This window comes from Pseudomonas fildesensis, assembly GCF_001050345.1.
GTDB lineage: Bacteria > Pseudomonadota > Gammaproteobacteria > Pseudomonadales > Pseudomonadaceae > Aquipseudomonas > Aquipseudomonas fildesensis.
This window is the reverse complement of record NZ_LFMW01000001.1, coordinates 1-56,196: the sequence shown is the minus strand read 5'-3', so window position 1 is coordinate 56,196 and position 56,196 is coordinate 1. Positions and strand designations below refer to the sequence as shown.

Sequence of the window (56,196 nt, the reverse complement as noted above, 5' to 3'; positions counted from 1 at the left end):
ACTGGAAGCGAGCGATGATGTTTACGATCAGGTATCTCAAGAGCAGAGAGACCGCCAGCACCCACATCATTGCGTAACCGTAATTGGCACCGGCCACGGACGACGTGATCAGGTCACCTGCGCCCAGCCACGACAGTACGGCGATGATTCCGGGGCCCAGCAGTTTGAGTATTCGGGAAAATCGATTTTGTTCGGGCGCCGCAGCCTGGCCTTCGACGGAACGAATGCTCGTCATAGAGGGTATCTCCATTTATTTTTTTTGTGAGAACGAGCGCAGTCGAACATAATAGATACGACGTCGTATAACAATACTTGTGCAAGTATGTTTAGAAATGTTTCAAGGTAGCAGGTTAGCGGCGGGGTGCGTGGATAGCGTCTAACCGGGCCAAGGTCACGCAGAGACTGCACCTGAGCCACGACGTATTTTTCCAGCCTGAGAAAAACAAAGATTGAGGTGGCCAAACGACAGTCATAGGATGACCGACCACGACCATAAAAATAAGGGATCACCTGTGAGAAACCCCCTCCTCTTGGCTGCTGCTGTTGTCTACGGCCTCAGGGAGGCGGCCAATTGCTACGCAGGATGGAAGGAAGAAGAGATGCCGGGCTTCCACGAGGTGCGAGCGCTGTCACTGCATCTGTACAAGAAAGCCGGAAAGGATGGGCAGAAGATTGCAGGCCATGCGAGTGAGGGCATGACCAAGAACTACCAGCGGGACCACGAGAAAATCATCTGGTCCGAGGCAATTCCGGACCTGAATATCAGTGAAATCACAGGGTAGTTTTGCGCGGGTTTTGCGCAGGCACAAAAAAGCCGATCTGTCTGATCGGCTTAAGCGACTGATTTTATTCAGTAAATATGGTCGGGACGGAGTGATTCGAACACTCGACCCCTAGCACCCCATGCTAGTGCGCTACCGGACTGCGCTACGCCCCGACTAGGCGTGTTACTGGGTTTGCTTCGCAACGAAGCGATCAGGAATATACCGCAAGCTTTTGAAATGTGGAAGTATTTTAAAAGCCGGAATTATTTCTTCAAAACCACCAGCACATCTTCGAGTTCGGAGATCATCTGGCGGATCATTTGCTTGTATTGGGTGGTGTCGTCTTTGGCTTCATCGCCGGACATACGCTGGCGCGCACCGCTGATGGTGAACCCCTGGTCGTAGAGCAGCGCGCGGATCTGCCGGATCATCAGCACATCCTGGCGCTGATAATACCGACGGTTCCCGGTGCGTTTGACGGGGTTGAGTTGAGGAAACTCCTGCTCCCAATAGCGCAGCACGTGCGGTTTGACCGCACAGAGCTCGCTGACTTCACCAATGGTGAAGTAGCGTTTGCCTGGGATGACGGGTAGCTCGTCGTTATGACTTGGTTCCAGCATAAGCCTCAACTCGGGCCTTCAACTTCTGCCCTGGACGAAAGGTGACCACACGGCGAGCCGTGATCGGGATTTCTTCTCCCGTTTTTGGATTGCGGCCAGGCCGCTGGCGTTTGTCCCGCAGGTCAAAATTGCCGAAACCGGACAATTTGACCTGTTCGTTGTCTTCCAGAGCGTGTCTGATTTCTTCAAAAAACAGCTCGACCAATTCCTTGGCTTCGCGTTTGTTCAGACCCAGCTCTTCGTACAGACGTTCCGCCATCTCAGCTTTCGTCAAAGCCCCCATACGTCACTTCCTTAACGTGGCGTTCAACCTTTGTTCGAGCGAGGTGAGGATATTTTGTGTCGTGGTATTCACCTCATCGTCATTAAGAGTGCGCGATGGATGCTGCCAGGTCAAGCCAACTGCAAGGCTTTTTCTATGCGGATCAATGCCTTTACCCTGATAGACGTCAAATAGCCTGAGGTCTGTCAGCCATTCCCCTGCATTTTCACGGATTACATCCAGAACAGCAGTGGCGGCGACTTCACGATCGGCAATCAGGGCAAGGTCACGACGCACTTCAGGGAAGCGCGACAACTCGCTGAATTTAGGCATCTTGCCGGAAGCAACTTCAGCCAGTACCAGCTCAAAAACGAAGACCGGACGGTCGAGGCCGAGGGTTTTCGAGAGCTCAGGGTGAATCGCACCGACAAAGCCCACCAGGCGACCTTCGCGTTCGATACGCGCAGTCTGGCCCGGGTGCAACGCCGGATGGCTGCCCGGTACAAATGTGAATGCATCCAGTGCACCCGCGAAGCCCAGTACAGCTTCCACGTCTGCCTTGACGTCGAAGAAGTCCACGGCGTCGCGACCTTGTGCCCAACCTTCGGGCAGACGGCTGCCGCAAACCACACCGGCCAGCATCGGCTCTTGCTTCAAGCCATCCAGCTGACCAACAAAACGCAAGCCGCTTTCGAACATGCGCACGCGGTCTTGCTGACGGTTGAGGTTATGGGAAAGAGCTTTCACCAGGCCTGGCCACAGGGACGAACGCATGGCGGCCATGTCGCTGGAGATAGGGTTGGCCAGCAACAGCGGCTCGACGCCTGGGTTGAACAGTTCGAACTGTTTCGGATCGATGAAGCTGTAGGTCACGGCTTCCTGATAACCACGGGCAACCAGCAGACGGCGCAATTCAGGCAGGTGCGCACGCGCCTCAGCCTTCGGTTGCGGCGCCAGGCGCGCTTGCGGGTAACGAACCGGCAGGCGGTTGTAGCCATACAGGCGGGCCAGTTCTTCGATCAGGTCGACTTCCAGGCTGATATCGAAGCGATGGCTTGGCACTTCAACCCGCCACTGCCCTTCCCCACCTGCAGAAATACCTAGGCCGAGGGCGGACAACAATTGCTCGATCTCGGCAGGCTCGATCACCAGGCCAAGCATTTGCTCAACGCTTTTGGCACGTAGGGTGATCGGCGCAACGGCCGGCAGGTGCTGCTCGCTGACAGTTTCAGTGATCGGGCCGGCTTCGCCGCCGGTGATTTCCAGCAGCAGGCCAGTGGCGCGCTCCATGGCTTCACGGGCGAGCTTCCAGTCCACGCCACGCTCGTAGCGGTGCGATGCGTCGGTGTGCAGGCCGTAGGACCGAGCCTTACCGGCGATGGCGATTTGGTCGAAGAATGCGCTCTCGAGGAAAATGTCGCGCGTGGTTGCGGACACACCGCTGTGCTCGCCACCCATCACGCCGGCAATGGCCAGGGCGCGGGAATGGTCAGCGATCACCAGGGTATCGGCGCGCAGGGCCACTTCCTGGCCGTCGAGCAGCACCAGCTTCTCGCCTTCTTCGGCAAAGCGCACACGAATGCCACCATTGATCTCGGCGAGATCAAAAGCGTGCAACGGTTGGCCCAGTTCCAACATCACATAGTTAGTGATGTCGACAGCAGCATCGATGCTGCGCACGTCGCCACGGCGAAGGCGCTCAACCATCCAAAGCGGGGTTGGCTTGGACAGGTCGACGTTACGGATCACCCGACCCAGGTAACGTGGGCAGGCGGTTGGCGCCAGCACGTCGATAGGACGCACTTCGTCATGCACTGCAGGTACGGCGGCAACCACTGGACGGGTGACGGGAGCGTTGTACAGCGCGCCCACTTCACGCGCCAGGCCCGCCAGGGACAGGCAATCGCCGCGGTTCGGGGTCAGGTCGACCTCGATGCTGGCGTCTTCCAGTTCCAGGTAGACACGAATGTCCTGACCTACTGGCGCGTCGGCCGGCAGTTCCATCAGGCCATCGTTGCCCTCGCCCACCTGCAGTTCAGCTTGGGAGCAGAGCATGCCGTTGGACTCGACGCCCCGCAGCTTGGCCTTCTTGATCTTGAAGTCGCCCGGCAGTTCGGCGCCGATCATGGCGAACGGAATTTTCAGGCCCGGGCGCACGTTTGGCGCTCCGCACACGACCTGGAAAGTTTCCGCGCCATTGCTGACCTGGCACACACGCAACTTGTCGGCATCAGGGTGCTGCTCGGTGCTCAGCACCTCGCCCACCACTACACCGCTGAAAATACCGGCGGCCGGCGTAACGCTATCGACCTCAAGACCGGCCATCGACAGACGAGCAACCAGCTCGTCGCGACCTACCTGCGGGCTCACCCAGCCGCGCAGCCATTGTTCACTGAATTTCATCCTGCTCTCCTAAAGATTCGTTACGACTAGCGAAATTGCGCGAGGAACCGCAAGTCGTTGTCGAAGAACAGACGCAAGTCGTTCACGCCGTAACGCAGCATGGCCAGACGCTCAACGCCCATGCCGAAGGCAAAGCCCGAGAACTCTTCCGGGTCAATCCCGGACATGCGCAGCACGTTGGGGTGAACCATGCCGCAGCCCATCACTTCCAGCCAGCCGGTCTGCTTGCAGACGCGGCAGCCTTTACCGCTGCACATCACGCATTCCATGTCGACTTCAGCGGACGGCTCGGTGAACGGGAAGAACGATGGACGGAAACGCACCGCCAGTTCTTTCTCGAAGAACACCCGCAGGAACTCTTCGATGGTGCCTTTGAGGTCGGCGAAGTTGATATCGCGATCAACCAGCAGGCCTTCGACCTGGTGGAACATCGGCGAGTGGGTAATATCCGAGTCGCTACGGTACACACGGCCCGGGCAGACGATGCGGATCGGCGGCTTGTTCGCTTCCATGGTGCGGACCTGTACCGGCGAGGTATGGGTGCGCAACAGCATGTTCGCGTTGAAATAGAAGGTGTCGTGCATCGACCGGGCCGGGTGATGGCCTGGGATGTTGAGCGCCTCGAAGTTGTGATAGTCGTCTTCAACCTCAGGGCCTTCGGCAATGCCGTAGCCAATGTGGGTGAAGAACTGCTCGATTCGTTCCAGAGTCCGGGTGATCGGATGCAGACCGCCCGAGGCCTGGCCACGGCCAGGCAAGGTTACGTCAATGGACTCGGCGGCGAGCTTGGCCGCAAGATCGGCCTCCTCGAGCGACGCCTTACGCGCATTGAGCACCTCTGTGACACGCTCCTTGGCGACGTTGATCAGCGCACCGACTTGCGGACGCTCTTCAGCCGGCAAATTCCCCAGGGTCTTCATCACCTGAGTCAATTCACCTTTTTTGCCAAGGTAGTGAACCCGGATTTGCTCCAGGGCATTGATATCTTCAGCGCTTTGCACAGCCTCGAGAGCTTGAGCGACGAGCGCGTCCAGGTTTTCCATGTACAGACTCCAGATACAAAATAGGGGAAGAGCTTGAAGGCTCTTCCCCTATTTATGACGTTTACCACCTTGGGCTACAGGAGCAGCTCAGGGTGACTGTCGGGGGTACTTAAGCCAAGGTGGCTTTAGCTTTCTCGACAATCGCAGCAAACACCGCTTTTTCGTTCACGGCCAGTTCAGCCAGAACCTTACGGTCGATTTCGATGGACGCTTTTTTCAGGCCAGCGATGAAACGGCTGTAGGACAGACCGTTAACACGTGCACCAGCATTGATACGAGCGATCCACAGAGCGCGGAACTGACGTTTTTTCTGACGACGGTCACGGTAGGCGTATTGGCCTGCCTTGATTACCGCTTGCTTGGCAACACGGAATACGCGTGAACGCGCGCCGTAGTAGCCTTTAGCAAGTTTCAGAATTTTTTTGTGACGCTTACGGGCCATGACGCCACGCTTAACACGAGCCATGAGTTACTTCCTCTATTCTTGATCCAAAATTAACGAAGGCGCAGCATGCGCTCGACTTTTGCCACGTCAGACGGATGCAGCAAGCTGCTACCGCGCAGTTGACGCTTACGCTTGGTCGACATTTTGGTCAGGATGTGGCTCTTGAAAGCGTGCTTGTGCTTGATACCGTTAGCAGTTTTCAGAAACCGCTTAGCAGCACCACTTTTAGTCTTCATCTTTGGCATGTTCGGATACTCCGCATTCAGTTGATAAACATAATCAGAAGGCCTGCCGTGCCCTGTTGATTACTTCTTCTTTTTCGGGGCGATGACCATGATCAGCTGGCGTCCTTCCATCTTAGGATGCTGTTCGACCGAACCGTACTCGAGCAGGTCAGCTTCAACCCGCTTGAGGAGTTCCATCCCCAGCTCCTGGTGGGCCATCTCACGGCCGCGGAATCGCAAAGATACCTTGGCCCTGTCCCCATCACTCAGGAAACGTACCAGGTTGCGCAGTTTTACCTGGTAATCCCCTTCCTCCGTCCCTGGACGAAACTTGATTTCTTTAACCTGGATCTGCTTCTGGTTTTTCTTGGCTGCGGCAACCTGCTTCTTCTTCTCGAAGATCGATTTGCCGTAGTCCATCAGCTTGCAGACAGGCGGTACAGCATCGGCGGAAATCTCCACCAAATCGAGCTTGGCTTCTTCAGCCTTAAGAAGCGCGTCTTCAATTGACACAATCCCAAGCTGCTCACCCTCAGCCCCAATTAACCGAACCTCGCGTGCCGAGATATTCTCGTTGATCGGGGCTTTCGGTGCAGCTCGTTTATCTTGTCTCATTTCACGCTTAATAATAATTACTCCGAATCTGGGCGACCACGCCGGGAAACCGCTTGAGCGAGGAACTCAGCGAACTGGGCGACGGGCATCGAGCCCAGGTCAGCACCTTCACGAGTACGCACAGCGACAGTCTGCATCTCGACTTCCCGATCTCCGATAACCAAAAGATAGGGAACCTTGAGCAAAGTATGCTCGCGGATTTTAAAGCCGATCTTTTCATTTCTCAAGTCGGACTTGGCACGAAATCCGCTTTCGTTGAGAGTTTTTTCAACTTCAGCGGCAAAATCTGCCTGTTTATCAGTGATATTCATGATCACTGCCTGAGTCGGAGCCAGCCACGCAGGGAACGCGCCCTCGTAGTGCTCGATCAGGATTCCAACGAACCGTTCGAACGAGCCGAGGATCGCCCGGTGCAACATAACCGGGTGTTTACGGCTGTTGTCTTCGGAGACGTATTCGGCTCCCAAACGGATCGGCAGGTTAAAATCGAGCTGCAAGGTACCACATTGCCAGACACGGCCAAGGCAATCTTTCAGCGAGAATTCGATTTTAGGACCGTAGAAAGCGCCTTCACCCGGCTGCAGATCGTACGCAAGCCCCGCGCTGTCTAGGGCGGCGGCCAGTGCAGCTTCGGCGCGATCCCACAATTCGTCGGAGCCAACGCGTTTTTCCGGACGAGTGGACAGCTTCATTTCGACTTCGGTGAAGCCGAAATCGCGATAAACGTCCATGGTCAGCTTGATGAACGCAGCGGATTCGGCCTGCATCTGCTCTTCGGTGCAGAAGATGTGGGCGTCATCCTGAGTGAAGCCACGCACACGCATGATGCCGTGCAGCGCACCCGATGGCTCGTTACGGTGGCACGCACCGAACTCGGCCAGGCGCATCGGCAACTCGCGGTAGCTCTTCAAGCCCTGGTTGAACACCTGCACGTGGCATGGGCAGTTCATGGGTTTGATGGCGTAGTCGCGGTTTTCCGACTGGGTGGTGAACATGTTGTCGGCGTAGTTGGCCCAGTGCCCGGATTTCTCCCACAGGCTGCGGTCAACGACTTGCGGAGTCTTGATCTCCAGGTAACCGTTGTCGCGCTGAACCTTGCGCATGTACTGCTCGAGCACCTGATACAGGGTCCAGCCGTTCGGGTGCCAGAACACCATGCCCGGCGCTTCTTCCTGAAGGTGGAACAGGTTCAGGCGCTTGCCGATCTTGCGGTGGTCGCGTTTCTCAGCTTCTTCGATGCGCTGGATGTAGGCCGCCAGCTGCTTCTTGTCAGCCCAAGCTGTGCCGTAGATTCGCTGCAGTTGCTCGTTCTTCGCGTCGCCGCGCCAGTAGGCACCGGACAGCTTGGTCAGCTTGAACGACTTGAGGAAGCGCGTGTTCGGCACGTGCGGGCCACGGCACATGTCGACGTATTCTTCGTGGTAGTAAAGACCCATGGCCTGCTCGTCCGGCATGTCTTCCACCAGGCGCAGCTTGTAGTCTTCACCACGGGCCGTGAACACATCGATCACTTCGGCGCGCGGCGTGACTTTCTTGATCACGTCGTAGTCTTTTTCGATCAGCGCATGCATACGCTGTTCGATGGCTGCCAGGTCATCCGGAGTGAAAGGACGCTCGTAGGCGATGTCGTAATAGAAGCCTTCGTCGATGACCGGGCCGATCACCATCTTTGCAGTAGGGTACAGCTGCTTGACCGCATGGCCAATCAGGTGCGCGCAAGAGTGGCGAATGATCTCCAGCCCCTCTTGATCCTTGGGCGTGATGATTTGCAGGCTGGCGTCGGAGGTGATCAGGTCACTGGCGTCGACCAGTTTGCCGTCGACCTTGCCGGCCACAGTGGCCTTGGCCAAGCCTGCACCAATGGATGCGGCGACCTCGGCTACGGAAACCGAATGATCGAATGAACGTTGACTGCCGTCGGGAAGAGTAATAGTTGGCATGGCGCCTCCTCTCCTAGTGGTGACCCCTACCAAAGGTCACGTGGGTTGGGATGAGCCAGTACAAGATCCAATACCAGGCCGTTCAGTGATGAACGCCTGCCTTACAGCGGCAGGAGCCTTGCGGCCAACCGATAATCGAACCAGAGTGACTGGAGTGAACAAAAAAGAAACATGGCAAGGCGGCAATGGGCGCACCTGGATTTAGCCAAGCGGGAGATGCTAGCACAGATGAACGGTCATCGCGCCGGCGCCACCTTCTGTTGATACAAATTCCAGCTTATATAGCTGCAAAAGTGAACTTGAGCTGTACGACGCGCCTCAAACGCACTGAGAATCGCCGTTCGTCCCCGACCCAAAGGAGCATCCCATGATGCGTTTTACCTCGACCCTCGCTCTCGCCGCTTCCCTGACCCTCCTTTCCCTCGGCGCGCAGGCAGCAGCCCCGTCGAACTGGCCTGCCGGCGCACGGGACAGCTTCGTCAAAGACTGCAGCTCGGCCGCCAGCCAAAACGTGGACGCCAAAACCGCCAAAGATCATTGCGAATGCGGCGCCGACAAGATCAATGCCGAATTGAGCACTGCGGAAATCAAGGAACTCATGACCAACCAGAACGCTAGCCCGGAGCTTAAAAACAAAGCGGTCGCGGCTATTTCGTCCTGCAAAGTGGTGAAGAAAAAGTAAGATTCGCCTCTGATCAGACGGCCGTTTTGCTGGAAAAACAGCCTTAAAACTGCCATTTCTCACAAATTACGCAGCTTTTACGGCTTTTTTTACCAGCTTATATTTCACGCGAAAGCCCCGTAGATCGCGGCTTTCAGCCGGCCGAAGCACTAAACGCAACGCCATTGATTAGCAAACAATGCCTTGGGGGGGCTCCCAAGCCGAACATTTCGACTATGATAGCCCGGTGTGCCCAGTTGGCCTGAGCAGCACAGCACTACTGAAAATATATGTTTCTTGGAGATACACCATGTCTAATCGCCAATCCGGCACCGTTAAATGGTTCAACGATGAAAAAGGCTTCGGCTTCATCACTCCTCAAGGTGGCGGTGACGACCTGTTCGTACACTTCAAAGCTATCGAAAGCGACGGTTTCAAAAGCCTGAAAGAAGGCCAAACCGTTTCCTTCGTGGCTGAGAAAGGCCAAAAGGGTATGCAAGCTGCACAGGTTCGCCCAGAGTAATTTCTGCGCCGATCTAAAAAACCCCGTCCATGTGACGGGGTTTTTTATGGGCGATACAAAAGCAGGTCGGCTATCAGCCGCAATTGACGCGCGTGATCACCAGGTTGTCGTCGGTGTTCAGGTTCAGGCGGTCAGAGCGGTATTCCAGCGTGATCATGTCGTTGGGCTTGAGAATCCGTGCGTTCTGCGCACCGGCACGGGTACGGGCTTGATCCAGCAACTGGGGCGAGGCTTTCTGGCCGATCGTGAACTCGGCGGCCTTCGACTCACAGCGACTATGACCGGCATCGGTCGCGACGGCGTCTTTGGCTGGCTCAGAGGCACCGGGGGTACTGCAACCCGCCAACGCGAGTGCTGCCAACAAAGTACCGAATGATGCGAGCTTCCAAGGCATGAAGCCTCCTATGATAAAAAAAGGACAGAGATGGTGCGACAGCGGTCAGGCGGATTGGTTTCAAGACGTAAATCGCCTGCGGGCAAGTCTGCCTGACTCCAAGCAGGCATTCGCCCGGTCAATCGTCACCAGATATGAACGCACTTCAGTAGATGTCGATGTAGTCAAAAGGCGGCTTTGGCCAGTTCTGCTTGAGCGCGTTGAAAATCTGCATTACCCAGACTTCATCGCTGGCCGCTACGTTGCCAACATAACCAGAGCCCTTGGCCCAGGTCTCCAGGCGAAACAGCAGGCCATCGATATCCACACCACCTACGGCCTTACCGGAAGAGATGTACGCGATACCTGCCTTTGTTACCCGCAACTGCGTGTGTTCGTCGTCGCTTGCACTGGCTAGTAGGTTACGAACCTTTTCCAGTGTCAGGTTCTCGGGGTTGTTCAAATCGATCTGCACGCGGTGTTCCCCGGCAATTAGACAGAGCGACAGTGTCGCACAGCCCTCCCCTCAAGCCTAAATGCCTCATGCCTAAGTAGAAGTGCCAAACGCAGCGCAAAATGGTTAACTGCCCCGGCAAAAACCGCGTTTTAGCGCACTGCCCCGTATTTTAGCCCCGTGAGCCCCCACCATGAGCACCGTGACCCTCCAAGCCGACATCAAAGCCAAGTGGCCCCAAGGACAGAGTTCCTACAGCCCCGGAAGCCCGGAAGAGTTGGCGATCATTGGTATCGACCTGCTGGTCAAGGAATTGGGCACTCAGGCCGCGCAAGCGTTCATCGGCCAGATATTCGAGAAATACCCGGCCGATCACATGGGGGCACACGACCCCGAACGCGAGTAAGACCCGGCCGGCGAGCGCCGACCGGAAAACGCATTACTTCAGACGCGCCAGGCGCTCGGTCAGCAGATCGAAGAAGCCCTGGGCGTCGCCACTTTCAACCCAGAACGCGTTCTTCGGTTGTTTCAGGCCGTCGTACCAATCGACTATGGTCTGGCCGAAGGTCGGACCTTCACGGCTGTCCACCACCACGTTCACCTCACGACCGCTGAACAGCGAAGGCTTCAGCAGGTAAGCAACTACGGTCGCATCGTGTACCGGGCCGCCCGGGATGCCGTAGTGCTCCATATCGCCTTTGACGTATTCGTTGAGAATATCGCCGACGACTTTGCTCGCGTTATTCTTGATGTCAGCGATCTTTTTCAGGCGCGCTTCACTGGTCAGCACCTTATGGGTGACGTCCAGCGGCAGGTAGGTCAGCTTCACGCCACTCTTGAGCACAATCTCGGCCGCAACCGGGTCTGCGAACAGGTTGAACTCAGCCACTGGCGTGATGTTGCCGCCATTGAAGTGTGCGCCGCCCATCACCACTACTTCCTTGATGCCCTGAGTGATTTTAGGCTCTTGAGTCAGTGCCAATGCCAGGTTGGTCTGTGGGCCGAGCATGGCGATGGTGATGCTGTGGGGCTTGGCGGCGGTCAAGGTCTTGATCAGGTATTCAACGGCATTTCCTTCGGCCAAGCCTTTTTTCGGCTCATGCACGGTGACCCCGGAAATACCCTCCTTACCGTGGATATTCTCGGCATAGATCGGCGTGCGCAGCAGTGGTGCCGGTGCTCCAGCGTAAACCGGAATGTCCTCACGCCCTGCCCATTCACGGGCCAGGCGCGCATTGCGGGACGTTTTGTCCAGGCGCACATTGCCGGCGACGGTGGTCAGCGCGCGAATGCTTAATTCATCCGGGGACGCCATGGCGAACAGCAAGGCCACCACATCGTCGGCACCGGGGTCGGTGTCTATGATCAGGTCGATTTTTTCAGCCGCTTGGGCGCTTGCAGTAGTGAGCGCAGACAAAAGCAGAACACTCCGGAACAGATTTTTCAGGGTTGGAAGACTACGTTGCATGAAACACTCCTTGTCGTAGGTAAACGCTAGAACGTGACGCCGGACACCAGCGCAATATTGCAGTAAGGCTGGCACTCGCCGGTGCGGACAACGGCGCGCGCCTTGCGGCTCAGCTGTTTGAATTCTTCATGGCTGACCAGGCGCCGCTCGCCGAGAGCGGCCTGTTCGGTCAAGGTGTTGAGATCGGTCAGAGCTGGTGGCTGCTTGAGCAGGATTTCTTCCGCCAGTACATGGTTTTCTACCTGCATTTCACTGAGCACAATGCGCAGCGTGCTGATGAAATCGGGAATGCCCTGCGTGAGCGCCAGGTCGATCAACTCGACACCCGGAGGCACCGGCAGTCCGGCGTCGCCGATGACCAGGATATCGCCGTGACCGAGTGAGGCGATCACGCGCGACAGTGCAATATTGAGCAATGGTGTCTTTTTCATGAGGGCACAAAACCTTGAACGTCGTGCAGCGTAGGAATGGAGGGTTGCGCGCCGTCACGGGTCACCGACAGCGCCGCGGCCGCCTGACCAAAACGAATGGCCTCGGCTTCGACCTTGCCGTTGGCCAGTGCCGCAGCAAAACCGCCGACAAAGGTGTCGCCGGCAGCAGTGGTATCCACCGCCTTGACCTTGGGTGCAACCAGATGCTCAAAACCTTGACCATCTGCAAACAGTGCGCCCTGGGCGCCAAGGGTGATGATGACTTTGCCGGCGCCAGCCTTGATCAGTTGCGTCGCTGCCAACTTGGCACTGTCGAGGGAATCGACCGTCACACCGCTCAGTGCAGTGGCTTCGCTCTCGTTGGGAATCAGGTAGTCGATCGAGGCATACCATTCGGCAGGCAACGGGCCGCTGGCCGGCGCCGGATTGAGGATCACCGTCTTGCCCAGCTCACGACCGCGTTTGAGCGTATACCCCACCGTATCCATTGGCACTTCAAGCTGGCAGACGATCACATCGGCGGCCTGCAGCACTGAATCGAACACCTGCAGCGAAGCGGGCGTCAGCTCACCATTGCTGCCGGCAACAATCACGATCGCGTTCTGACTGCTGTCATCCACCACGATCAACGCCACGCCGCTGGAACCCTCCACCGTGCTGACGGCCTGGCAGTCGATGCCTTCCACCTGCAATGCATCGCGCAATTGGGCACCGTAGGCATCTGTACCCACGCAGCCGATCATCGCAACCTCAGCCCCCAGTCGCGCAGACGCCACGGCCTGGTTGGCGCCCTTGCCACCCGGCACCGTAGAGAACGATTGGCCGATCAGGGTTTCACCGGCACGAGGCAAGCGACTGGCGCGGGTAACCAGGTCCATGTTCAAGCTGCCTACTACCACTACTTTTGCTGGCATACATCAGTACTCATCAATTCGGTTCAGCGGTATTGGGCGAACACACCGGCGAACGGCGCCGTCGACTCACGCAAAACAATACTCGGCGTCACGATGCGTTGATCGATCGGCAGTTGGGGTGTTGCAATTCGTCGCAGTAAAAGCTCGGCCGCCGTCTCACCCAGTTGCACGATCGATTGTCCGACCGTGGTCAGTGCCGGGTACACATAGCGGCCCATTTGAATATCATCGAAACCGATCACCGACAGCTCGCCGGGCACGCGAATATTACGCTCCGCTGCCGCGCGCAACACGCCGAAACCAATCATGTCGTTGCTGGCGAAAATCGCGCTGGGTGGATTTTCCGAGAGCAACCGCACTGCCGCGGCATAACCGCCGGTGCTGGTGAAGTCGCTTTCCTGGGTGCGATTGGCCGCCACTTCCACACCTGCCTCACGCAATGCACGGTGGTACCCCGCCAGACGCATCTGCGCGACGCGGGTGTGGCCGGGGCCGCCAATGCAGGCGATGTCCCGGTGACCGAGCTCAAGCAAGTGCCGGGTCGCCAGATAGGCGCCCTCCTCGTGATCGATGCGGACCAGGTCGACATCAATGCCGTCCAGTGCGCGGTCGACGATGACCATGGGCGTGCGTACTGCGCTCAAGCCTGCCGCAAGGCCGCTGTCGTCGCCGCCCACGGAGGTCACGATCAAGCCGTCGATGCGCTTCTCCAGCAACACCCGCAGATAACTGCGTTGCTTTTCAGCGTTGTCGTCAGAGTTACAGAGGATCACACAGTAACCATTGCGCTCGCAGTAATCCTCGATGCCCCGGGCCAGCTCGGCAAAATACGGGTTGAGGCTGTTGGGGACCAGCAGGCCGATAGTGGCGGTGGTCTTGGCCTTGAGCGAGCGCGCAACCGCGCTCGGCACATAGTCCAGCTGCTTGATCGCCGCCTCGACCTTGATCCGCACAGGTTCGCTCACCGGGCGCGTCTTGTTCACCACATGGGACACGGTGGTGTAGGAAATGCCCGCAAGCGCTGCCACATCCTTGATCGTTGCCATGGTTCAGCCCCGCCGACTGGCGCGTCGGCTGCGATAGGTATCGAGGACCACGGCAATCACGATCACAGCACCGGTAATGATGCGTTTAGTGGGCTCCGTGGCACCGATCTGCGCCAGGCCCGCCGCCAGTACCGAAATAATCAACACACCGAAGAAAGTACTGATGACCGAACCACGCCCACCCATCAGGCTGGTACCGCCGATCACCACCGCCGCAATCACTTGCAGCTCCAGGCCGGAACCGGCGTTCGGGTCGGCCGCTTCCAGGCGCGAAATCTGGAACAGCGCGGCCACACCGGCCAGCAGGCCCATCAGGCTGAACACCAGGATCTTGTAGGGTTTGGGGTTGATCCCCGCCAGTCGCACGGCTTCTTCGTTGGTGCCGATGCCGATCAGGTAACGACCGAATACGGTACGGGTCAATACCAGTTGAGCGGCAATGATCACCAACAAGGCAATGATGAACGAGGGTGAAATCCCAAAGGCAATCGGGTTGGACAACCAGGCAAACGAGTCACCGATATAGGCCGTGCGCGAGCCGGTCATCTGGTACGCGACACCACGCGCCATTTCCAGCACACCGAGGGACACGATAAACGACGGAATGCGCCACGCCACGGTGATCGAACCGGTAATGGTGCCGGCCAACGCGGCGCAGCCCATGCCGAGCACAGCGGCTGGCAGGACGCTCCAGCCCCAGCCGAGAATCGCCACACTGACTGCCGACGCCGCCAGTGCCAGCACCGAGCCCACCGACAGGTCGATGCCGCCGATGATCAGGATGAAGGTCATGCCTACCGCCAGCACCATCAGGTCCGGAATCTGGTTGGCCAAGGTGCTGAAAGTGTCATAAGACAGGAAGTGATCGCTGAGCATCGAGAACAGCGCAATCATCGCCAGCAACGCACCCGCCAGCCCCAGGTAGGTACCCAGGCCGTAGAAGTTGCCGCCAGTTTTACCGGGGGAAGTTGTTGTTTTCATGGGGTATCCCTAAGCGCTGCGTCGTTCAGCAGCGCATCACGTTTCTGATAGCCGGCAAAGGCGGCGGCAAGCAATTCGTCCTGGGTCCAACTGTCGCGCTCGAAGGTCTCGATCAAGCGCCCGGCGGACAGCACGCCGATGCGGTCGCAGATCAGCATCAGTTCACGCAGGTCACTCGACACCACTACCAGCGCTTTGCCCTGGCGAGTCAATTCACCGAGCAAGGCATAAATGTCGAACTTGGCACCGACGTCGATACCGCGGGTCGGCTCGTCGAACAGCATCACCGAACAATCACGCTCCAGCCAGCGGCCAATCACCACCTTTTGCTGGTTGCCGCCGGACAGTTCAGACACCAACTGCGACGGGCTGGAGCTACGAATACGCATGGCATCGATCTGACGTCTGGCCAGGGCGATTTCGTCACGGCTGTTTACCACACCGCCACCGGAGATTTCCGGCATGTTGCCCAAGGCGATATTCGCGCTGATGGACTGGGTCAGCAGCAGACCTTCACCCTTGCGGTCTTCGGTGATCAAGGCGATGCCGTGACCCACCGCGTCCACGGGCGAGCGAATACTCACCACCTTGGCCGGCGACCCCAATGCCACGGTGCCGCTGTCGGCCAGGTCGGCGCCGAAGATCAGCCGCAACAGTTCGGTGCGGCCAGCGCCGATCAGGCCCGAGATGCCGTAGATCTCCCCGGCACGCACTTCGAAAGACACATCGCGGACTTTGTCCGAGCGCGTCAGGCCCTTCACCGTCAAGGCTGGGCCGCCGATGGAGCGCGGCCCCAAGTCGATATGCTCACCCAGCTCGCGACCGACCATCAAGGTCACCAGTTGCTCACTGTTGTAATTGGCCATCGGCTCGACGCAGACCAGTTTGCCGTCGCGCAGTACCGCAATGCGCTGGGCAACACGGGCCAGTTCTTCGAGCCGGTGTGAAATATAAATGATCGCCACGCCCCGGGCTTGCAGGCGGGTGATTTGTTCAAACAGCATCTCGACTTCACGGGCGGTCAGCATGGCCGTGGGTTCGTCGAGGATCAGTACATGACAATCGCCGATCAGGTTACGGGCAATCTCGACCATTTGTTGATGGCCAATGCCCAAGCTGCCGACCAGGGTATCCGGGTCGATCGCGTCCAAGCCAACTTGGGCCATGGCTTCGATTGCGGCGTTACGCAGTTGCTTGCGGCTGATCCAGCCACAGCGGCTTGGCAGGTTATCCAGGAACAGGTTTTCGGCCACAGTCAGCGTCGGCAGCAGGTTGAGTTCCTGCATGACCATGCGTACACCCAGCTCTTCGGCCTGGGTGCGGCTGCCCGGTTTGTAGTCCTGACCATTGAATTGCATGTGCCCGGTAGTCGGCGTGACCAGCCCGCCGATGATCTTCGACAAGGTGCTTTTGCCTGCGCCGTTTTCACCGGTAAGCGCCAGCACTTCCCCGCGATTGAGCGTCAGGGTGATGTCGGACAGAACCGGTTGGGCATAGGTCTTGCCGATACCGCTGACCGAGAGGACAGCGTTCGGGGCGGAAGATGACATAGGAAAATCTCCAGGCGTCCGCTCAGGGCGAGCGGACGCTGTTGGGTGCAGCCAGGATTACTTCTTGAGGACGAGTTCGACAGGCGTCTCAATCATGCCTTCAACGGCATCGACTTTTTCACCCTTGACCAGCTTCAGCGCGTTCTGGATGCCGAACACGGCTTGCTGGGCTGCGGCTTGGTCGGCGGTCGCCAAAACGCGACCGTCTTGCAGCATCGGCTTGATGGCTTCGATGTTGTCATAGCCTACCACCAGCACTTTGCCGGCCTTGCCTGCTGCACGTACGGCGGAGACAGCACCCAGGGCCATGTTGTCGTTACCGGCCAACAGTGCCTTGAGGTCCGGGTACTCGCTCAACATCGCAGAGGCTACTTTCTGGCCCTGGTCGATTTCCCAGTTGCCGGATTGAGTGGAGACGATCTTCATGCCGGCAGCGTCCATCGCATCCTTGTAGCCTGCGGTGCGCTGCTGGGCGTTGGTGGTCGTCGGCACACCTTCGATGATGCCGACCTTGTCGCCTGCGGCCAGCTGCTTGGCCAGGTAGTCACCGACCAGTTTCGAGCCTTTGCGGTTGTCCGGGCCTACGAAGGGAATTTCAAGGTTTTTGCTTTTCAGCACGTCCGGGTCCAGGCGGTTGTCGATGTTGACGACCTTGATACCGGCATCGGAGGCTTTCTTCAGTACGGTGACCAACGCCTTGGAGTCGGCAGGGGCAATCACGATGGCGTTCACTTTGGCCAGGATCATCTGATTGACGATATCAATCTGCGCACTGGTATCGGTTTCGTTCTTGATGCCGTTGGTGATCATGTCGAAATCGGCTTCGTGTGCTTTCTGGTAAGCCTTCGCACCGTCTTGCATGGTGACGAAAAATTCATTGGCGAGGGATTTCATTACCAGGCCGACCTTGGGTTTGGCGGCGGCGTCAGCAGCGAATGCAGAAGAGAGAGGTAAAGCAGCGGATGCGGCAGCAAGCACAGCTACAGCAAGAAGACGTCCAGCGAATGGCAGCTTCATGGGGTCACTCCGATCTTATGATTATTGTGAGCAACGCTTGCACCGAAGAATGCTTCGGCAGCCCTCCCACCCGGGTGGCTGATACGAGCTTTCACGACACTCAGGGAGCAACCCGTGAAACAACTCGCAAACGTTTGCGTTATTCAAACTATGAGAACCTCGTCGGGATTTGTCAACGGTAGAACACAGCCTTTCCTCCAGCCCCCTCTAGCCCCTGCCCTCGCACCGGGCCGGTTGCGATCTTAAACATCCGCCCTGCCCGGTCGTTCTCTAAAACGACAGGCCACTGCGGCCGTGTCACACATGGCCCACGGATATCTCGTCATTGTTTTCGGACAACCGAACGCGTTACCACCCCGCCGTTCGGAAAGCCGGACAACGGCTCGCCCCTCCAAACCGATAGATCAATATAAGTTGTTTTAAATCAATAGTTTAATTTATATCAGTAGACAAAATCAGACTGGTACAAATCCTGCTCCCTCCTCGGCACCTCGTGGCGTTCAGAACCGCCCGGGCGCTCTAGATGAACCTGCACCAGCACTCATCAAAAACCAGAGAGAAAAATAATGAAATCTGCACTGAAAACCTTCGTTCCGGGCGCGTTAGCCCTCCTGCTGCTGTTCCCTGTTGCCGTCCAGGCAAAGGAAGTTGAAACCAAGACCAAACTGTCCAACGTGGTGATCCTCGCTACCGGCGGCACCATTGCCGGCGCTGGCGCCAGTGCGGCCAACAGCGCTACCTACCAGGCGGCCAAAGTCGGCATCGAACAATTGATCGCCGGTGTTCCTGAGCTTAGCCAGATCGCCAATGTACGCGGCGAGCAAGTAATGCAAATTGCGTCCGAAAGCATCAACAACGAAAACCTGCTGCAACTGGGTCGCCGCGTTGCCGAACTGGCCGACGACAAGAACGTGGACGGCATCGTGATCACTCACGGTACTGACACCTTGGAAGAAACCGCCTACTTCCTGAACCTGGTGGAAAAAACCGACAAGCCAATCGTAGTGGTAGGCTCCATGCGTCCAGGCACCGCCATGTCGGCTGACGGCATGCTCAACCTGTACAACGCTGTCGCCGTGGCCGGTAGCAAAGACGCGCGTGGCAAAGGCGTACTGGTGACCATGAACGACGAGATCCAGTCGGGTCGCGATGTCAGCAAGATGATCAACATCAAGACCGAAGCGTTCAAGAGCCCATGGGGCCCACTGGGCATGGTAGTTGAAGGCAAATCCTACTGGTTCCGCCTGCCGGCCAAGCGTCACACCATGGATTCTGAATTTGATATCAAAACCATCAAAAGCCTGCCAGATGTCGAAATTGCCTACGGCTACGGCAACGTGAGCGACACCGCCGCCAAGGCCCTGGCCCAAGCTGGCGCCAAAGCCATCATCTACGCCGGGACCGGCAATGGCTCGGTGTCGTCAAAAGTCGTCCCTGCCCTGCAGGAACTGCGCAAGCAAGGCGTGCAGATCATTCGCTCGTCCCACGTGAATGCCGGTGGTTTCGTACTGCGCAACGCCGAACAGCCTGACGACAAGTACGACTGGGTTGCAGCCCACGACCTGAACCCGCAGAAAGCGCGGATTCTGGCGATGGTTGCCCTGACCAAGACCCAGGACAGCAAAGAGCTGCAACGGATGTTCTGGGAATACTGATTCCAGCTGACATCCTGGTAGGGACGGGCTCAGCCCGCCTCTACCTCCTCGGAACCCGCAATAAAATCCTCCCCGCCCTACACCAATCCTCCTAAAACGCTGTCAGACGGACTTCTTGAATATTAAGCAGTTGCGAAATCGCCTACAGTTAAATACTGTATGCACGTACAGCTTACTAAGGAATACTCCGTGACAAAGTCCGCTTCAGCAGTCCCCACCCCGCCTGATGCCTATGCACGCCTGGGTATTCGTGTGCAAAAAATCATCAACTCGACCAACGCCCAAAAAAACAAGGCCGCCTTGATCTTCCGTTTACCGGATGAGCCGGAGGATGATTGGGCGCAGTTGCTGGAAGAAATTGCGGAGAACGACAACGTCACCCTCGCCTATCGGGATGACGGCGGTGTGCAGATATTCTGGGTTGTGCCGAAGGAAGATTGATTCAATGAGTGTCCGTTTCATTGCTGTGTTTTGTGTGCTTTTTACCGTCACCGCCCACGCCCAGGCACCTCGAACGTTCAGCGAAGCCAAAAAAATCGCCTGGAAACTTTACGCCCCGCAATCCACCGAGTTCTATTGCGGCTGCAAATACACCGGTAACCGCGTGGACTTGAAAGCCTGCGGTTATGTCCCCCGCAAAAACGCCAACCGCGCGGCGCGCATCGAATGGGAACACATTGTTCCGGCCTGGCAGATCGGGCATCAACGCCAGTGCTGGCAGGACGGCGGGCGCAAGAACTGCACGCGCAATGATGCCGTGTACAAGCGCGCCGAAGCAGACCTGCACAACCTCGTGCCGAGCATCGGCGAGGTCAATGGGGATCGTAATAACTTCAGCTTTGGCTGGCTGCCAGTGCAAAGCGGGCAGTACGGATCATGCTTGACCCAAGTCGACTTCAAGGCCAAGAAGGTCATGCCGCGCCCGTCGATTCGCGGGATGATTGCCCGTACGTATTTTTATATGAGTAAACAGTACGGGTTACGCCTGTCGAAACAGGATCGCCAGCTGTATGAAGCCTGGAACAAGACCTACCCGGTACAAACCTGGGAGCGACAACGCAACCAGACCGTGGCCTGCGTGATGGGACGTGGCAATGAGTTTGTAGGCCCGGTGAACCTGAAAGCCTGCGGTTGAAAACGGGCGGGAGCAATCGGCATGCTCCCCTCCCCCTGCTGGTTACCGGGCAGTTTTATGCTCGATAACCTCTGAGATAGTGTCGTTTTTCTTGGCCCTGGCCATCTTTTCCGTAAGCAAGGCCTGCTTGGCTTGCGCCTCGGCCTTGGTCGCAAACGGCCCCAACAGCACTTCGTTCTTGCCGTCTTCCTTCACGATATAAAAATTGAAACCATGCTCCAGCAGCCAGGCAGTTAGGTCGGTGATTGCCTGCAGCTTGTGGTCCGGTGGGCCTACCCACACGTCCCATTCCTGGGCAGCAATTGCGCCGGTTTGTGGCTGGCTTTCGGTCACGGCAGGCTTCGCCTTGGGCGCATCGACAGGTTTACCTTCACCGCAACCGGCCAATGCCAACACCGCAATTGCCATCGCTACTTTACGCACTGCCCTGCTCCTTTAAGGATAAAGAGGCAACTTTATCATTCACTGTCTATTCTGGCCGTCATAAACATTGGCTTAAACAATGCGAATGATGTATCGCAGACCTGTATGATGCCGGCATGGGAATTAATGTCGCCTCTATGCGTCCTAAAAGAGGCAGTCACAGGGAAGCGCTTAGCAGTAAGCTACACACATCCGACACCTGCCCTGTCTGAACATGTGTCCTTAAAAGTAATCAAGGAGAAGTCCATGCTTATACTCACCCGCAAAGTTGGTGAAAGCATAAACATCGGTGATGACATTACGATCACCATCCTGGGCGTCAGCGGCCAGCAAGTAAGAATCGGCATCAACGCACCCAAGGACGTTGCCGTGCATCGCGAGGAGATCTACCAGCGCATCCAGGCCGGCCTGACCGCTCCGGACAAAAACCAGACTCCTTGAAGCACCCTCAGTAGCCAGCCCTTTCGTTCACTGTGACGGCTGGCGAAAACTCCTTTGGTCTGCTCGCGTTTTTCGTGCCCAAGGCGTCCTGCTTCTTCATCTTCGCCCGAAGATGAAACTGTTCTCACGCCTGGAACTTGTCGCATGCTTTGCAGCCAAACCTCCTGAACGCACTCCACCGCCCACTGAGCGCACTCAGGAGCACGTCGATGACGCGCACCTCCATACAACGTTTTGTCACCTACTCCTGGATGATCGCCCTGCTGATCGGGCTGATCTTTGCCGGGCTGGAATATGGTGTGAGGTTCGAAATTGTAGGGGCAAACGCGAGCGATGCTCCTTCGTGGCTGGACCTGGCATTGTTACTGGGCGCTTACCTGTTTGTGTTCTGCCTCAAGCCGATCCAGTCAGCCATCCAGCGTAAACTGTGCCAGCGAGCCACTCACCGAACGCACCAGAAAGTTACACGCTAATGCGCAGTGACTGGCTATCTGATCGCCGGTATTTACAGCCCCGCAGCAAGACCTATGCTTGGGCTTGCACGGTCAGTGATAGGCGTTAAAGTAGATGGACTCCCTCAGCAAATCCCAAATCGAATCGGCACTGGCAGCACGCCTGCCCAGCTACAAGATTACCTGCGAACTGCATGCTGACGGCACCCTCTCCGCCATTCTCAGCAGCCCGGAAACCGACCATTTTGCGATTACCGGAATCGTGCGTGCGCACTATCGCGGCGGCGAAGCAATCGCACGGCTTGCCAGCGAAATTCTCAAGGAGATGGTGTTGTCCCGTCAGGGAGTGAGGAGCAGTCGGCGGCAGGCATTGCCTGACGTAACGACGACCTGCAAAGAAGGCCGAGACCGGTAAAGGACTCGGCCTTTTTGTATCAGGCCACTGGCCTGCGCAACTGCAGCAAGCCTTCAGCGTCGCGCTGGACTTGCAACTGCTCATACCCGTCGATCGTAGCGTGCTCAGTCTCCATGGGGGCCATGTGCGTCGCGGTCACGACGATCACATCCGCCCCCGCCGCCTCTCCCGCTCGAATGCCGACCGTCGCATCTTCAAACACCAGACAGTCCTGCACCGGTACGCCCAGTCGCTGTGCGCCGAGTACATAGCAGGCGGGGTCAGGCTTGCCATTGGCCACGTCCTCTGCCGTCACCCATACCGCCGGCGGGCTGATACCGGCCGCTCGCAAACGCCGCAGCGCCAACTCCCTGGGAGCGGACGTAACCAACGCCCATTGATCACTGGGCAAGCGGTTCAAGAACGCGGCGGCGCCGGGAATCGCGACAACACCCTCGACATCGTTGATCTCAGCCTCGGTGATCCACCGCGCCTCCACCTCGGGATCAACGCCGGACAAGGCCTGGCGCGTAATGGTATCGATCGCCCGGGCGCCATGAATAGTCTTCAAAAAAGCCGACACATCCAGGCCGTGGCGTTCAGCCCATATGCCCCACACCCGCTCGGCGGCGGCAATAGAGTTGAGCAGGGTCCCATCCATATCGAACAGGAAGGCGCGGTAACGTTGGGCAAAAACAGCTGAACCTCGGATGGACACTGCGTGGCTTCCTCGCGGGCGGAGATAAATGAAAGGCCCGAGCAATCTACGGATCACTCCGGCGCTTGTAAACGATAGGAGCGGATAGCTGGACCGGTCTCAGTGCACCACACCTGGGAAATATCCTACGCATTTCACGAATAGTCCGGTCGCCAGCGTTAACGCCTTCATTACAAACTTGTCATCAACCTGTTGGTTGGCTGTTCGGGTCGCCTGGTTACTGTGAACTCACCGCCAAGACCTGGTCCACCTTAAATAGAGATACCGTCATGAAACTGTTTACCCTCGGCTTTGCCGCTTTGCTCGCCACCGGCTCTGTGTTTGCCGCCGATACAACTCCTGCCACCAACGTGATCCACGACAAAACCGGCTTCTATGTGCACCTGGACGTCGCCAAGGTGCTGTTGAGTACCGACACCTACGGCCAATGCGGGATCGTCCCGGCGCAACTCAACTACCTGGACCACCAGGGCCGCCAACACGTGCTGGACTACCTGGTCCAGGGCATCGGCTGCGCCAACGACAATTGATCGGGCTACACTTGCGCCACGCATCGAACCAGGGCACTTGCCATGAACATCCTCGTAGTCGAAGACGAACCCAAGGCCGGCAACTACCTGCTCAACGGCCTGCAGGAACTGGGCTACTCCGTGAGCCTCGCCCGTGATGGCGTGGACGGTTTGCACCAGGCCCTGCAAACGCCTTTCGACGTGATCGTGCTGGATGTGATGATGCCAAAAATGGACGGCTGGGAAGTGCTGCGGCGCCTGCGCAAAGAGGCGGACACACCGGTGCTGTTCCTCACCGCCCGCGATGACATCGCCGACCGCATCAAGGGCCTGGAACTGGGCGCCGACGATTACCTGATCAAACCCTTCTCCTTCGCCGAGCTGGTCGCGCGCCTGCGCACCCTGACCCGCCGTGGCCCGAGCCGGGAAGAAGAACAGCTGCAGATCGCCGACCTGCAAATCGACGTACTGAAACGCCGCGTCACCCGCGCCGATACGCGCATTACCCTGACCAATAAAGAGTTCGCCTTGCTGCACCTGTTCGCCACGCACCAGGATCAAGTGTTGTCCCGCTCGATGATCGCCTCGCGGGTCTGGAACATGAACTTCGACAGCGACACCAATGTGGTGGACGTGGCCGTACGGCGCCTGCGCCTGAAAATCGACGACCCGTTCCAGCTCAAGCTGATACACAGCGTGCGAGGCATCGGCTACCGCTTCGATACTCAGCCATGAGTCGTCGCCATCACTCCCTGACCCTGCGCCTGGCGTTGATCTTCGCCTTGCTCGCTTTCGCGCTGCTGGCGACTCTGGGCGTGGCGCTGTACCGCGAGCTGGAGCGCGAGCTGATCATGCGTGACGACGCCGCGCTGATCTATCGCATCGACCAATTGCGCAACCTGCTCAATGACAGCAATACCCTGGACTTGATCAAGACCAAGCCGGAGCTGTTCCAGAACATGCTGGGCAACCGCGAGTCCGTCCTGAGCATTGCTGCGCCTGGGCAGAAGCCGTTGCTGGAGGTCAACCCGGGCAACATCGACATGCCATCCGTCACTCCCGTGCCCAAAGACTATTCCTTGGCGCTGACCGACGTGCACCACTTGCCCGGCATAAAAGGCGTGCCCTTCGCCGCAGTGGCAGCCTCCATCGACTCCGGCGACCTGGGCAGCCTGCAAGTTACCACCGGCCGACTGATGACCGAACGCACCGCCATGCTCGCCAGCTACCGCTTAAGCGTTTATATCCTGGCCAGCATCGCTGCAATCATCCTTGCGGTGGTGGGTTACCTGCTGGTGCACCGTGGACTGCTGCCGCTGCGGCGCCTGGCCGAACACGCCCAAGGCATCGGTATTGGCAACCTCGCCGAACGACTCGACAGCCATGGCGCGCCCAAAGAATTGCTGCCCATGATCGACTCCTTCAACACCATGCTGGAGCGCCTGGCCAAGGGCTTTGTGCAACTGGGCCAGGTGTCCACCGACATGGCCCACGAACTGCGCACGCCCATCAACAACCTGCTAGGGGAAACCCAGGTCGCCCTGCAACAAAGCCGCAGCATCGAGAGCTACCAGCAGCTGTTGGCCTCCAACGTCGAAGAACTCGAACGCCTGGCGCGGATGCTCGACAACATGCTGTTCCTCGCCCGCACCGATCCGGCCAGCGCCCTGCGCCAACGTCAGGAACTGAGCGCGGCAGATGAAGTGGAACGCATGGCCGATTACTTTGAAGGGCCGGCGAGTGATGTAGACATGCACATTTTTGCCGAGGGCGAAGGCGTGATCTGGGCTGAACCGATGCTGCTGCGCAGGGCGCTGGCCAACCTGTGTGCAAATGCCATCAAGTATGGGGCTCCAGGTTCCAAGCTGATGATCCAGGCGATTCCAAGTGCCGAGGGTATCTATCTGAGCGTCAGCAACACAGGCGACACCATTCCAGCCGAGCACTTGCCAAGGCTGTTCGAACGGTTTTACCGAGTAGATGAATCAAGGGAGCGCTCGGCTCAGTCCAATGGGCTGGGGCTGTCGATCGTGGCGACCATCATGCAACTGCATGACGGTCGCCATGGCGTCACCAGTGATGGCGGCGTGACGTGTTTTGAGCTGTTCTTTCCACGGCGAGAGGACTGAAAACCGCAGGGCAGAACCTTGGTGTTATTTTGCAAAAGTTTGTCTGTCACTTTTGATCCGGACTCCCACTATTCTTACTTCCCAAGCACTCACTCATATTGTTTAAGACAGGTGTCATGCTTTGGAGAAAAAACACTATCGCTTCGGCGGGGCGAGCACGCTGAACATACCGGCTCAAGGCAGAGCCGGTGGAGTTAATGACGGAGGTTCAGGCATGGAAAAACGATTGGGTTTACTGGAAAAGGGGCTGACTGAAATGAGAGAGACGCTATTCGCCGTTTCGAGCAGGGCAGACGCAATGGAAAAGCACTCCTCCACCGTTGAAAAGCACTTCGCCACCAGAGCAGATCTGGCGACGACAGAGCTGAATCTCATCAAATGGTACGTAGCCACTGCGTTCGCAATGACCGGACTGGCCTGCGCCATCACCTTCGGCCTGACGCGGCTGTTGACCGGCTAACGCAGTCCCGGCAGGTTCAGCTGACCTGCCCACCGGTTTGCGCCACATCCACCTTGGTCCCCCATGCCGCCATTACCGCTATCCGCAAACCATCAACCAACGTCGCCAACGCCATCGATGGTTGCCCTGAAGTAACCGCCTGCTCCGGCAGGCCTGGCACATGGATAAACCCACTGCGCACACCAGAGCCTGTCAGCGCATGCTGCAATAGGTAAAACACCTGATTGCACACAAACGTCCCCGCCGTCTGCGACACCGACGCTGCAATGCCCGCCTCTCGCACAGCCTTGACCATGGCCTTGATCGGCAACGTCGTGAAGTAAGCGGCCGGGCCGTCAACCACGACCGCTGTATCAATCGGTTGCTCCCCGAGGTTATCGGGGATGCGTGCATCGTTGACGTTGATCGCCACCCGCTCGATGGAAATGTCGCTACGTCCTGGGCCCAAGCCGGTAGCAATGACCATCGCCGGCTGCAACTCGGCAATCATCTGGGCCAAGCACTCGCCTGCGGTGGCAAAAGCACAGGGCAGTCGGCGCGCGACAATCCGCACATCGTCGCCTAGTTGCATGCCATCCAACTGGCGCACGGCCTCCCAGGAGGAGTTCACCAAATCTTGATCGAAGGGCTCGAAACCCGTCAGCAATACAATTCGCATCCTGGCCTCACATCAACAGATAAAGCAGCACAATATTGACTACCAGCATCATCAACGCAGTCGGCAACTGCGCCTTGATCACAGCGTTCTTGTCCGGCAGTTCCAGCAACGCGGCCGGCACAATATTGAAGTTGGCTGCCATCGGCGTCATCAGCGTTCCGCAGTAGCCGGAGAACATGCCGATTGCCGCCATCACCGCTGGGTTGCCGCCGTAGATGCCCACCAGCACCGGCACGCCGACGCCTCCGGTCATCACCGGGAACGCGGCGAAGCCATTACCCATGATTACAGTAAACAAGGCCATGCCAAGTACATAAACCATCACCGCCACCAACTTGTAATCCAGGTTGATGTAGGTGGTGGTGACATGGGCAACGGCCGTGCCCACCCCGGCTTCATTGAACAGCAGTCCAAGCATCGCCAGCATCTGCGGCAACACCATGGCCCAGCCAAGGGCTTCGGTCAGGCGGCGGGATTCGCGCAAGGCTTGCACCGGGGTATCGCGGGTCAGCCAGCAGGCCAGGCCGAGGGCGATCAGGCAGCCAATACCGAGGGAGACAAAGGTGGTGTTTTTCGGGTCCAGTAACGGAACGCCGCCGATCTCGGTGTGCTTGAGCAATACCGAGCCAATCACCGTCGTCAGCGGAATGGCGAGTGCCGGGATAAACAGCTTGTGACCCAATCGACCGGCACTGGCGCGCGAAGCCTTGACGTGCAATTCGGCATGGGTACCACGGCCGACGCCGCCCAACCCTGCGATCAACGCCATCACTACCACGCCCGCGCCGATCGCCACCGATGGCAAGCGCTCTCCCACCAGGAACGGAATCGCGAACAGCAACCAGAACAGCGCACTGGACCAGCGTTTGGGGTGGGTACGGTCCATCACAATCATGCCGGCGGTGATCAGCAGCAACACACCGGCCAGCCAGTACAGGTATTGAATGGAAATAATCATTGTGCGGCCTCCACCGGAGTGGCGACGGGGGTCATCTCGCGCGTCAATCTACGATCAAACCGATGCAGGCGAATAGCGTGGATGATGAAGGCGCAAATCGCCGTCGGAATGCCCCACACCGCAATGTGCAGCGGTTCCACATCAATCCCGGAGCCCAGCAGGAAGGTATGCATCAACGCAATCGCACCAAAGGCAACAAAGATGTCCTCCCCGAAAAACAGCCCAACGTTATCGGTAGCGGCGCACATGGCCAATACCTTGTGGCGCAGCTTGTCTGGCAGTTTGCCGTAACGTTTTTCCGCCGCACCCTCGGCCATTGGCGCCAACAGCGGCCGCACCATCTGCGGGTGCCCGCCCAGGCTGGTCAGCCCCATGGCGGCCGTGGACTCACGCACAAACAGGTAGATGATCAGCAAGCGTCCGACGGTGGCGCGCTCGAAACGCGCGATCCAATTCTGCGCATGCAGACGCAAGCCGTGGCGTTCCAACAAGCCAATTACCGCGAGGGGTAATAACAGGATCAATTGCAGGGCGCGGGTCTGAAGGAAACCATCACCCATGGTGGCGAGAATTTTTTCCAGCGGGAAATGGGCTGCAAGCCCGGTGGCGATGGCGGCGGCGGTGACCACCAACAGCGGATTGAAGCGCAATACGAAGCCAACCACGATCACAAGCACACCGATCAGTGGCCATAGGTTCACAACAGTTTGCATGGCGGTGAGGTCCTTTAGTGCGCGCTGCGGCGCCATTACAGCAGGATGTGAACAAAGGCTCACAGCTTGAAAGTGGCGTGCAGTCGGCTCGGTTTTTTTATTGTTGACCCGGAAGGTCGAGCGTCAGTGGCGGCAACTTTGCTGCCTGGGGACGGGGAGTGTCCAACAAGAAAAATTGTTGCTGCAAACCAATAAATTTTGTGGGTGATTGGCGCCGGATGATCCGGCGCCGAACAAGGATTCAGGCCAAGCACTTCTGGAAAAAGTGGCGCTGATGGCCGGCCGGGTAATCCGCGATGTGGCCAAATTCACTGAAGCCCAATTTCCGATAAAAACCCGGCGCCTGAAAGCTGAAGGTATCCAGCCATATACCGCCACAACCCCTTTGCCTGGCCAGGTCCTCAGCAGCGTTCATCAGACGTGTGCCGGCGCCCCGTGTGCGCATCTCGTCCGGGATGCTCAATAGCTCAATGAACATCCAGCCGTAGGAAATTTTCCCGTAAAGCCCCCCTACCACCTCTTGAGTGACGGGGTCGCGCAACAGTATTCCCACGGTTTCGAACGCCATGTCACCGGTATGGCTGAGGTTATACGCCCTCAACGGCTTGAGGATGGCCTCACGTTCCTCTGCCGTCACGTCGAATGACACTTCCATTTTCAACTCCATCGCTGTCTCCCGGTATTGAATTCAAATGTCGGGCCAGAGTGTGCTTAATCGCACAGGGAAAGCTCAACAGTGAAGAATTCTGTTTAGGACCTATACTCAATAAAGCACCTGCGCGCTTTTGCGTATTGCTCACGGCAGTTTTGCCGAGATGAGGTAGCCTCTATGTACGCCGGACAAATGGGTATGGCGACAACGAATGGTGAAATACGCTGCCAGATGATTGTCCAAATAATCTGCCTGCTATCGGTGGCTTCGCTTTTCTGCTGATCCGTCAGGCGGAGCCCATAGCGTCAATGCAAGCGGTCGCTAACTGCCCGCTCGCCGGAGTGCGGCCTTCCGCCGGACGATACCTTTGTAATGCCTCGTAATGCTTGAAACTTGCCTGCGCAAGCCTGTGAGCTAGCCTCGATTGAGTCGCTGGTGTGGCGACGTCTATTCAGGAATGAGCAATGCCGACAAGATATCGTGACGCTGTTACAGGAGAGTACGTGACTCAGAAAGAGGCAGAGAAACGGCCAAGGGAAACGGTGAAAGAAAAAGACAAAAGTCCTACTTCGAAAAACCCACCGAGCGGCGGAAAGAAAAAGTAACTCCAGCCTGAACGGGCGTCTTGAGTGAAGGCTTTGCAAAAGTTTTGCAAATTGCAGGCAACAAAAAAGGGCCCACCTTTCGGTGAGCCCTTCTAGACCGCCCAGCAGAGCGGATTTTGTTTGGTAGGCGCGATTGGACTCGAACCAACGACCCCCACCATGTCAAGGTGGTGCTCTAACCAACTGAGCTACGTGCCTGCTGTGAGGCGGCATTCTACGGAATTCCGAAAGGGTGTCAACATCTTTTTTGCAGCTAACCCTATGAATATGCGAATTATTTATTAGCGCCGGGTGCACCCGTGGATTTCGGGTGGCTGGCAGGCAATTTTTAACTCAGGTAGGATCGGGACACTCGTAAAAAATATAAAACAGAGGTTCCAGGATGGCGAACACCCCCTACCCCCAGTCGTATTACGCCGCATCCGCCAATGCGGTTCCGCCTCGCCCAGTATTGCAAGACGACGTCGAAACCGATGTGTGCGTGATTGGCGCCGGCTATACCGGCCTTTCCAGCGCGCTGTTTCTGCTGGAGAACGGTTTTCGCGTGACGGTGCTGGAAGCCGCCAAGGTAGGTTTCGGCGCGTCGGGCCGTAATGGCGGGCAGATCGTCAACAGCTACAGCCGCGACATCGATGTGATCGAGCGTAGCGTCGGCCCCAAGCAGGCGCAATTGCTCGGGGAGATGGCATTTGAGGGCGGCAGGATCATTCGCGAGCGAGTGGCCAAGTACCAAATCCAGTGCGACTTGAAGGACGGCGGCGTGTTCGCTGCGCTCAACAGCAAACATATGGGCCACCTGGAGTCGCAGAAGCGACTGTGGGAGCGCTACGGCCATACGCAGCTGGAGCTGCTGGACGAACGCCGTATCCGCGAAGTAGTGGCCTGTGACAATTATGTCGGCGGCCTGCTGGACATGAGCGGCGGGCATATTCACCCGCTGAACTTGGCGCTGGGTGAAGCGGCTGCGGTGGAATCCCTGGGCGGCACGATCTATGAGCAATCGGCGGCGCTGCGCATCGAGCGCGGCGCCAACCCGGTGGTGCATACGGCCGAGGGCAAGGTCAGGGCCAAGTTCATCATCGTCGCAGGTAATGCCTACCTGGGGAACCTAATGCCGGAATTGGCGGCCAAGTCGATGCCATGCGGCACGCAGGTCATCACCACTGCGCCTTTGGGCGATGAGTTGGCGAAGACGCTGCTGCCACAGGATTACTGCGTCGAAGACTGCAACTACCTGCTCGACTACTACCGCCTTACCAGCGACAAGCGCCTGATCTTCGGCGGCGGCGTGGTGTATGGCGCACGGGACCCCGCAAACATTGAGGCGATCATCCGGCCGAAGATGCTCAAGGCCTTCCCACAACTCAAGGATGTGAAAATCGACTACGCCTGGACCGGCAATTTCCTGCTGACACTGTCGCGCTTGCCACAAGTCGGTCGCCTGGGCGACAACATCTACTACTCGCAGGGCTGCAGCGGCCATGGCGTGACGTACACCCATCTGGCGGGCAAGGTTCTGGCGGAAGCATTGAGAGGCCAGGCGGAGCGTTTTGATGCGTTTGCCGACCTGCCGCACTACCCGTTCCCGGGTGGGCAACTGCTGCGTACGCCATTTGCGGCGCTGGGGGCTTGGTACTACGGGCTGCGGGATAAGTTGGGATTTTAAAAACTGCAGGAGCCGGCTTGCCGGCGATGGAGATCTTGATGATGCCATCGCCGGCAAGCCGACTACGACAGGTCTCGATATCAAATCGCAGAAACAAAAAACCCCGGTCTTTCGACCAGGGTCTTTGCTATCGGGTCAAAGTAGCCAGAGGCTTTCTTTGTGCTCCAAGGCGTTCAGTGGGCCTTAAAGCAGATATGGCGCAGCGGACGGGACTCGAACCCGCGACCCCCGGCGTGACAGGCCGGTATTCTAACCGACTGAACTACCGCTGCGTATCGCTTGACCGGTTGAGCGTAAACCCTCAACCGTCTTTAAACATCTGATCAATCAGCCTTGGCTGTTCAATCTCAAGCCTGACACGTCAGACCTGGAAAATATGGCGCAGCGGACGGGACTCGAACCCGCGACCCCCGGCGTGACAGGCCGGTATTCTAACCGACTGAACTACCGCTGCGCGTCGGTGCAACCTTTAACGTTGCGTCTTGCCCAGGGGCAAAACTCTCAAGAAGTGGTGGGTGATGACGGGATCGAACCGCCGACCCTCTGCTTGTAAGGCAGATGCTCTCCCAGCTGAGCTAATCACCCTTTGCTTCGTTGAGGCCGCGAAATTTACGCAGGTAGCAGACCTAAGTCAATAGCCTGCTTGAAGTTTTTCTGAAAAAGACAAAATTGCTTCAAGACGGCTACCTGCCCTACTCGCTGTAAATCATCTTCTTGCTCATGCCACCGTCCACGACAAACTCCTGGCCGGTGACAAACCCGGCCTGGCGCGACAACAACCACGCCACCATCGCCGCCACATCCTCCACGGTGCCTACCCTGCCAGCAGGATGCTGGGCATGATCAGCATCGGTCAAAGGCTCGGCACGCCGTGCGGCAGGATCACGTGCATCGATCCAGCCAGGACTGACGGCATTGACCCGCACTTCCGGCCCAAGGCTCATCGCCAACGCGTGTGTAAGGGCCAGCAGGCCACCCTTGCTCGCCGCGTAGGCCTCGGTGTCCGGCTCCGATTGACGGGCCCGAGTCGACGCCAGGTTGACGATGGCGCCACCGTGGGCACGCAGGTACGGCGCACAGTGCTTGGCCAGCAGCATCGGCCCACTGAGGTTCACTGCCAACACTCGATTCCAGTAAGCCAGGTCGAGGCTTTCCAGAGTGGTATTGCGAGGATCGGCCACCGCTGCATTACACACCAACGCGTCCAGGCGCCCGAATTGCCCCAGCACCTCGGCAACGCCTTGGGCGACTTGTTTCTCGTCGGCCACGTCCATGGTGATAAACCAGGCGTTGTCGCCCAGCACCTTGGACACCTTGGAGCCACGCTCGCGGTCCAGGTCGGTCAACACCACTTGCCAGCCTTCGCTGACCAGCCACGCCGCGATCCCGAGGCCAATGCCCCGGGCTGCACCCGTCACCAGCGCTACGCGCCCATTACTGGCCGTTGCGGCCTCCATGGACCACTCGATCACAAGGCCGCCAGCCCGCGGGCCAAGTCTGCCTGCAAGTCGGCAACGTCCTCCAGGCCCACCGCAACGCGGATCAGGCTGTCACGGATACCCGCTGCTTCACGCTCCTGCGGCGCCAAACGGCCGTGGGAGGTGGTGCTCGGGTGGGTAATAGTCGTTTTGCTGTCACCCAGGTTGGCGGTAATGGAGATCAGGCGCGTCGCATCGATAAAGCGCCAGGCGCCCTCTTTGCCCCCCTTCACCTCGAAGCTCACCACGGCACCGAAACCACGCTGCTGGCGCTGGGCCAACTCGTGTTGCGGATGGCTCTTTAGGCCGGCGTAGTGCACCTTCTGGATGCCGTCCTGCTGCTCCAACCACTCGGCCAGGGCCTGGGCGTTGGCGCAATGGGCCTTCATGCGCAGGCTGAGGGTTTCCAAGCCTTTAAGGAAGATCCAGGCGTTGAACGGGCTCAGAGTCGGGCCGGCGGTACGCAAGAAGCCCACCACTTCCTTCATCTGCTCGCTGCGACCCGCCACCACACCGCCCATGCAACGGCCTTGACCGTCGATGAACTTGGTCGCCGAGTGCACGACGATATCCGCGCCCAGCTTCAACGGCTGCTGCAACGCCGGGGTGCAGAAGCAGTTGTCGACTATGAGCATCGTGCCCTTGGCGTGCGCCACTTTGGACAACGCAGCGATATCCACCAGTTCGGCCAGCGGATTGGACGGCGACTCGACGAACAACAGCTTGGTGTTGGCCTTGATCGCCGCGTCCCAGCCGGACAAGTCCGCCAGGGGTACGTAGTCCACTTCGATGCCAAAGCGTTTGAAATACTTCTCGAACAGGCTGATGGTCGAACCAAACACGCTGCGCGACACCAGCACGTGGTCGCCGGCACTGCACAGGCTCATCACCACGGCCAGGATCGCCGCCATGCCAGTGGCCGTCGCCACCGCTTGCTCAGCGCCTTCCAGCGCAGCGATGCGCTCTTCGAACGCACGCACAGTCGGGTTGGTGTAGCGCGAATAGACGTTGCCCGGTACTTCACCGGCAAAGCGCGCAGCGGCGTCGGCGGCAGTACGGAACACATAGCTGGAGGTGAAGAACATCGGGTCACCGTGCTCACCTTCCGGGGTGCGGTGCTGGCCGGCGCGCACAGCCAGGGTATCGAAAGCTACGCCATCGAGGTCGCTGTCCAACCGACCGGCATCCCATTCCTGACTCATGCTGCGACTCCTTACTCAAATTCTTTATTTAAGATACAAAACCGGCCCCTCAGGGCCGGTATTTACTCAGTTGTTATACAGATCGATGATCGCACTGACCGCCTGGGTCTTGATCTTCGATGAGTCGTTGCGCGCCTGCTCGATTTTGTTCAGGTAGGCCTCATCGACATCACCAGTGACATACTTGCCGTCGAACACGGCGCAGTCGAACTGGTCGATTTTGATCTTGCCACCGCCGACCGCTTCGATCAGGTCCGGCAGGTCCTGGTAGATCAGCCAGTCTGCGCCGATCAGGTCAGCCACGTCCTGCGTTGTACGGTTGTGGGCGATCAGTTCGTGAGCGCTCGGCATGTCGATACCGTACACGTTCGGGTAACGCACGGCAGGCGCAGCGGAGCAGAAGTACACGTTCTTCGCGCCGGCTTCACGGGCCATCTGGATGATCTGCTTGCAAGTGGTGCCGCGTACGATGGAGTCATCCACCAGCATCACGTTCTTGCCGCGAAATTCCAGCTCGATGGCGTTGAGCTTCTGGCGCACCGACTTCTTACGTGCTGCCTGGCCCGGCATGATGAAGGTGCGGCCAATGTAGCGGTTCTTCACGAAGCCTTCGCGGAACTTGACGCCCAGGTGGTTGGCCAACTCCAGCGCAGCGGTACGGCTGGTGTCCGGGATCGGGATCACCACGTCGATGTCATGCTCAGGACGCTCGCGCAGAATTTTATCGGCGAGCTTCTCACCCATGCGCAGGCGCGCCTTGTACACCGAAACACCGTCGATGATCGAATCCGGACGTGCCAGGTAGACGTGTTCGAAGATGCACGGGGTGAGTTTCGGGGCAACAGCACACTGACGGGTGTGCAGCTTGCCGTCTTCAGTGATGTAAACAGCTTCGCCCGGCGCCAGGTCGCGGATCAGGGTGAAGCCCAGTACGTCCAGGGACACGCTTTCGGACGCGATCATGTACTCGACACCTTCGTCGGTATGACGCTGGCCGAACACGATCGGGCGGATGCCGTGCGGGTCGCGGAAACCGACGATGCCGTAGCCGGTGATCATTGCCACGACGGCGTAACCACCCACGCAACGGTTGTGTACGTCAATCACGGCCGCGAACACGTCCTCTTCAGTCGGCTGCAGCTTGCCGCGCTGGGCCAGTTCGTGCGCGAACACGTTCAGCAGCACTTCGGAGTCTGAGTTAGTGTTGACGTGGCGCAGGTCAGATTCGTAAATCTCCTTGGCCAGCTGTTCAACGTTGGTCAGGTTGCCGTTGTGCGCCAAGGTAATGCCGTAAGGCGAGTTGACGTAAAACGGTTGAGCTTCGGCCGAAGTCGAGCTACCGGCAGTCGGGTAACGCACATGGCCAATGCCCATGTGCCCGACGAGGCGCTGCATGTGACGCTGATGAAACACGTCACGCACCAGGCCATTGTCCTTGCGCAGGAATAACCGGCCGTCGTGGCTGGTCACAATACCGGCAGCGTCCTGGCCGCGGTGCTGGAGGACGGTTAGCGCGTCATACAGCGCCTGATTGACGTTCGACTTACCGACGATACCGACGATGCCACACATGCGACGCAACCCCTACTTAATGAATCTTGACTGAACACAGCTTACTGAGGCGTTTTGGCCGGCAAGAGGTGTTCCTTGAACGGAAGATCAGCGGGTACGCTGATTCCGCTGGCCAGCCACTGACTGCTCCACCCCAAAATGAGGTTTTTGGACCAGTCTGCAACCAATAGAAATTTTGGCACGAGTACCGACTCTTGCCACCACGAATCCTGCTGTACCGGCCCCAGGCTCAATAGCCCGACCGCCACAACCACCAGCAACGCGCCACGCGCGGCGCCGAAGACCATGCCGAGAAATCGATCGGTCCCGGAGAGACCGGTAACACGTATCAACTCGCCAATAAGATAATTGATCATTGCCCCCACCAGCAGCGTGGCGATGAACATGATTGCGCAGCCCGCGATGACGCGAGCCGAAGGTGTTTCGATATATCCGGCCAAGTAAACCGACAGTGAACCGCCGAACATCCAGGCTACGACTCCTGCGATGATCCAGGTCAGCAACGACAGTGCTTCTTTTACGAAGCCGCGGCTTAGACTGATCAAAGCGGAGATGGCGACGATTGCAACGATCGCCCAATCAACCCAGGTAAATGGCACGTTTCAGCCTACGGACAGATAAGGCGGCGCATTTTAGCAGAGCGCCGGGCTATCGGTAAGCGGTGATTGCGAGTGCTATGCAAATCAATAGATTGTGGCGAGCCACGCACATTTCAACCCAGCGCAAAGCAATGTGGGAGGGGCTTGCTCCCTCCCACACTTGACTGCATTCCAAGCTGAAATCGACGCTAAATCAGCCGCGTTCAGGCTGGAAACGCACCACAAAACCGTTGAGGTTCTGCTGCCGGCCCAGCAAGTCGCGCAGGCGGTCGGCCTCGGCGCGCTCGATCAGCGGCCCGATAAACACGCGGTTCTTGCCATCAGCCGTGCGGATATAGGCGTTGTAACCCTGAGCACGCAGCTTTTTCTGCAAGGCTTCGGCGCTTTCGCGGTTAGCCAGGCTGGCGAGCTGGATCGACCAACTGATCGGCAAGCCATTCGGGTCGATACGACTCTGACCGACGTCCGGCTTTCCCGGTGCGGCAGGTTGCGGCACGACCGGCTTGGGCGCAGGTGCCGGGGCGGCAGGCTTGGCAGTCACCGCAGGCGCTGGCTTGACCACCGGTATGCTCGGCTGTACCGGCATCGAAGGCGCCTGCTGCGCAGCGACTTCTTCATCGGTCGGCACAGGCTCTTCTTCAGGCAGTACCTGTGGTTCAGGAACCACCACCGGCTCAACCTGCACCTGAGGCACCGCCGGCGCCTGAGGCGCTGCCGGGGCTTCAACGACCACTTGGCGCTGTTCGTCCTGCCGGGGAAACAGCATTGGCAGGAAAATCACCGCCAATGCCACCAGAACCAGGGCTCCGACCATTCGCTGCTTGTATGCGCTATCCAGTAATGCCATGTGCAGCTTCCTCCGTGGAGCGCCGGGCCAACCATTCAAGCGCCTCGGCAACACAATAAAATGATCCGAACAACAGAATCTCGTCATCGGGCGTGGCAACCGCGCACTGCGCCTCCAGGGCGGCAGTGACGCTTGCATACGACGCCACGGACGCTCCAAGGTTCTGCAAGGCCAGCTCAAGCTCAACAGCCGGACGGCTGCGCGGCGAATCCAGGGGTGCAACCGCCCAAGCCTGGACATTCCCCAGCAACGGCGCAACCACTCCCTCCAGATCCTTGTCGGCCAGCAGCCCGAACACCGCCAGGCGACGCCCAACCGGCGGCGTGCGCGACAGGCGTTGCGCCAAATACTCGGCAGCATGAGGGTTGTGCCCTACATCCAGCAGCAGGTTCAAGCGCTTGCCGTTCCAATCGAAGGCACGACGGTCGAGGCGCCCGACTACCCGCGTAGCGAGCAATGTCGCGGCAATCTGCTCCGCATGCCACGGCAGATCCAACAACAGATAAGCTTGCAAGGCGAGCGCGGCGTTTTCCATCGGCAGGTTCAAGAGCGGCAGATCACGCAGCTCAACAACCTGACCACGCGTATTACGCCCACGCCATTGCCAGTACTGCTCGCTTATCTCGAGATTGAATTCGCGGCCACGCAGGAAAAACGGGCAATCGAGCTCGCGCACCTTGTCGAGCAAGGTATGCGGCGGGTCCAGGTCACCGCACAGCGCTGGTTTGCCCTGGCGGAAGATCCCGGCCTTTTCATAGGCCACGGATTCGCGGGTATCGCCCAGGTAGTCGGTATGGTCGACGCCAATACTGGTAACCAGCGCCAGGTCGGCATCCACCACGTTGACCGTGTCCAGACGCCCACCCAGGCCAACCTCCAATACGACCACATCCAGTTGCGCACGCTCGAACAGCCAGAACGCCGCCAGGGTGCCCATCTCGAAATAAGTCAGGGAAATCTCGCCGCGCCCGACATCCAGTGCAGCGAAGGCTTCGCACAACTGCTCGTCAGTGGCTTCGACCCCATTGAGCTGCACCCGCTCGTTGTAGCGCAGCAGGTGTGGCGAGTTGTATACGCCGACGCTCAGCCCCTGGGCTTGCAGCAACGCGGCGACAAATGCACAGGTCGAGCCTTTGCCGTTGGTGCCGGTCACCGTGATTACACGCGGTGCCGGCCTGCCCAACCCGAGGCGGGCCGCTACCTGTTGCGAGCGCTCCAGGCCCATATCGATGGCTGATGGATGCAACTGCTCAAGGTAGGCGAGCCATTCGCCCAGGGTCCGTTGGGTCATAGGTTTGCAGGCACCGGCGGCACAACGATTGGCTCGATTTTAGGCGCGACGTAAACCGGTGTCGGCAGGCCCATCATTTGCGCCAGCAGGCTACCCAGCCGTGGACGCAGCTCACTGCGGGCGAGGATCATGTCGATAGCGCCGTGCTCCAGCAGGAACTCGCTGCGCTGGAAGCCTTCCGGCAGTTTTTCGCGCACGGTCTGTTCGATCACGCGCGGGCCGGCAAAGCCGATCAGGGCTTTCGGCTCGCCGACGATCACGTCACCCAGCATCGCGAGACTGGCGGAAACGCCGCCGTAGACCGGGTCGGTCAGCACGGAGATGAACGGGATGCCTTCTTCGCGCAGACGCGCCAGTACCGCAGAGGTCTTGGCCATTTGCATCAGGGAAATCAGGGCTTCCTGCATACGCGCGCCACCGGAGGCGGCGAAGCAGATCATCGGGCAACGGTTTTCCAGGGCGTAGTTGGCGGCACGTACGAAACGCTCACCGACGATGGCGCCCATGGAGCCACCCATGAACGAGAACTCAAACGCCGACACCACCACCGGCATGCCCAACAGCTTGCCGCTGACGGAAATCAGCGCGTCTTTCTCGCCGGTCTGCTTCTGCGCAGCGGTCAGGCGGTCCTTGTACTTCTTGCCGTCGCGGAACTTGAGACGGTCAACCGGCTCCAGGTCAGCGCCCAGCTCGTTACGGCCATCGGCGTCGAGGAAGATGTCGATGCGGGCGCGGGCGCCGATACGCATGTGGTGGTTGCACTTGGGGCAAACATCCAGGGTCTTTTCCAGCTCGGGGCGGTACAGCACCGCGTCGCAGGATGGGCACTTGTGCCACAGACCTTCAGGAACCGAGCTTTTCTTCACCTCGGAACGCATGATCGAAGGGATCAGTTTGTCTACTAACCAGTTGCTCATGCTTTCTTTCTCCAGTACCGGTGGCTTGAACACAGCCCCGCGTATGCCCTTGAGCTAAATTCATATGTGGCGATGACGCATGCTGGACGGGGTCAGACCTTCGACCTGCCATTTCCAGCCTGCATCCTCAGCCTTCCAGACAACCTGCCAGCGCAGGGTTGCCACTTCGTTTCCGGGCCACCCACAGGCGGCGCCGGGCTGTTTTACACAGTGGTAGTTATGGACGGCGGCAGACTGCCAGCCGTCACATCGCGCCACTGCTGTTGCGCACGGCCTGCATGAATGCGCGAATCTTGCCGTGATCCTTGATGCCCTTGCCCTGCTCTACCCCGCCACTGACATCCACGGCATACGGCCGAACCTGCTCGATGGCCGCCCCGACATTCCCGGGATTAAGCCCACCCGCAAGGATGATCGGCTTGCTCAGCCCCGCGGGGATCAGCGACCAATCGAATGCTTCGCCCGTGCCGCCAGGTACACCTTCGACATAGGTGTCGAGCAAGATCCCGCGCGCGCTGCTGTAGGCAGCGCAGGCACCGGCGATGTCGTCGCCGGCCTTGACCCGCAACGCCTTGATATACGGGCGTTGATAGCTTTCGCATTCATCCGGGGATTCGTCGCCGTGGAACTGCAGCATGTCCAGTTGCACGGCATCGAGGGTTTCGTTGAGCTCGCAGCGACTGGCATTGACGAACAAACCCACGGTGGTCACGAACGGTGGCAATGCGGCAATGATTGCCCGCGCCTGCAACACATTCACCGCCCGCGGGCTCTTGGCATAAAACACAAAACCAATGGCATCTGCCCCGGCCTCGACTGCCACCAGCGCGTCTTCTATGCGGGTAATCCCGCAAATCTTGCTGCGAACGGCTGACATGTCGTAGAGACCTCAGGGTTTGGACCGAGAAAGCCCCGGATGGTAACAAAAGCTTTTCCGGGCGTCAGCCGCCAAGTTCGCTGAAACCTGTGAGGAAGTGTGGCCCGATGAAGCGTTCCGGCAGCTCGAACTCGTCGCGGTACTCCACATCCACCAAGTACAGGCCGAATGGATGCGCCGTGACGCCACCGGTGCGGCGAACCCGGCTCTCCAACACTTCCTTGGCCCATTCCACCGGACGTTCGCCGGTACCGATGGTCATCAGCACCCCGGCAATGTTTCGTACCATGTGATGCAGGAACGCCCCGGCGCGGATATCCAGCACGATCATCTTGCCGTGGCGGGTCACCCGCAGGTGGTGGACTTCCTTGATCGGCGACTTGGCCTGGCACTGGCCGGCACGGAACGCGCTGAAATCATGGACCCCGACCAGATGCTGCGCGGCCTCGGCCATGCGCTCGGCATCCAGCGGGCGGTGGTTCCAGGTAATTTCTTCGTTGAGGTGCGCTGGGCGGATCTGGTCGTTATAGATCACATAGCGATAACGCCGGGCGATAGCCTTGAAGCGCGCATGAAAGTCCGCAGGCATGACCTTGGCCCAGCTGACGCTGACGTCATGGGGCAAATTGATATTTGCGCCCATCACCCACGCTTTCATCGATCGTTCGGCCTGGGTGTCGAAGTGCACAACCTGGCCACAGGCGTGCACGCCAGCGTCGGTACGCCCGGCGCACATCAGCGACACCGGGGAGTCGGCGACTTTCGACAGGGCCTTCTCCAGGGTTTCCTGCACGGTCAGCACCCCCGACGCCTGGCGCTGCCAGCCGCGGTACCGCGAGCCTTTGTATTCCACGCCCAGGGCGATTCGGTAAAAGCCTGCGGCCGCCAATTCGGCGGCCGCGTTATCTATATTTGCCAAGAACTGAGAGCCTGATGAGTTGCGCAAAGGCGGCCATTATAAAGGCGGAGGACATGTGAGGGGCGCTTTTGTTGCGGTGAACCAATGTGGGAGCGGGCTTGTGTGGGAGTGCGCTTGCTCCCGATGGTCTTTCATTCAACATTTACGCTGACTGTCTCAGCGCAATCGGGAGCAAGCCCACTCCCACACAAGTCCGCTCCCACATTTGGATTGGCGTCGATCTTCAGATTTTGCCGAGCATTTCCTTGGCTTCGCTGCGCTGGCCGTCGTTACCTTCCGTCAAAACCTCGGAAAGGATATCCCGTGCGCCGTCCGCATCGCCCATGTCGATATAGGCTTGCGCCAAATCGAGCTTGGTCGCCACTTCATTGGTACCGGAGAGGAAATCGAATTCCGGCTCGTCGCCACCCAGCGCTGCATCTTCAGCGGTGAAGGTAGGCTCGATGGGCGGACTCTCCAAGCTCTGGGACAGGCGGTCCAACTCGGCGTTGACGTCATCCAGTTCCGAAGCGAACGCGTCGGGCTTGGCGGCAGCCGGAGCGTCCGGCTCATCGGCCAGGGACAGGTCAAAGTCTTCCGGCAGATCGAAGTCATCCAGCGCGGCAGGCGTCAGGGTCGGTGGTTCGACCGCCGGCACATCCTTCATCTGGTCCTCAAGACCGGAAAGGAAGTCGTCGTCCGATTGCGCAGAAGCCGGTGCATCCAACTGCATGTCCAGATCGAAGTCGGACAGGTCGTCCGGGCTCGCCTTGGCTTCGGTCTGCTGTTGCAGCACCGACTCAAAACTCAGCTCGTCTTCCAGGTTGGCCGGCGAAGCAGCCTCGAGGTCATCCAGGCTCAGGTCAAAGTCGGTGTCGAGCGCCTCGGCTTCAGCGGCCGGTGCTGCCGGTTTGTCTTCCAGCAGGTCCTTCACGTATTGCGCGTCCAACGCCGCAGCGGCGACGGCGGCACTGACACCCGCTGCCAACACGGCCATGGCCGGGAAGCGCGACTTGAGCTGCTCGACCTGGGCATGGTTCTCGCCATTGGCGACCAGTTGGCGCTCCTGGGTGACGAAGCCGTCCTTGTCGCTTTGCAGGCCGTAGACTTCCATCAGCTTCAAACGCAGGTCACTGCGCTTGGGCTCGTGCTTGATTGCTTGCTCCAATACATCCGCGGCCTGGTTTAAGTGACCACGGTCGATATGGGACTGTGCCTGTGCCAGCGCGTCACTGGAATTGGTCGGGTTTACAGCCACTGCCAACGGTGCAAGCACGGACGCAACGGTCGGCATCACGACTGGCTCAACGACGGGCGCTGGCGCAGCGGCCAGCTTGACGCTCGGCGGCGGCACTTCCAGGCCTTCAAAGCTGTCTGGCGGCAGGTCGTGGTCAATATCCGATTTGAATTCCGGCTCTTCGGCCAGGGCCCGCGCCATACGCAGATGCTTTTCGTCTTCGCGGCGGGCGTTACGATGGCGCACGCCCAACAACAGCAGCAAAAACGCCAGCAATAAAGCTGCACCGCCAAGTACCCAAAGGACAACCGGATTCGTCAGCAGGTCGTTGAATTTGCCTTCACTGCCAGCAGGCGCTGCAGCCGGTTTGATCGGCTCTGGCGCTGGCGCTACAGAGGGGGGCGCAGGCGCATCGGCTGCCGGTGCGACAGGTGCCGCCGCCGGGTCGCTTGCCAACTGGGCGGAGATCGCGGCAGTCGCGGCAGTCGCCGGGGCGACCGGATCAGCCTTGTCAGCCTGCAAACGGGCCAGTTGATCGTTTTTCAGTTGAATCAGCTTTTGCAGCTTGTCCAACTGGCTTTGCAGATCGGCCGCGCGGCTTTTCAGTTCGTCGTTATCGCGACGGGTGGTATCCAGTTGTTCCTGGGTCATCGCCAGTTTGTCGCTCAGGGCCTGACCATCGCCGGCCTTGCCTTTCGCGCCCTTCTTGGCCGCATCGGCCGAGACCAGGCTCAAGTTGTCCTTGGCGTTGGTACTCGACGGTGCATTGCCCGCCTGGGTGCGCTTGGTGGCGTCCAGTTGCTGCTTGCCGGCCGCTTGATTCGCCGCAGTGCGACGGCCCTTGCGCCAGGCGCTGTTCTGCGCGGTGACTTCGGCAATGGCCTGAGGCTGGGGCAATGCGGTGCTTTGTACGGTGTCCGGCAGGCGCAGGACCTGGCCGGTTTTCAGGCGATTGATATTGCCGTCGATAAAGGCGCCGGGGTTGAGCGCCTGGATGGCCAGCATCGTCTGCTGCACCGAACCACCATTGCGGTGCTTCTCGGCGATTTCCCACAGCGTGTCGTGGGGCGTAGTGGTGTGCTGCGCCGGCTTACTTATGGCGGGCGCAGTGCTGGCCGGCGCAGACAAGCGAGGCGCGGGCGCAGCGGCGGTCAGTGCAGGCTGATCAAACTTGGCCGGGTCGAGCAATACGCTGTAGTCACGCATCAGGCGGCCATTGGGCCATTGCACCTGCAGCAGGAACCGTACGTAGGAATCCGGCAACGGCTTGCTGGAGGTGACACGCACCACGCTGCGGCCATTCGGGTTGATCACCGGGGTGAAGGTCAGGTCATTGAGAAACGCCTGGCGATCCACGCCTGCATCCACAAACGCCTGGGATGACGCCAGGCTCGGCGTGATCTCGGAAGCGGTGAGGCCACCGACATCGAGCAATTCAATTTCCACCGACAACGGCTGGTTCAGCTTCGACTTGAGGGTCATCTCCCCAAGCTGCAACGCCTGCGCCATACCGGAGGACAGCGCCGAGGCGGCCGCTATTGCTAACACCAGTTTGCGAACTTGAACCATAGCCTCATCCCTTGTGTGAACACTCCCCGGCCTGCGAGAAGGTTGGTAACCGCTGCCATAAGGCATGGCGAGCCGATAGGTCACCGACGCGCTTCTGTTGCTGCTAGGTGCCAAGCATAGCGCTTGGCTAGAATCAATCTACAAATTGCCGCCAAGTATCTTTTACACAAGGCCTTTTATCAACAACTGCGCCAGTTGCACGGCATTCAGCGCTGCGCCTTTGCGTACGTTATCTGACGTCAGCCACATATTTAGTTCCGCCGGGTCGTCCACACCGGCGCGAACCCGTCCCACATACACCACGTCCTGGCCAACCGCATCGCCAACGGCAGTCGGGTAATCACCCTCTTCCACCCACTCGATACCGGGTGCGGCTTCGAGCGCGCGATTGACGGCGGCGAGGTCCACCGGTGCGCCCAATTGCAACGACACTGTCAGGCTATCGCCAAAAAACACCGGGGCTTGAACGCAAGTCGCGGAAATCTTTAGCAAAGGAGTTTCCAGCACGGCACGCAGCTCCTGTATCAGACGTTTCTCAAGCGCTGTATGACCCTGGGCGTCTGGCGTGCCGACTTGGGCCAGCAGGTTGAAGGCCATTTGCCGATCAAAGAACTTGGGCTCCAGCGGGCGCACATTCAGCAGCTCTGCAGTCTGCCGGGCCAGCTCACTGACGGCTTCACGGCCCTGGGCAGAGACCGCCAGGCTAGCGGTAACGCTGACGCGCTGAATGTCCAGGAAGCCGCGCAACGGCGCCAGCACTACCGCGAGGTGGGTGGAGGAAGGGCTCGGACTGCTCAGCTGGAAGGGCTTTTTCAAACCGTCCAGCACATGGGCGTTGGCTTCCGGCACCACTGGGGGCGCCTGCTCGGCCGGCAACGCACCCGACAGGTCGATCACCGAACAGCCCGCCGCTGTGGCGCGCGGGGCGAAGCTCAAGGTCACCGCCGGGCCGGCCGCGAAGAAGGCCAGTTGCACCTTGCTGAAGTCAAATTCATCGACCTCCCGCACCCGCACATTCTTGCCGCGAAACGGCACCGACGCGCCGGCAGAGTTGCTGCCCGCCAGCAGATGCAAGGTGCCCACCGGAAAGCTCAGCTCTTCGAGAATCTGCACCAGGGTCTCGCCAACGGTACCGGTGGCGCCGATCACGGCGATATCAAAGGTCTGGGTCATGGGGGCTGCCTCGGGCATTGCGGGGGGAGCGGCACTTTACCGGGTGGCTCGGGGTGAGGCAATTGCACACATTTTCATGGCTGGAAAAATCCCCTGCTTGATTGTTCCCACGCTCCGTCTGGGAATGCATCCCGTGGTGCTCCGCGTCACAGCGTCAAGAGCGGACGCGGAGCGTCCATGGCGGCATTCCCACGCGGAGCGTGGGAACGATCAATACGCGCCATGCCTGGCGCACCAATAAAAAACCCGCGCCTGTCTCCAGGCGCGGGTTTCTGTTACTGCCTCAGGCGATCAACGCTCCAGCAGAATCCGCAGCATGCGGCGCAGCGGTTCGGCCGCGCCCCACAGCAGTTGGTCGCCGACGGTGAACGCGCCCAGGTACTGGGTGCCCATGTTCAGCTTACGCAGGCGGCCAACCGGTACATTCAGGGTGCCGGTGACCTTGGTCGGGCTCAGCTCCTGCATGCTGATGTCGCGGTTGTTCGGTACCAGCTTGACCCACGGGTTGTGCTGGCTGATCAGCCCTTCGATATCAGCGATCGGCACGTCTTTGTTCAGCTTGATGGTCAGCGCCTGGCTGTGGCAACGCATGGCGCCGATGCGCACGCAGATGCCGTCCACCGGGATCGGGCTCTTGAAGCGGCCGAGGATCTTGTTGGTTTCGGCCTGGGCCTTCCACTCTTCGCGGCTCTGACCGTTCGGCAGCTCCTTGTCGATCCACGGAATCAAGCTACCGGCCAATGGCACACCGAAGTTCTCGGTCGGGTACGCATCGCTGCGCATGGCTTCGGCCACGCGGCGGTCGATGTCGAGGATCGCGCTGGCCGGGTCGGCCAATTGATCGGCGACAGCAGCGTGGGTAGCGCCCATCTGCTTGATCAGCTCACGCATGTTCTGCGCACCAGCGCCGGAGGCCGCCTGATAGGTCATGGCGCTCATCCACTCGACCAGGCCGGCTTCGAAGAGGCCGCCCAGGCCCATCAGCATCAAGCTGACGGTGCAGTTGCCGCCGATATAGTTCTTGGTACCGGCATCCAGCTGCTGGTCGATGACCTTGCGGTTGACCGGGTCGAGCACGATCACGGCATCGTCCTGCATACGCAGGCTCGACGCGGCATCGATCCAGTAACCCTGCCAGCCCGCTTCGCGCAGCTTGGGGAAGACTTCGCTGGTGTAGTCGCCGCCCTGGCAGGTCAGAATCACGTCGAGGGTTTTCAGCTCTTCAATGCTGTAGGCGTCCTTGAGTGGGGCAATATCCTTGCCCACGGACGGCCCTTGGCCACCAACGTTCGAAGTGGTGAAAAACACCGGCTCAATAAGATCGAAATCCTGCTCTTCCAGCATCCGCTGCATGAGCACGGAACCGACCATACCGCGCCAACCGATCAGACCTACACGTTTCATCGCAACTACACCTTGTTAAAAAGTGGGCCGCCTTGCAGCAACAACTGCAAGCGGGCCCGAGAGATTACAGATTCCGCAGCGCGGCGACTACTGCGTCGCCCATTTCTTGCGTCCCGACCTTGGTGCAACCCTGCGACCAGATGTCGCCGGTGCGCAGGCCCTGGTCCAGCACCAGGCTGACGGCCTTCTCGATGGCATCCGCCGCGTCCGTCAGGTTGAAGCTGTAACGCAGCATCATCGAGACCGACAGGATGGTCGCCAACGGGTTGGCAATGCCCTGGCCAGCGATGTCCGGCGCCGAACCGTGGCAGGGCTCGTACATGCCCTTGTTGTTGGTGTCCAGGGACGCCGACGGCAGCATGCCGATAGAGCCGGTGAGCATGGAAGCCTGGTCGGACAGGATGTCGCCGAACAGGTTATCGGTAACGATCACGTCAAACTGCTTCGGCGCGCGCACCAGCTGCATCGCGGCGTTATCGACGTACATGTGGCTCAGCTCGACGTCCGGGTAGTCCTTGGCGACTTCTTCGACGATTTCGCGCCACAGTTGGCTGGATGCCAGCACGTTGGCCTTGTCCACCGAGCAAACTTTCTTGCCACGCACGCGGGCCATGTCGAAACCGACACGGGCGATACGGCGGATCTCGCTCTCGCTGTACGGCAGCGTGTCGTAGGCCTGACGCTCGCCATTTTCCAGTTCGCGCACGCCGCGTGGCGAGCCGAAGTAGATACCGCCGGTCAGCTCACGCACGATCAGGATATCCAGGCCTGCCACCACTTCCGGCTTGAGGCTGGAAGCGTCGGCCAGTTGCGGGTAGAGGATCGCCGGGCGCAAGTTGCCGAACAGGCCCAATTGCGCGCGGATTTTCAGCAGGCCGCGCTCAGGGCGGATGTCACGTTCGATCCTGTCCCACTTCGGGCCGCCCACGGCGCCCAGCAGCACGGCATCGGCAGCGCGAGCGCGGTCCAGGGTTTCGTCGGCCAGGGGCACGCCGTGTTTGTCGATGGCGGCGCCGCCGATCACGTCGTGGCTCAATTCGAAGCCCAGGCTGTACTTGGTGTTGGCCAATTCCAGGACTTTGACCGCTTCGGCCATGATTTCCGGACCAATACCGTCGCCAGGGAGAATCAGAATCTGCTTGCTCATGCGTTCCTCATTTCATCAAGCGACCCGCCCAGGGGCAGGTCGGGAAAAATCAATCAGCGTTCGGCCCAAACCACCAGCACATCGGTGCTGAAGGTGCCGTCGGCTTGAATTTCATAGTAATCGCGCACTTCCTGGCCCATCGCCTGCTGCAATTGCAGGATCGCGGCACGCAAGGCCTGCGGCGTGCGCATGCGCTCGACCCACGAGGTGTATTCCAGGCGCAGGCGCTGACGACTGCTGCTGCGTACATGCAGGCCGGCTTCGCTGAGCTGGCGCATCCACTCGGCGGCGCAATAGTCGCGCACGTGGCTGGTGTCGCGCAGCACTTCGACGGTTTGCAGGTAAGTGTCCAACAGCGGGCTGCCCGGTGACAAGACATCGACGAAAGCCGCCACGCCGCCCGGCTTGAGCACCCGGCGCACTTCGCGCAGGGCCAGGCCGAGGTCGCTCCAATGGTGGGCCGAGTAGCGGCTGAACACAAAATCGAACTCAGCATCGGCGAACGGCAGGCGTTCGGCCGCGCCGTGCACGGTGGTGATGTTGCCCAGGCCACGATCCTTGGCAGCGGCTGCAACCACGTCGAGCATCTGCTGGGACAGGTCGTAGGCCACCACTTCCTTGACCAGCGGCGCCACATGGAAGCTGACATGACCGGCACCACAGCCCAGGTCCAGCAGTCGCGCGCTGCCCTGCCCGGCCAGTTCGGCCTGTAGCAGCGCGAATTCGGTGCCTTGGGCGTGCACGGCACTGCTCAGGTAGGCAGACGCCTGTTCGCCGAATTGTTTTTGCACGACTTGGGTGTGGGCGGTGTTGGTCATGGGAGTTTCCTCAATGGACCTTGTGGTGTTTGTTCTGGCCCTATCGGGAGCAAGCCCCCTCCCACATTTGAATGTATTCACAAATCAAAAGGTGGGAGGGGCTTGCCCCCGATGGCGGCGGTCCTGCCTACATCAATTTAGGCGTCGCGAAACAACCAAGGCTGGCTCGCCCGGTGCTTGGCTTCAAACGCCGCAACCGCATCGCCGTCCTGCAGGGTCAGGCCGATATCGTCCAGGCCGTTGATCAGGCAGTGCTTGCGGAACGCATCCACTTCAAAGTGATACACCTTGCCATCCGGACGGGTCACGGTCTGCGCGGCCAGGTCGACGGTCAGTTGGTAGCCCACATCGGCTTCCACTTGCTTGAACAGCTCGTCCACTTCGGCGTCGCTCAAGATGATCGGCAGCAAGCCGTTCTTGAAGCTGTTGTTGAAGAAAATGTCGGCATAGCTCGGCGCGATGATGCTGCGAAAACCATATTCTTCCAGGGCCCACGGCGCGTGCTCACGGCTGGAGCCGCAACCGAAGTTTTCCCGGGCCAGCAATACACTGGCGCCCTGGTAACGTTCGGCGTTGAGTACGAAATCCTTGTTCAGCGGGCGCTTGGAGTTGTCCTGATAGGCGTAGCCCACGTCCAGGTAGCGCCACTCGTCGAACAGGTTGGGGCCGAAACCGGTGCGCTTGATCGACTTCAAGAACTGCTTCGGGATGATCTGGTCGGTGTCCACGTTGGCACGGTCCAACGGCGCGACTAAACCGGTGTGTTGGGTAAAAGCTCTCATCGGGTTTTCCTCAGATCAATTCGCGAACGTCGATGAAACGACCGTTAACGGCAGCCGCAGCGGCCATGGCCGGGCTGACGAGATGGGTACGGCCACCGGCGCCCTGACGCCCTTCGAAGTTACGGTTGGAGGTGGACGCGCAATGCTCGCCGGATTCCAAACGGTCCGGGTTCATCGCCAGGCACATCGAGCAGCCCGGCTCACGCCATTCAAAACCGGCCTCGAGGAAAATTTTGTCCAGGCCTTCGGCTTCGGCCTGGGCCTTCACCAGGCCCGAACCTGGCACCACAATGGCTTGCTTGATGGTCGAGGCAACCTTGCGGCCCTTGGCGATCACCGCCGCGGCACGCAGGTCTTCGATCCGCGAGTTGGTGCAGGAGCCGATAAATACGCGATCCAACTGAATGTCGGTGATCGCTTGGTTGGCTTTCAAGCCCATGTACTTCAAGGCGCGTTCGATGGACCCGCGCTTGACGAGGTCGGTTTCCTGAGCCGGGTCCGGTACGTTCTGGTCAACAGCCAGGACCATTTCCGGCGAGGTGCCCCAGCTGACTTGCGGCTTGATCTGGGCGGCGTCGAGTTCGACCACGGTGTCGAACACCGCGTCGGCGTCGGAGACCAGGTCTTTCCAGGCTTCGACGGCAGCGTCCCAATCGGCGCCGCTCGGTGCGAAAGGGCGACCCTTGACGTAGGCAACGGTCTTTTCATCCGCCGCCACCATGCCCACACGGGCGCCGGCTTCGATGGACATGTTGCAGATGGTCATGCGGCCTTCGATGGACAGGTCGCGAATGGCGCTGCCAGCGAACTCGATGGCATGGCCATTACCGCCGGCGGTGCCGATCTTGCCAATCACCGCGAGCACGATGTCCTTGGCGGTCACGCCGAACGGCAAGGTGCCTTCGACCGAGACCAACATGTTCTTCATTTTCTTGGCCACGAGGCACTGGGTGGCGAACACATGTTCCACCTCGGAAGTACCGATACCATGGGCCAGGGCACCAAACGCACCGTGGGTGGACGTGTGGGAGTCACCGCAGACCACGGTCATGCCCGGCAAGGTCGCGCCCTGCTCCGGGCCGATCACGTGGACGATGCCTTGACGAACGTCATTCATCTTGAATTCGGTGATGCCATATTCGTCGCAGTAGTCATCAAGCGTCTGCACCTGCAAACGCGACACGGTGTCAACAATCGCTTCGATCCCGCCCTTGCGCTCCGGCGTAGTCGGCACGTTGTGGTCCGGGGTGGCGATGATCGAGTCGACGCGCCATGGCTTGCGCCCGGCCAGTCGCAGGCCTTCGAACGCTTGGGGCGAGGTCACTTCATGGATGATGTGACGGTCGATATAGATCAGCGACGACCCATCATCGCGCCGTTTCACTTCATGGGAATCCCAAAGCTTGTCGTAAAGCGTTTTGCCGGCCATCAGTCGGTCCTCATCATCGGTCTTTCTATGCCCCGGGTCTTGAGACATTCAATAACCCTTTGGCTTGTGAGGCTGATGGTATGGCGCTACATTAAATAACTCAAATTCATATTTTTTATGCTTTGGATTACCAACTGGAATACCACAATGGATCTGGCCAACCTCAATGCCTTTATTGCCATCGCCGAGACCGGCAGCTTCTCCGGCGCCGGTGAACGCCTGCACCTGACCCAACCGGCTATCAGCAAACGCATTGCCGGCCTGGAGCAACAATTGAAGGTGCGTCTGTTCGACCGTTTGGGTCGCGAAGTGGGCTTGACCGAGGCCGGCCGGGCCTTGTTGCCGCGCGCCTATCAGATTCTCAACGTACTGGACGACACCCGCCGCGCGCTCACCAACCTCACCGGCGAAGTCAGCGGGCGTCTCACCCTGGCCACCAGTCACCACATCGGCCTGCACCGCCTGCCGCCGGTGTTGCGCACGTTTACCCGGGAATACCCGAACGTCGCGCTGGATATTCAGTTCCTCGATTCGGAAGTAGCCTACGAAGAAATCCTCCACGGCCGCGCCGAAGTGGCGGTGATCACCCTCGCGCCTGATCCCCACAACCTGGTGCGCGCCACCCCGGTGTGGGATGACCCGCTGGATTTCGTGGTCGCGCCGGAGCACAGCCTGATCAACAACGGCGCCATCAGCCTGGCCGATATCGCCGGGCACCCGGCGGTATTTCCTGGCGGCAACACCTTTACCCATCATATTGTCAGCCGATTGTTCGAGGCCCAGGGCCTCACGCCGAACATCGCGATGAGCACTAACTACCTGGAAACTATCAAAATGATGGTTTCCATCGGCCTGGCATGGAGCGTGCTGCCGCGCACCATGCTCGATGATCAAGTGGCAAGTATCGCTTTGCCGGGCATACAGCTCAGTCGCCAGCTAGGCTATATCGTGCACACCGAAAGGACGCTGTCGAACGCTGCGCGGGCTTTCATGAGCCTATTGGATGCACAGGTCGATCTGCCAGGGATACCGGCATGAAGCTGTGCGGCCTCAAGGTTTGAACTGAACCGCGCCGAACGCCCATCGAGCCAAGGCCCTTTGATAATGCGCAACCCCGTCGATTCCATGCCACCCCTGCCCCGTATTTACGCCCTGGACCCTCAGGAAGCGGAACAAAGCTGGGAAAGCGCCCCACAATTGCTGGCAGCCCTGAACGCCGCCCGGCTGGGTGCATGGTGCTGGGAAATCGACACCGGAAAAATCAGCTGGTCGCGGGGCACCCAGGCGCTGTTCGGGTTTGACCCCAGGCAACCGCTGCCCAAGGATCTGGACTACCTGGACCTGCTGGCCCCTGAGGATCGCGTCCGGGTGGTTCGGGCCTTTCACGCGGTGCTGGCCGGCGAGCCGTTCGAGCAGGCGATGCATCACCACATCCAGTGGCCCGATGGTAGCCAGCACTGGCTGGAGATCAACGGCAGCCTGGCGCCGGACAAGGCCGGTCGGCGCCGTATGATCGGGGTGATCCGCGAGACCACCCGCCAGCGCGAGCGCGAACACGCCCTCAGCCACTCAGAAAAACGCTTCGCCACGCTCTTTCACCTCTGCCCCAACATGGTCTTGCTGACCCGCCAGTCCGACGGCTTGATCAGCGAAGCCAACCAGTATTTCGAGATGTTGTTCGGCTGGCCGCTGGCCGAAGCCATTGGCCGAACCACCCTGGACCTGGGCCTGTGGCGCCACCCCGAACAGCGCGCGCTGCTGGTCCAGGCCACCCAGCGCAAGGGCGAACCCATCACCATGGAAGTGCAATTCTGTGCCAGCAACGGCCAGATCCACGATGGCACCCTCAGCGCGCAGAAAGTGGAACTGGAGGGCCAGGCCTACCTGCTCAGCACGTTTCTCGACACCACCGAGCGCAAAAACGCCGAGCAGGCGCTCAAGGACAGCCAGGAGCGCCTCGACCTGGCCTTGGACTCGGCGCAATTGGGCACCTGGGACTGGCACATCCCCACCGGTATGCTCTACGGCTCGGCCCGCGCCGCCCAACTGCATGGCCTGCCGCCCGAGCCCTTCCATGAATCATTCGATGCGTTTTTCGAGGGCATGCCCAAGGAAGAGCGTGACAACATGCGCAATGCCTATCGCACCCTGCGCGAAGGCCCGGCCGGCAACTATCAACTGACCTACCGCGTGCCGATGGAAGACGGCAGCTCGCGCTACCTGGAAAGCCGCGCGCGCCTTTATCGCGACGACCTCGGCGCGCCGCTGCGCATGGCCGGGACGCTGCTGGACATCACCGACCAGGTCGAGCGCGAACAACGTCTCACCGCCTCCGAAGAAAAATTCGCCAGCCTGTTCCAGGCCAGCCCCGACCCGATCTGCGTGACTTACCTGGACAGCGGCGCGTTTATCGAGATCAACCCCGCGTTCACCCAGACCTTCGGCTGGACGGCCGCCGAGGTGATCGACAAAAGCGCCGAGCAGATCGGCCTGTGGGATGACTCAAGCAAACGCCTGCAACGTATCGAGCGTGTCATCCGCGAGCAGGCGCTGAGCAACGTAGCCATCGTGGTGCACCACAAGGACGGCCAAAGCCTGACCTGCGTGATTTCCAGCCGGCTGATCAAGGTGAGCGATAAACCGTGCATCGTCACCACATTGCGCGATATCACCCAGCAGCAACGTTCGGAGGCCGCGCTGAAGGCCAGTGAAGAGAAATTCGCCAAGGCCTTTCATTCCAGCCCCGATGCGATTTCCATCACCGAGCGCGACACAGGCCGCTATGTCGAGGTTAACGACGGCTTCTGCCGCCTGACCGGCTATCGTGCCGAAGAAGCCATTGGCCTGACGCTGTACCAGATCGGCATCTGGGCCGATGAGAACCAACGCGCCGCGCTCCTGGCCGAATTGCAGATCAAGGGGCGCATTAATCACCTGGAAATGCTCTGGCACAACAAGCGCGGCGAAGTGCTGGCGGTGGAGGTGTCGGTAGAACCCATCACGCTCAATGAAACCCCGTGCCTGCTGCTGACCGCGCGGGACGTCAGCCTGCTGAAAAACGCCCAGGCGCAGATCCGTCATCTGGCCTATCACGACCCCCTGACCAATCTGCCTAACCGCGCGCTGCTGATGGACCGCCTCAGCCAGCAGATCGCCCTGCTCAAACGCCACAATTTGCGCGGTGCCCTGCTGTTTCTCGACCTTGACCACTTCAAGCACATCAACGACTCCCTCGGGCACCCGGTGGGCGACACCGTGTTGAAAATTGTCACCGCGCGCCTTGAAGCCAGCGTGCGGATGGAGGATACGGTGGCGCGTTTGGGCGGCGATGAATTCGTGGTGCTGCTCAGTGGCCTGGATGGCACGCGCGCGGCGGTCAGCGCCCAGGTGCAGGAACTGGCCGATACCCTGCGCGAACTGCTCTCGGAACCGATGTTCCTCGACGGCCATCGCCTGCAGGTCACGCCGAGCATTGGCGTGGCTCTAATCCCGGACCATGGCTCGACTCCGGCGGACTTGCTCAAACGCGCCGACATCGCCCTGTACCGCGCCAAGGATTCAGGGCGCAACACCACGCAGATGTTCCACAACAGCATGCAGAAAACCGCCAGCGAGCGGCTGCGCATGGAAACCGACCTGCGCCTGGCCCTGTCACGCGGCGAATTCAGCGTGCACTACCAGCCCCAGGTAGACGCCCGTGGTAACAAGATTGTCGGCGCCGAGGCCCTGGTGCGCTGGCAGCATCCGCAGTTGGGCGCACAGTCGCCGTCGGAATTTATCAAGGTGCTGGAAGACAGCGGACTGATCCTCGAAGTGGGTACCTGGATCCTCGATGAGGCCTGCGCCGCCTTTGAGCAACTGATTGCGGAAGGCCTGGTGGACCCGCTGAATTTCAGCCTGTGCGTGAATATCAGCCCCCGGCAGTTTCGCCAGAACGACTTTGTGGAGCGGGTAGAGCACAGCCTCAAGCAGCATCACCTGCCCTTCAGCCTGCTGAAACTGGAAATCACCGAAGGCATCGTGATCCAGAACCTCGACGACACCATCGGCAAGATGCGCCGCCTGAAAAAACTCGGCGTCAGCTTTGCCATGGATGACTTTGGTACCGGTTATTCGTCGCTGACCTACCTCAAGCGCCTGCCGGTGGATGCGCTGAAAATCGACCAGTCCTTTGTGCGCGATGCGACCCACGATCCCAACGATGCGGAAATCATCCGCGCCATCGTGGCCATGGCCCGCAGCTTGAATCTGGAAGTTATCGCCGAAGGGGTGGAAACCCCGGAACAACTGGCGTTCCTGCAAAAGCTGGGGTGCCATTTGTTCCAGGGGTATTTGCACAGCCGTCCATTGCCGATCGAGGGGTTCAGGCGGTTGCTGGGATAGCCCTCATAACCGTTTAACACCCCCGCATTACTGAGCATCGACCTTCACATCAGGGCGACAGCATCACCCCGAGTCGGTGCCGAGCCCTGGCGCCCCCATAACTCTTCACGACCGTTGATGACCGCCACCGAATGCCCGGTCCGGTTGCACATGCCCAGTTGTCCTTGGGCAAGCTCACGCACGGAAACCCGCTTCATATGCTGCCTCAACCCCAGCCGCTGTAAGCCCTCCCCAGGCCCAGTCTCGTCCTCACCATCATTCAAGCTTTTGATCGCGGCCTGAAAACTCCTGCCCGCAGTACGATCATTGTTTTCCATCTGTGCACGCTTGGCGCTGACGGCGAACAGAAACTGTGCGTCCTTGAGCATTTCTTTGTCAGGCCCGATGAATTGCGCACCTCGTGCACCTTCGGCCAGTTCGCGATCCGTAAGAGTGAGCTTGAAGTCATCCCGCATAGACACTTGATAACCGTCGCTGCTCCTTATCACCTCTTTGAAAATATCCGTAGGGCTTTGACCAAATCGATACATCGCAGCCTTGATAGCCGATACCGTCACACAGTTGCCATCCGGTCCCTGGCGAAAACCGCTCCAGATATTGTCCGGTTTGGCGCCGTTTCGCTTGCTGGAGAGGCCAGGGAGGTTCGCGAGTGGCGCTGGTCTGGGCACCACAGGCTCTGGCACCACCCGGGGAGCGATCTCCGGTCGCGGAACAGGCAGGACCGGAACTGTCGGGGCCTTTTTATCAGGCAGCAGATTCATTAACTGAGTGAAGAAGCTGGTCATCAGACTGACCAACTTAGTAATGGCTTCAGAGTCAGTATCGGCCCCCACTTTATTCTCTAACACCTTTATGGGCAGGGTACTTGGCGCGGGGTTAATATTATCGCCGATAAACGTCAACCGAGAAACGGGTTGATTATTTGCAACCAGGGAATTCGCAGGCATTAACTGACGCACATCGGCGACACGCGCAATATTATTAATTGAACAACACGACATACAACTCTCCCTAAGCACGTACTTTTACGACGGTATCAGTACGGAAAAGTACGCGCTTTATTCAAGGCATTTAAACGAGATAAATAACGTTAAGACCTCAAGCTTGGTCGAGGACTGAACCACCAATCCCTTTGAGCAAATTGATTCTCAGCAGGACCAGGACTGGTTAAATCCGGAGCGGGCGGTTGCGGTTGCGGTTGCGGTTGCGGTTGCGGTTGCGGTTGCGGCTGCGGCTGCGGTTGCGGTTGCGGTTGCGGTTGCGGTTGCGGC

57 protein-coding genes, 5 tRNA genes and 1 pseudogene (1 of these 63 only partly in view) are annotated in these 56,196 nt (G+C 59.2%); 17 read left to right on the top strand and 46 right to left on the bottom strand.

Annotation, left to right across the window (positions count from 1 at the left end):
- Positions 1-235, bottom strand: the start of a protein-coding gene (locus ACR52_RS00315; RefSeq protein ID WP_048719200.1) for an Nramp family divalent metal transporter. The gene continues 1,067 nt to the left of window position 1, outside the view; 235 of the gene's 1,302 nt are visible here — the first part of the coding sequence; it begins with the start codon at positions 233-235; its stop codon lies beyond the left edge, outside the window.
- Between the two features lie 322 nt (positions 236-557).
- Here ACR52_RS00315 and ACR52_RS00310 point away from each other — a divergent pair.
- Positions 558-782 (top strand): annotated as a pseudogene (locus ACR52_RS00310) (integrase); the annotation flags it as partial.
- A 78-nt stretch (positions 783-860) separates the two neighbouring features.
- Here ACR52_RS00310 and ACR52_RS00305 read toward each other — a convergent pair.
- From ACR52_RS00305 to thrS, 9 genes are all read right to left on the bottom strand, one after another.
- Positions 861-937, bottom strand: a tRNA-Pro gene (locus tag ACR52_RS00305).
- 90 nt (positions 938-1,027) lie between these two features.
- Positions 1,028-1,384 (bottom strand): MerR family transcriptional regulator, encoded by a 357-nt coding sequence (locus ACR52_RS00300; RefSeq protein ID WP_003219935.1) that lies wholly within the window; start codon positions 1,382-1,384, stop codon positions 1,028-1,030.
- A complete protein-coding gene (gene ihfA / locus ACR52_RS00295; protein ID WP_002553164.1) occupies positions 1,365-1,667 on the bottom strand; it encodes an integration host factor subunit alpha in 303 nt (100 codons plus the stop codon). The genes ACR52_RS00300 and ihfA overlap by 20 nt, the downstream gene beginning before the upstream one ends.
- 3 nt (positions 1,668-1,670) lie before the next feature.
- Positions 1,671-4,049 carry a phenylalanine--tRNA ligase subunit beta gene (gene pheT / locus ACR52_RS00290; RefSeq protein WP_048719153.1) on the bottom strand — a complete coding sequence of 793 codons (2,379 nt, stop codon included), beginning with the start codon at positions 4,047-4,049 and terminating at the stop codon, positions 1,671-1,673.
- Positions 4,050-4,075: 26 nt separating this feature from the next.
- Positions 4,076-5,092, bottom strand: a complete 1,017-nt coding sequence (gene pheS, locus ACR52_RS00285; protein ID WP_034099107.1) for a phenylalanine--tRNA ligase subunit alpha — start codon at positions 5,090-5,092, stop codon at positions 4,076-4,078.
- 109 nt (positions 5,093-5,201) lie between these two features.
- Positions 5,202-5,558 carry a 50S ribosomal protein L20 gene (gene rplT, locus ACR52_RS00280; protein WP_003234252.1) on the bottom strand — a complete coding sequence of 119 codons (357 nt, stop codon included), beginning with the start codon at positions 5,556-5,558 and terminating at the stop codon, positions 5,202-5,204.
- A gap of 29 nt (positions 5,559-5,587) precedes the next feature.
- Positions 5,588-5,782 (bottom strand): 50S ribosomal protein L35, encoded by a 195-nt coding sequence (gene rpmI, locus ACR52_RS00275; protein WP_002553160.1) that lies wholly within the window; start codon positions 5,780-5,782, stop codon positions 5,588-5,590.
- Positions 5,783-5,842: 60 nt separating this feature from the next.
- The gene (infC, locus tag ACR52_RS00270; RefSeq protein WP_170947229.1) at positions 5,843-6,394 is read right to left on the bottom strand and encodes a translation initiation factor IF-3; all 552 of its coding nucleotides are present in this window, start codon (positions 6,392-6,394) and stop codon (positions 5,843-5,845) included.
- The gene (thrS, locus tag ACR52_RS00265) at positions 6,394-8,316 is read right to left on the bottom strand and encodes a threonine--tRNA ligase (RefSeq protein WP_048719014.1); all 1,923 of its coding nucleotides are present in this window, start codon (positions 8,314-8,316) and stop codon (positions 6,394-6,396) included. Before thrS ends, infC begins: the two co-directional genes overlap by 1 nt.
- Before the next feature lie 367 nt (positions 8,317-8,683).
- Between thrS and ACR52_RS00260 the strand changes: the two genes are divergently transcribed.
- A complete protein-coding gene (locus tag ACR52_RS00260; RefSeq protein WP_082143072.1) occupies positions 8,684-8,998 on the top strand; it encodes a hypothetical protein in 315 nt (104 codons plus the stop codon).
- Between the two features lie 289 nt (positions 8,999-9,287).
- Complete coding sequence (locus ACR52_RS00255) at positions 9,288-9,500, top strand: cold-shock protein (RefSeq protein WP_032631434.1); 213 nt, start codon at positions 9,288-9,290, stop codon at positions 9,498-9,500.
- A gap of 73 nt (positions 9,501-9,573) precedes the next feature.
- Here ACR52_RS00255 and ACR52_RS00250 read toward each other — a convergent pair whose 3' ends face one another.
- Together ACR52_RS00250 and ACR52_RS00245 are read right to left on the bottom strand one after the other, a co-directional pair.
- The gene (locus ACR52_RS00250) at positions 9,574-9,894 is read right to left on the bottom strand and encodes an I78 family peptidase inhibitor (protein ID WP_048719007.1); all 321 of its coding nucleotides are present in this window, start codon (positions 9,892-9,894) and stop codon (positions 9,574-9,576) included.
- 145 nt (positions 9,895-10,039) lie between these two features.
- Positions 10,040-10,348, bottom strand: coding sequence for a hypothetical protein (locus ACR52_RS00245; RefSeq protein WP_048719003.1), 309 nt, complete (start codon positions 10,346-10,348; stop codon positions 10,040-10,042).
- Positions 10,349-10,520: 172 nt separating this feature from the next.
- Here ACR52_RS00245 and ACR52_RS00240 point away from each other — a divergent pair, with 172 nt between their 5' ends.
- Positions 10,521-10,733, top strand: a complete 213-nt coding sequence (locus ACR52_RS00240; RefSeq protein ID WP_048719001.1) for a hypothetical protein — start codon at positions 10,521-10,523, stop codon at positions 10,731-10,733.
- Between the two features lie 33 nt (positions 10,734-10,766).
- On the opposite strand, the gene ACR52_RS00235 is transcribed toward ACR52_RS00240, so the two are convergent.
- Genes ACR52_RS00235 through ACR52_RS00205 form a run of 7 tightly spaced genes read right to left on the bottom strand, consistent with a single transcriptional unit; the run spans position 10,767 to position 17,734 of the window.
- A complete protein-coding gene (locus ACR52_RS00235) occupies positions 10,767-11,795 on the bottom strand; it encodes a nucleoside hydrolase (RefSeq protein ID WP_048718999.1) in 1,029 nt (342 codons plus the stop codon).
- 26 nt (positions 11,796-11,821) lie between these two features.
- Entirely contained in the window at positions 11,822-12,226 is a 405-nt protein-coding gene (gene rbsD, locus ACR52_RS00230) for a D-ribose pyranase (protein ID WP_048718996.1), read from the bottom strand.
- Complete coding sequence (rbsK, locus tag ACR52_RS00225; RefSeq protein ID WP_048718993.1) at positions 12,223-13,140, bottom strand: ribokinase; 918 nt, start codon at positions 13,138-13,140, stop codon at positions 12,223-12,225. The genes rbsD and rbsK overlap by 4 nt, the downstream gene beginning before the upstream one ends.
- A 23-nt stretch (positions 13,141-13,163) precedes the next feature.
- A complete protein-coding gene (locus ACR52_RS00220; protein WP_048718991.1) occupies positions 13,164-14,186 on the bottom strand; it encodes a LacI family DNA-binding transcriptional regulator in 1,023 nt (340 codons plus the stop codon).
- Between the two features lie 3 nt (positions 14,187-14,189).
- A complete protein-coding gene (locus ACR52_RS00215) occupies positions 14,190-15,167 on the bottom strand; it encodes an ABC transporter permease (RefSeq protein ID WP_048718988.1) in 978 nt (325 codons plus the stop codon).
- Complete coding sequence (locus ACR52_RS00210) at positions 15,164-16,717, bottom strand: sugar ABC transporter ATP-binding protein (protein ID WP_048718986.1); 1,554 nt, start codon at positions 16,715-16,717, stop codon at positions 15,164-15,166. The genes ACR52_RS00215 and ACR52_RS00210 overlap by 4 nt, the downstream gene beginning before the upstream one ends.
- A gap of 57 nt (positions 16,718-16,774) precedes the next feature.
- Complete coding sequence (locus ACR52_RS00205) at positions 16,775-17,734, bottom strand: sugar ABC transporter substrate-binding protein (protein WP_048718983.1); 960 nt, start codon at positions 17,732-17,734, stop codon at positions 16,775-16,777.
- A gap of 566 nt (positions 17,735-18,300) precedes the next feature.
- On the opposite strand from ACR52_RS00205, the gene ACR52_RS00200 reads away from it, so the two are divergent.
- From ACR52_RS00200 to ACR52_RS00190, 3 genes are all read left to right on the top strand, one after another.
- Positions 18,301-19,389: an asparaginase gene (locus ACR52_RS00200; protein WP_048718981.1), complete on the top strand. Its 1,089-nt coding sequence runs from the start codon at positions 18,301-18,303 to the stop codon at positions 19,387-19,389.
- 189 nt (positions 19,390-19,578) lie between these two features.
- Positions 19,579-19,830, top strand: coding sequence for a DUF1654 domain-containing protein (locus ACR52_RS00195; protein WP_173439159.1), 252 nt, complete (start codon positions 19,579-19,581; stop codon positions 19,828-19,830).
- A 4-nt stretch (positions 19,831-19,834) separates the two neighbouring features.
- Positions 19,835-20,524 carry an endonuclease gene (locus ACR52_RS00190; protein ID WP_048718976.1) on the top strand — a complete coding sequence of 230 codons (690 nt, stop codon included), beginning with the start codon at positions 19,835-19,837 and terminating at the stop codon, positions 20,522-20,524.
- Between the two features lie 42 nt (positions 20,525-20,566).
- Here the strand turns inward: ACR52_RS00190 and ACR52_RS00185 are convergent, their stop codons facing one another.
- A complete protein-coding gene (locus ACR52_RS00185) occupies positions 20,567-20,932 on the bottom strand; it encodes an SPOR domain-containing protein (protein ID WP_048718973.1) in 366 nt (121 codons plus the stop codon).
- Between the two features lie 261 nt (positions 20,933-21,193).
- On the opposite strand from ACR52_RS00185, the gene csrA reads away from it, so the two are divergent.
- The 3 genes from csrA (at position 21,194) to ACR52_RS00170 (ending at position 22,255) form a co-directional block, all read left to right on the top strand.
- A complete protein-coding gene (csrA, locus tag ACR52_RS00180) occupies positions 21,194-21,388 on the top strand; it encodes a carbon storage regulator CsrA (protein WP_003192511.1) in 195 nt (64 codons plus the stop codon).
- A gap of 209 nt (positions 21,389-21,597) precedes the next feature.
- A complete protein-coding gene (locus tag ACR52_RS00175) occupies positions 21,598-21,861 on the top strand; it encodes a hypothetical protein (RefSeq protein WP_048718960.1) in 264 nt (87 codons plus the stop codon).
- Between the two features lie 94 nt (positions 21,862-21,955).
- Complete coding sequence (locus tag ACR52_RS00170) at positions 21,956-22,255, top strand: hypothetical protein (protein WP_048718957.1); 300 nt, start codon at positions 21,956-21,958, stop codon at positions 22,253-22,255.
- 19 nt (positions 22,256-22,274) lie between these two features.
- On the opposite strand, the gene ACR52_RS00165 is transcribed toward ACR52_RS00170, so the two are convergent.
- Complete coding sequence (locus ACR52_RS00165; protein ID WP_048718954.1) at positions 22,275-22,952, bottom strand: HAD family hydrolase; 678 nt, start codon at positions 22,950-22,952, stop codon at positions 22,275-22,277.
- A 269-nt stretch (positions 22,953-23,221) separates the two neighbouring features.
- Between ACR52_RS00165 and ACR52_RS00160 the strand changes: the two genes are divergently transcribed.
- The 4 genes from ACR52_RS00160 to ACR52_RS00145 all read left to right on the top strand — a co-directional run bounded on the left by ACR52_RS00160 (position 23,222) and on the right by ACR52_RS00145 (position 26,050).
- The gene (locus ACR52_RS00160) at positions 23,222-23,482 is read left to right on the top strand and encodes a DUF2790 domain-containing protein (RefSeq protein ID WP_048718952.1); all 261 of its coding nucleotides are present in this window, start codon (positions 23,222-23,224) and stop codon (positions 23,480-23,482) included.
- A gap of 42 nt (positions 23,483-23,524) precedes the next feature.
- Positions 23,525-24,196, top strand: a complete 672-nt coding sequence (locus tag ACR52_RS00155; RefSeq protein WP_048718950.1) for a heavy metal response regulator transcription factor — start codon at positions 23,525-23,527, stop codon at positions 24,194-24,196.
- Positions 24,193-25,590: a heavy metal sensor histidine kinase gene (locus ACR52_RS00150; protein ID WP_048718947.1), complete on the top strand. Its 1,398-nt coding sequence runs from the start codon at positions 24,193-24,195 to the stop codon at positions 25,588-25,590. Before ACR52_RS00155 ends, ACR52_RS00150 begins: the two co-directional genes overlap by 4 nt.
- A 214-nt stretch (positions 25,591-25,804) precedes the next feature.
- Positions 25,805-26,050 carry a hypothetical protein gene (locus tag ACR52_RS00145; protein ID WP_048718946.1) on the top strand — a complete coding sequence of 82 codons (246 nt, stop codon included), beginning with the start codon at positions 25,805-25,807 and terminating at the stop codon, positions 26,048-26,050.
- A 16-nt stretch (positions 26,051-26,066) separates the two neighbouring features.
- Here ACR52_RS00145 and pcp read toward each other — a convergent pair whose 3' ends face one another.
- The 5 genes from pcp to ACR52_RS00120 form a co-directional block, all read right to left on the bottom strand.
- Complete coding sequence (gene pcp, locus ACR52_RS00140; RefSeq protein ID WP_048718942.1) at positions 26,067-26,708, bottom strand: pyroglutamyl-peptidase I; 642 nt, start codon at positions 26,706-26,708, stop codon at positions 26,067-26,069.
- A gap of 7 nt (positions 26,709-26,715) precedes the next feature.
- A complete protein-coding gene (locus ACR52_RS00135; protein ID WP_048718941.1) occupies positions 26,716-27,666 on the bottom strand; it encodes a DUF979 domain-containing protein in 951 nt (316 codons plus the stop codon).
- Positions 27,663-28,379: a DUF969 domain-containing protein gene (locus tag ACR52_RS00130; RefSeq protein ID WP_048718938.1), complete on the bottom strand. Its 717-nt coding sequence runs from the start codon at positions 28,377-28,379 to the stop codon at positions 27,663-27,665. The genes ACR52_RS00135 and ACR52_RS00130 overlap by 4 nt, the downstream gene beginning before the upstream one ends.
- 241 nt (positions 28,380-28,620) lie before the next feature.
- Positions 28,621-29,046, bottom strand: coding sequence for a GNAT family N-acetyltransferase (locus tag ACR52_RS00125; protein ID WP_048718936.1), 426 nt, complete (start codon positions 29,044-29,046; stop codon positions 28,621-28,623).
- 711 nt (positions 29,047-29,757) lie between these two features.
- Positions 29,758-29,834 (bottom strand) — tRNA-Val (locus ACR52_RS00120).
- 184 nt (positions 29,835-30,018) lie between these two features.
- On the opposite strand from ACR52_RS00120, the gene ACR52_RS00115 reads away from it, so the two are divergent.
- The gene (locus tag ACR52_RS00115) at positions 30,019-31,302 is read left to right on the top strand and encodes an NAD(P)/FAD-dependent oxidoreductase (RefSeq protein WP_048718933.1); all 1,284 of its coding nucleotides are present in this window, start codon (positions 30,019-30,021) and stop codon (positions 31,300-31,302) included.
- 195 nt (positions 31,303-31,497) lie between these two features.
- Here ACR52_RS00115 and ACR52_RS00110 read toward each other — a convergent pair.
- The 19 genes from ACR52_RS00110 to leuC form a co-directional block, all read right to left on the bottom strand.
- Positions 31,498-31,574 (bottom strand) — tRNA-Asp (locus tag ACR52_RS00110).
- 105 nt (positions 31,575-31,679) lie between these two features.
- Positions 31,680-31,756, bottom strand: a tRNA-Asp gene (locus tag ACR52_RS00105).
- Between the two features lie 55 nt (positions 31,757-31,811).
- Positions 31,812-31,887 (bottom strand) — tRNA-Val (locus ACR52_RS00100).
- A gap of 107 nt (positions 31,888-31,994) precedes the next feature.
- The gene (locus ACR52_RS00095) at positions 31,995-32,759 is read right to left on the bottom strand and encodes an SDR family oxidoreductase (RefSeq protein WP_048718931.1); all 765 of its coding nucleotides are present in this window, start codon (positions 32,757-32,759) and stop codon (positions 31,995-31,997) included.
- Between the two features lie 11 nt (positions 32,760-32,770).
- Positions 32,771-33,982: an O-succinylhomoserine sulfhydrylase gene (locus tag ACR52_RS00090; RefSeq protein WP_048718929.1), complete on the bottom strand. Its 1,212-nt coding sequence runs from the start codon at positions 33,980-33,982 to the stop codon at positions 32,771-32,773.
- A gap of 66 nt (positions 33,983-34,048) precedes the next feature.
- Positions 34,049-35,554 (bottom strand): amidophosphoribosyltransferase, encoded by a 1,506-nt coding sequence (purF, locus tag ACR52_RS00085; RefSeq protein WP_048718927.1) that lies wholly within the window; start codon positions 35,552-35,554, stop codon positions 34,049-34,051.
- Positions 35,555-35,595: 41 nt separating this feature from the next.
- The gene (locus ACR52_RS00080; protein WP_048718925.1) at positions 35,596-36,153 is read right to left on the bottom strand and encodes a CvpA family protein; all 558 of its coding nucleotides are present in this window, start codon (positions 36,151-36,153) and stop codon (positions 35,596-35,598) included.
- Positions 36,154-36,346: 193 nt separating this feature from the next.
- Positions 36,347-37,000 (bottom strand): SPOR domain-containing protein, encoded by a 654-nt coding sequence (locus ACR52_RS00075; RefSeq protein WP_048718923.1) that lies wholly within the window; start codon positions 36,998-37,000, stop codon positions 36,347-36,349.
- Positions 36,984-38,291, bottom strand: a complete 1,308-nt coding sequence (gene folC, locus ACR52_RS00070) for a bifunctional tetrahydrofolate synthase/dihydrofolate synthase (RefSeq protein ID WP_048718921.1) — start codon at positions 38,289-38,291, stop codon at positions 36,984-36,986. The genes ACR52_RS00075 and folC overlap by 17 nt, the downstream gene beginning before the upstream one ends.
- Positions 38,288-39,208 carry an acetyl-CoA carboxylase, carboxyltransferase subunit beta gene (gene accD / locus ACR52_RS00065; protein ID WP_048718918.1) on the bottom strand — a complete coding sequence of 307 codons (921 nt, stop codon included), beginning with the start codon at positions 39,206-39,208 and terminating at the stop codon, positions 38,288-38,290. Before accD ends, folC begins: the two co-directional genes overlap by 4 nt.
- 244 nt (positions 39,209-39,452) lie before the next feature.
- Entirely contained in the window at positions 39,453-40,085 is a 633-nt protein-coding gene (locus ACR52_RS00060; RefSeq protein ID WP_048718916.1) for a phosphoribosylanthranilate isomerase, read from the bottom strand.
- Positions 40,086-40,149: 64 nt separating this feature from the next.
- A complete protein-coding gene (gene truA, locus ACR52_RS00055) occupies positions 40,150-40,974 on the bottom strand; it encodes a tRNA pseudouridine(38-40) synthase TruA (RefSeq protein WP_048720447.1) in 825 nt (274 codons plus the stop codon).
- 253 nt (positions 40,975-41,227) lie between these two features.
- Positions 41,228-43,789 carry a FimV/HubP family polar landmark protein gene (locus tag ACR52_RS00050; protein WP_048718914.1) on the bottom strand — a complete coding sequence of 854 codons (2,562 nt, stop codon included), beginning with the start codon at positions 43,787-43,789 and terminating at the stop codon, positions 41,228-41,230.
- A 162-nt stretch (positions 43,790-43,951) separates the two neighbouring features.
- Positions 43,952-44,962: an aspartate-semialdehyde dehydrogenase gene (locus ACR52_RS00045; RefSeq protein ID WP_048718910.1), complete on the bottom strand. Its 1,011-nt coding sequence runs from the start codon at positions 44,960-44,962 to the stop codon at positions 43,952-43,954.
- A 291-nt stretch (positions 44,963-45,253) separates the two neighbouring features.
- On the bottom strand, positions 45,254-46,366 hold the full coding sequence (asd, locus tag ACR52_RS00040; RefSeq protein WP_048718908.1) for an aspartate-semialdehyde dehydrogenase: 1,113 nt from the start codon (positions 46,364-46,366) through the stop codon (positions 45,254-45,256).
- A 64-nt stretch (positions 46,367-46,430) separates the two neighbouring features.
- Positions 46,431-47,513, bottom strand: a complete 1,083-nt coding sequence (gene leuB / locus ACR52_RS00035) for a 3-isopropylmalate dehydrogenase (RefSeq protein ID WP_048718905.1) — start codon at positions 47,511-47,513, stop codon at positions 46,431-46,433.
- A gap of 53 nt (positions 47,514-47,566) precedes the next feature.
- Entirely contained in the window at positions 47,567-48,331 is a 765-nt protein-coding gene (locus ACR52_RS00030; protein WP_048718903.1) for a class I SAM-dependent methyltransferase, read from the bottom strand.
- Positions 48,332-48,468: 137 nt separating this feature from the next.
- Entirely contained in the window at positions 48,469-49,113 is a 645-nt protein-coding gene (gene leuD / locus ACR52_RS00025) for a 3-isopropylmalate dehydratase small subunit (protein WP_048718900.1), read from the bottom strand.
- Between the two features lie 10 nt (positions 49,114-49,123).
- Complete coding sequence (leuC, locus tag ACR52_RS00020) at positions 49,124-50,542, bottom strand: 3-isopropylmalate dehydratase large subunit (RefSeq protein ID WP_048718899.1); 1,419 nt, start codon at positions 50,540-50,542, stop codon at positions 49,124-49,126.
- A 147-nt stretch (positions 50,543-50,689) separates the two neighbouring features.
- Between leuC and ACR52_RS00015 the strand changes: the two genes are divergently transcribed.
- Entirely contained in the window at positions 50,690-51,580 is an 891-nt protein-coding gene (locus tag ACR52_RS00015; protein WP_048718897.1) for a LysR family transcriptional regulator, read from the top strand.
- A 66-nt stretch (positions 51,581-51,646) separates the two neighbouring features.
- Entirely contained in the window at positions 51,647-54,925 is a 3,279-nt protein-coding gene (locus ACR52_RS00010; protein ID WP_048718895.1) for an EAL domain-containing protein, read from the top strand.
- A gap of 44 nt (positions 54,926-54,969) precedes the next feature.
- Here ACR52_RS00010 and ACR52_RS00005 read toward each other — a convergent pair whose 3' ends face one another.
- On the bottom strand, positions 54,970-55,926 hold the full coding sequence (locus ACR52_RS00005; protein ID WP_048718894.1) for a hypothetical protein: 957 nt from the start codon (positions 55,924-55,926) through the stop codon (positions 54,970-54,972).
- Between the last annotated feature and the right edge of the window lie 270 nt (positions 55,927-56,196).

Excerpts from the sequence above, each read along its gene's own strand:
- ACR52_RS00300 (WP_003219935.1), bottom strand. The coding sequence starts at position 1,384 with ATGCTGGAACCAAGTCATAACGACGAGCTACCCGTCATCCCAGGCAAA.
- ihfA (WP_002553164.1), bottom strand. The coding sequence starts at position 1,667 with ATGGGGGCTTTGACGAAAGCTGAGATGGCGGAACGTCTGTACGAAGAG.
- pheT (WP_048719153.1), bottom strand. The coding sequence starts at position 4,049 with ATGAAATTCAGTGAACAATGGCTGCGCGGCTGGGTGAGCCCGCAGGTA.
- pheS (WP_034099107.1), bottom strand. The coding sequence starts at position 5,092 with ATGGAAAACCTGGACGCGCTCGTCGCTCAAGCTCTCGAGGCTGTGCAA.
- rplT (WP_003234252.1), bottom strand. The coding sequence starts at position 5,558 with ATGGCTCGTGTTAAGCGTGGCGTCATGGCCCGTAAGCGTCACAAAAAA.
- rpmI (WP_002553160.1), bottom strand. The coding sequence starts at position 5,782 with ATGCCAAAGATGAAGACTAAAAGTGGTGCTGCTAAGCGGTTTCTGAAA.
- thrS (WP_048719014.1), bottom strand. The coding sequence starts at position 8,316 with ATGCCAACTATTACTCTTCCCGACGGCAGTCAACGTTCATTCGATCAT.
- ACR52_RS00260 (WP_082143072.1), top strand. The coding sequence starts at position 8,684 with ATGATGCGTTTTACCTCGACCCTCGCTCTCGCCGCTTCCCTGACCCTC.
- ACR52_RS00255 (WP_032631434.1), top strand. The coding sequence starts at position 9,288 with ATGTCTAATCGCCAATCCGGCACCGTTAAATGGTTCAACGATGAAAAA.
- ACR52_RS00250 (WP_048719007.1), bottom strand. The coding sequence starts at position 9,894 with ATGCCTTGGAAGCTCGCATCATTCGGTACTTTGTTGGCAGCACTCGCG.
- ACR52_RS00240 (WP_048719001.1), top strand. The coding sequence starts at position 10,521 with ATGAGCACCGTGACCCTCCAAGCCGACATCAAAGCCAAGTGGCCCCAA.
- ACR52_RS00235 (WP_048718999.1), bottom strand. The coding sequence starts at position 11,795 with ATGCAACGTAGTCTTCCAACCCTGAAAAATCTGTTCCGGAGTGTTCTG.
- rbsD (WP_048718996.1), bottom strand. The coding sequence starts at position 12,226 with ATGAAAAAGACACCATTGCTCAATATTGCACTGTCGCGCGTGATCGCC.
- rbsK (WP_048718993.1), bottom strand. The coding sequence starts at position 13,140 with ATGCCAGCAAAAGTAGTGGTAGTAGGCAGCTTGAACATGGACCTGGTT.
- ACR52_RS00220 (WP_048718991.1), bottom strand. The coding sequence starts at position 14,186 with ATGGCAACGATCAAGGATGTGGCAGCGCTTGCGGGCATTTCCTACACC.
- ACR52_RS00215 (WP_048718988.1), bottom strand. The coding sequence starts at position 15,167 with ATGAAAACAACAACTTCCCCCGGTAAAACTGGCGGCAACTTCTACGGC.
- ACR52_RS00210 (WP_048718986.1), bottom strand. The coding sequence starts at position 16,717 with ATGTCATCTTCCGCCCCGAACGCTGTCCTCTCGGTCAGCGGTATCGGC.
- ACR52_RS00205 (WP_048718983.1), bottom strand. The coding sequence starts at position 17,734 with ATGAAGCTGCCATTCGCTGGACGTCTTCTTGCTGTAGCTGTGCTTGCT.
- ACR52_RS00200 (WP_048718981.1), top strand. The coding sequence starts at position 18,301 with ATGAAATCTGCACTGAAAACCTTCGTTCCGGGCGCGTTAGCCCTCCTG.
- ACR52_RS00190 (WP_048718976.1), top strand. The coding sequence starts at position 19,835 with ATGAGTGTCCGTTTCATTGCTGTGTTTTGTGTGCTTTTTACCGTCACC.
- ACR52_RS00185 (WP_048718973.1), bottom strand. The coding sequence starts at position 20,932 with ATGGCAATTGCGGTGTTGGCATTGGCCGGTTGCGGTGAAGGTAAACCT.
- csrA (WP_003192511.1), top strand. The coding sequence starts at position 21,194 with ATGCTTATACTCACCCGCAAAGTTGGTGAAAGCATAAACATCGGTGAT.
- ACR52_RS00175 (WP_048718960.1), top strand. The coding sequence starts at position 21,598 with ATGACGCGCACCTCCATACAACGTTTTGTCACCTACTCCTGGATGATC.
- ACR52_RS00170 (WP_048718957.1), top strand. The coding sequence starts at position 21,956 with ATGGACTCCCTCAGCAAATCCCAAATCGAATCGGCACTGGCAGCACGC.
- ACR52_RS00160 (WP_048718952.1), top strand. The coding sequence starts at position 23,222 with ATGAAACTGTTTACCCTCGGCTTTGCCGCTTTGCTCGCCACCGGCTCT.
- ACR52_RS00155 (WP_048718950.1), top strand. The coding sequence starts at position 23,525 with ATGAACATCCTCGTAGTCGAAGACGAACCCAAGGCCGGCAACTACCTG.
- ACR52_RS00150 (WP_048718947.1), top strand. The coding sequence starts at position 24,193 with ATGAGTCGTCGCCATCACTCCCTGACCCTGCGCCTGGCGTTGATCTTC.
- ACR52_RS00145 (WP_048718946.1), top strand. The coding sequence starts at position 25,805 with ATGGAAAAACGATTGGGTTTACTGGAAAAGGGGCTGACTGAAATGAGA.
- pcp (WP_048718942.1), bottom strand. The coding sequence starts at position 26,708 with ATGCGAATTGTATTGCTGACGGGTTTCGAGCCCTTCGATCAAGATTTG.
- ACR52_RS00135 (WP_048718941.1), bottom strand. The coding sequence starts at position 27,666 with ATGATTATTTCCATTCAATACCTGTACTGGCTGGCCGGTGTGTTGCTG.
- ACR52_RS00130 (WP_048718938.1), bottom strand. The coding sequence starts at position 28,379 with ATGCAAACTGTTGTGAACCTATGGCCACTGATCGGTGTGCTTGTGATC.
- ACR52_RS00125 (WP_048718936.1), bottom strand. The coding sequence starts at position 29,046 with ATGGAGTTGAAAATGGAAGTGTCATTCGACGTGACGGCAGAGGAACGT.
- ACR52_RS00115 (WP_048718933.1), top strand. The coding sequence starts at position 30,019 with ATGGCGAACACCCCCTACCCCCAGTCGTATTACGCCGCATCCGCCAAT.
- ACR52_RS00095 (WP_048718931.1), bottom strand. The coding sequence starts at position 32,759 with ATGGAGGCCGCAACGGCCAGTAATGGGCGCGTAGCGCTGGTGACGGGT.
- ACR52_RS00090 (WP_048718929.1), bottom strand. The coding sequence starts at position 33,982 with ATGAGTCAGGAATGGGATGCCGGTCGGTTGGACAGCGACCTCGATGGC.
- purF (WP_048718927.1), bottom strand. The coding sequence starts at position 35,554 with ATGTGTGGCATCGTCGGTATCGTCGGTAAGTCGAACGTCAATCAGGCG.
- ACR52_RS00075 (WP_048718923.1), bottom strand. The coding sequence starts at position 37,000 with ATGGCATTACTGGATAGCGCATACAAGCAGCGAATGGTCGGAGCCCTG.
- folC (WP_048718921.1), bottom strand. The coding sequence starts at position 38,291 with ATGACCCAACGGACCCTGGGCGAATGGCTCGCCTACCTTGAGCAGTTG.
- accD (WP_048718918.1), bottom strand. The coding sequence starts at position 39,208 with ATGAGCAACTGGTTAGTAGACAAACTGATCCCTTCGATCATGCGTTCC.
- ACR52_RS00060 (WP_048718916.1), bottom strand. The coding sequence starts at position 40,085 with ATGTCAGCCGTTCGCAGCAAGATTTGCGGGATTACCCGCATAGAAGAC.
- ACR52_RS00050 (WP_048718914.1), bottom strand. The coding sequence starts at position 43,789 with ATGGTTCAAGTTCGCAAACTGGTGTTAGCAATAGCGGCCGCCTCGGCG.
- ACR52_RS00045 (WP_048718910.1), bottom strand. The coding sequence starts at position 44,962 with ATGACCCAGACCTTTGATATCGCCGTGATCGGCGCCACCGGTACCGTT.
- asd (WP_048718908.1), bottom strand. The coding sequence starts at position 46,366 with ATGAAACGTGTAGGTCTGATCGGTTGGCGCGGTATGGTCGGTTCCGTG.
- leuB (WP_048718905.1), bottom strand. The coding sequence starts at position 47,513 with ATGAGCAAGCAGATTCTGATTCTCCCTGGCGACGGTATTGGTCCGGAA.
- ACR52_RS00030 (WP_048718903.1), bottom strand. The coding sequence starts at position 48,331 with ATGACCAACACCGCCCACACCCAAGTCGTGCAAAAACAATTCGGCGAA.
- leuD (WP_048718900.1), bottom strand. The coding sequence starts at position 49,113 with ATGAGAGCTTTTACCCAACACACCGGTTTAGTCGCGCCGTTGGACCGT.
- leuC (WP_048718899.1), bottom strand. The coding sequence starts at position 50,542 with ATGGCCGGCAAAACGCTTTACGACAAGCTTTGGGATTCCCATGAAGTG.
- ACR52_RS00015 (WP_048718897.1), top strand. The coding sequence starts at position 50,690 with ATGGATCTGGCCAACCTCAATGCCTTTATTGCCATCGCCGAGACCGGC.
- ACR52_RS00010 (WP_048718895.1), top strand. The coding sequence starts at position 51,647 with ATGCGCAACCCCGTCGATTCCATGCCACCCCTGCCCCGTATTTACGCC.
- ACR52_RS00005 (WP_048718894.1), bottom strand. The coding sequence starts at position 55,926 with ATGTCGTGTTGTTCAATTAATAATATTGCGCGTGTCGCCGATGTGCGT.